The sequence below is a fragment of the Pantoea sp. BJ2 genome, from assembly GCF_040255075.1.
Taxonomy (GTDB): Bacteria; Pseudomonadota; Gammaproteobacteria; order Enterobacterales; family Enterobacteriaceae; genus Pantoea; species Pantoea leporis.
The window spans coordinates 461,373-519,043 of the sequence record NZ_CP158292.1 but is presented as its reverse complement, the minus strand read 5'-3'; the positions used below and the strand labels follow the sequence as shown (position 1 = coordinate 519,043).

Below are 57,671 nucleotides of genomic sequence, written 5' to 3'. Positions count from 1 at the left end.
CTGTTATGAAAAAAGTGGCATTAACGCTACTGGCACTGTTATCGCTGAGTTTGGTTTTTACTATGAAAGCCAAGGCCGCTCAGGATTGCGCCACGCGTCACGCGGCAATTAGCGAAGAATTACGTTACGCTGAAGCCAATAATAATTATTCACGGATTAACGGCCTGCGCAGCGCGCTCGCTGAACTGAATGCGCATTGCACCCGCAGTAACGTCATTTACGATACACAGCGCCAACTCGATAAACTCAAAGATAAAGTGGCGGATAAGCAGAAATCCATTGGTGAAATCGAGTTTGATTTAAGGCGCGCTCGTGTAGACGCAGATGCGAAAAAAATTCGCAAATATCAGCATAAGCTAGAAGATAAACAAGAAGAACTCGCTGAAGCACAACAAGAGCTAGCGCGAGTACAGAATGAGATGTCCGCATTGAGGAAATAACAAAATGGCCGAAGCAATTCGGCCATTTTGCATTCAACTTTTCATGCATTTACGCCGGAAAAATTCACGGGCACTTATACACCTGGCCGGTCATTTTGCTGTCGAGCGGTGCGAAAGCTGACAGCAGATTCTGCGTCGGGCTGGTGGCGCCATAAATCACGTTGCCGCCCATTTCTGCCGCGCGGTTGCGTAGGTCGTTAGCCGCGCCACGCAGTGAACTGCCTTCACCGCCTGAACCGCTCAGCCAGTTGCTCTGAGAGCCGGTAAGCGTTCCCAGCAGCTGACATTGACTTGCGGGTTGTTGGTCGACGAAGGTCACACGTTCGCCGCCAGCACTCAATTGATTGGAGCTGCTACAGCCCGCCAGCAGTAAAGTTCCGACTGCCAGACCGAGCAAGAGGTTAATCCGCATTGTAATCCCCATTTATTATCATCAGTGTCGGGCGGCAGCGTAGCAGAAAAGCGCACTTTTTTTCTGAACATTCATTGCCCTAAACCCGTAAAGCCGAAGTATTGCGCCCTTACTTATACCTTGTTCCCCAGCAAAAGAAAAACCCCCGACCGTTTCCGATCGGGGGTTTTCCAGATGACTTAAGCAGTCAGGGGCAATTACATCATGCCGCCCATTCCGCCCATGCCACCCATACCGCCAGCGCCGCCTAAATCAGGTGCGTCGCTTTTTGGCAGGTCAGTCACCATCGCTTCGGTGGTGATCATCAGGCCCGCAACCGATGAAGCGTACTGCAGCGCAGAACGAGTCACTTTGGTTGGATCCAGGATACCGAAGTCGATCATGTTGCCGTACTCTTCAGTCTGCGCGTTATAACCGTAGTTACCGTCGCCTGCTTTCACGTTGTTAGCAACAACTGAAGGCTCTTCGCCGGCGTTGGAAACGATCTGACGCAGCGGGGCTTCCATTGCGCGCAGCGCAACTTTGATACCCACGTTCTGATCTTCGTTATCGCCTTTCAGGCCAGATGCGGCGATTTTCGCTGCAACGCGAACCAGCGCCACACCACCACCGGCAACCACGCCTTCTTCAACCGCAGCACGGGTCGCGTGCAGGGCATCTTCAACGCGTGCTTTCTTCTCTTTCATTTCAACTTCAGTTGCTGCGCCCACTTTCAGCACGGCTACGCCGCCTGCCAGTTTCGCTACGCGCTCCTGCAGTTTCTCTTTGTCGTAATCAGAGGTTGCTTCTTCGATCTGCTGACGAATCTGCGTTACGCGGCCAGAGATAGCGCCTTGATCGCCCACGCCATCGATGATGGTGGTGGTGTCTTTGTTGATCACAACGCGTTTTGCCTGACCCAGATCTTCCAGGGTAGCTTTCTCCAGCTCCATACCGATCTCTTCAGAGATCACGGTACCGCCGGTCAGGATAGCGATATCCTGCAGCATCGCTTTACGACGGTCGCCGAAGCCAGGTGCTTTAACCGCAGCCACTTTGACGATACCGCGCATGGTGTTCACCACCAGCGTTGCCAGAGCTTCACCTTCCACGTCTTCTGCAATGATCAGCAGTGGCTTACCGGCTTTCGCAACGGCTTCCAGCACTGGCAGCATTTCGCGGATGTTAGAGATTTTCTTGTCAGCCAGCAGGATGAACGGGGTTTCCAGCTCAACTGCGCCTGTTTCTGGCTTGTTGATGAAGTACGGAGACAGGTAGCCGCGGTCAAACTGCATACCTTCAACCACGTCCAGCTCGTCTTGCAGGCCGGTGCCTTCTTCAACGGTGATAACGCCTTCTTTGCCCACTTTGTCCATCGCGTCGGCAATCAGTTTGCCCACGGTTTCATCAGAGTTAGCAGAGATGGTACCAACCTGTGCAATCGCGCGTGAATCCTGGCAAGGCACAGACAGGGTTTTCAGTTCTTCAACGGCGGCGATAACGGCTTTATCGATACCGCGTTTCAGATCCATCGGGTTCATGCCCGCAGCGACGGCTTTCAGGCCTTCGGTGATGATGGCCTGAGCCAGTACAGTTGCGGTGGTGGTGCCGTCGCCTGCTGCGTCGTTCGCTTTAGAGGCCACTTCTTTCACCATCTGTGCGCCCATGTTTTCGAACTTGTCTTCCAGCTCGATTTCACGCGCAACAGAAACACCATCTTTGGTGATGGTCGGTGCACCAAAAGATTTATCCAGAACCACGTTACGGCCTTTCGGGCCCAGGGTAACTTTTACTGCATCTGCCAGTACGTTTACGCCGCGCAGCATTTTTACGCGTGCGTCATTACCGAATTTTACGTCTTTAGCTGCCATTTCAAATATCCCTTAAATTCGTTTCGTTCAGTGAATTGCGCGTAAATTACGCTTCAACAACTGCCAGGATGTCGCTTTCGGAGATGATCAGAACTTCTTCGTTGTCGATTTTCTCGGTTTTGGCACCGTAGCCTTCGCTGAAAATCACCAGATCACCCACTTTTACGTCCAGTGGCTTAACTTCACCGTTTTCCAGGATGCGGCCTTTGCCAACAGCCAGGATTTCACCGCGGGTAGATTTACCGGCAGCTGAACCGGTCAGCACGATGCCGCCCGCTGATTTAGCTTCGACTTCTTTACGCTTGACGATAACGCGATCGTGCAATGGACGAATTTTCATTTGATAGCTCTCCTTTAGAAAGTCCAATCATTCATTTTTGGGGTTGAGCCGGACAGCAGGGCTTCCAGCCTCGTGCTGGAAGAGATAGGGGCAATAAGTGGGCTTTCAAGGGCAAAAAATATAAATATTTTCGTTTCTGCAACAGACGGCGAAAAAAGCAACAAAAAGGCGGCTTGCGCCGCCTTGATTATCTAATGGTCTTTGTCATGACCTATTTGGTCCTGATCTTTGCGCTCATATTCACCGTCCACGGTGAAACCCGCATCCGGACCGGCGCCCGGACCTCGCCATACGCGCAAGTGCGGCATCAGCTTCAACGTCAGATGCTTCTGCACCGGCGGCAACAGCAGCAGTAAACCGAGGAAGTCGGTGAAGAAACCGGGCAACAGCAGCAGGAAGCCGGAGATGATCAGCGAAACGCTTTTGGTCATCTCAGCCGCCGGGCTTTCGTTACGCGCCAGCTTCTCCTGCATCAAACGGAAATTCTTCATGCCCTGATTTTTCACCAGCGACACACCAATACACGAGGTGAAGATCACCAATAGCATGGTGAGCAGCACGCCCAGCGCATGCGCGACCTGAATGAAGATTGAGATCTCAATCCAGGCCAAAACAAAAAAAATCACGAACGGTAACCAGCGCACCGAGTTCTCCTGTGAGTTGAAGCTGCCCCGCAAATGGCCAGGCAGCAAAAAGGGAGGGTCTTTACGACCGTATTGATAGAGATGGGCATTTGCACCGGCATTTTCAACCGATCCTGCCATTTTTTTCCCACTGACTTAAAATTGCGAAGTACATCACATATCGTTATTACCGCTGGGCCTGCAAAAGCCCGTAAAGTGATCTGTGCACAAACAATTCTGTAACATCAGAATATGATCGTGCCCGTCAGTGCGAAGATGGATAATATGTCGGCGCTGACATTCCACGACAATATAATCGCTTCACCTGCACGTTGTTTGCCGCCCGTCCATCCCGACGCCCGGCAGTAACCAGGCAGCAATAACAAGAAGGTAATCATGGCGAACAACATTCGTATCGAAGAAGACCTGTTAGGCATGCGCGAAGTTCCGGCAGACGCTTACTACGGTGTTCATACTCTGCGTGCGATTGAAAACTTCTACATTAGTAACAATAAAATCAGCGACATACCGGAGTTTGTCCGCGGTATGGTGATGGTGAAGAAAGCAGCCGCGCTCGCCAACAAAGAGTTGCAGACCATTCCCCGCAATATCGCCAACACCATTATTCAGGCCTGTGATGAAGTGCTGAATAACGGTAAATGCATGGATCAGTTCCCGGTTGACGTCTATCAGGGCGGCGCGGGCACCTCGGTCAACATGAACACCAATGAAGTGCTGGCCAACATCGGCCTGGAGCTGATGGGCCACCAGAAAGGTGAATATCAGTACCTCAATCCCAACGATCACGTGAACAAGTGTCAGTCCACCAACGATGCTTATCCAACCGGTTTTCGTATCGCGGTGTACGCTTCGATCCTGAAGCTGCTCGACGGCATCAATCAGCTGAGCGAAGGTTTCCAGCGCAAAGCGGTTGAATTCGAAAGCATTCTGAAAATGGGCCGTACTCAGCTGCAGGATGCGGTGCCGATGACGCTTGGCCAGGAGTTCCACGCGTTTAACGTGCTGCTGAATGAAGAGACTCGCAGCATTCTGCGCACCGCTGAACTGCTGCTGGAAGTGAACCTCGGCGCCACCGCCATCGGCACACGTCTCAATACGCCGGATGGCTATCAGCAGCTGGCGGTACAGCGTTTGGCGGAAGTGAGTAATCTGCCGGTGGTGCCTGCAGAAGATTTGATTGAAGCCACCTCCGACTGCGGCGCGTACGTGATGGTGCACTCGGCGCTGAAACGCCTGGCCGTGAAACTATCGAAAATCTGTAACGACCTGCGCCTGCTCTCCTCCGGTCCGCGCGCCGGCCTGAATGAGATCAACCTGCCTGAACTGCAGGCCGGTTCATCGATCATGCCCGCCAAAGTCAATCCGGTGGTGCCAGAAGTGGTGAATCAGGTGTGCTTCAAAGTGATCGGCAATGACATCACCGTCACCATGGCGTCAGAAGCGGGTCAGCTGCAGCTCAACGTGATGGAGCCAGTGATTGGCCAGGCGCTGTTTGAATCGATCAGCATCCTGACTAACGCCTGCTTCAACCTGCTGGAAAAATGCGTCAACGGCATCACCGCCAACAAAGCGGTGTGTGAAGCTTACGTGTTCAACTCGATTGGTATCGTCACTTACCTCAACCCGTACATCGGCCACCACAACGGCGATATCGTCGGTAAAATTTGCGCCGAAACCGGTAAAAGCGTGCGTGAAGTGGTGCTGGAGCGTGGCCTGCTAACGGAAACCGAACTGGATGACATTTTCTCCATTCAGAACCTGATGCATCCGGCGTACAAAGCCAAACGCTACACCGACGAAAACGAACAGTAATCCGCTCCGGATCAAGTTGCCAACAGCACGCCCGTATACAATGCGGCGTGCTTTTTTCATTTTGGCGACTACAACTTTAAGAGTCGGGATTTCTCCGCGGCTCAGGGCAGGGAGTGGAACGAATGGTAGTAGTGGAGTTGGTTATTGTCCTGCTGGCGATCTGGCTCGGTGCGCGTCTGGGCGGCATCGGTATTGGTTTCGCGGGCGGTTTAGGTGTGCTGGCGTTGACGCTGATTTGCGGCTTGAAACCCGGCGCGATTCCCTTTGATGTAATCGAAATTATCATGGCGGTGATTGCCGCAATTGCCGCGATGCAGATCGCCGGCGGTCTCGATTATCTGGTGGGATTAGCAGAACGCCTGCTGCGCCGCCATCCACGCTATGTCACCTTCCTTGCGCCGCTGGTCACCTATGTCATGACGCTGCTGGCCGGCACCGGTCACACCGCGTTCTCCACCTTGCCGGTGATTGCCGAAGTGGCGAAAGAGCAAGGCGTGCGCCCGTCGCGTCCGTTGTCGATTGCGGTCGTCGCCTCACAGATTGCCATTACCGCCTCGCCGCTCTCGGCGGCGGTGGTATTCTTTGCTTCAATCCTGGAACCGCATGGCGTGAGTTATCTGGCGCTGCTGGGTGTGGCGATTCCCTCTACCATGGCAGCGATCTTCTGCGCCGCCATCATCACCAGTTTTCTCGGCAAGGAGCTCAGGGATGATGAGAAATATCAGGCGCGTTTAGCGAAAGGTGAAGTGAAACTGCGCGGTGAGCAGGTTTATGACATCAAACCGGGCGCGAAGCGTGCCGTATTGCTGTTCCTGATCGGCATCGCCGCCGTGGTGCTCTACGCCACCGCGATTAGCGACAGCGTTGGCCTGATCAGCAATCCCGTGTTGCCGCGCAACGAAGCCATCGTGGTGTTTATGCTGACCGTTGCCACGCTGATCTGCCTGACCTGTAAAGTCGATACCGGTGAAATCCTCAGCGCCAGCACCTTTAAATCGGGCATGAGCGCCTGTATCTGCGTGATGGGCGTAGCATGGCTGGGCGATACCTTTGTCAAAGCGCACCTCAACGATATCCAGGCGTTAGCCGGTGATATGCTGCAAGGTTATCCGTGGATGCTGGCGCTGGTGCTGTTCTTCGCCTCTACGCTGCTCTATTCGCAAGCCGCCACCACCAAAGCGTTGATGCCTGCCGCGTTGATGCTGGGCGTCTCGCCGCTGGCCGCCGTCGCGTCCTTTGCGGCGGTTTCCGCGCTGTTTGTGCTGCCAACCTATCCTACGCTGCTGGCCGCGGTCGAAATGGATGACACCGGATCAACCCGTATCGGCAAGTTTGTGTTTAACCACTCCTTTATTATTCCGGGCGTGTTAGCGATTGCCTTCTCGGTGGCGTTTGGCTTCCTGTTTGGCAGCCTGATTCTGTAGCGCGGTTACATCCTGAAAACCTCGTGGCGAAGCGGTCGTGTTATTATCGCGGCCTATTCGCCACCGGAGCTCATTCATTCGCTATGGCTGCACGACTCTTTCGCCTTGCCGGCTTTTGCCTGGCGCTGGTTTTCTGCCTTTCGGCACAAGCCTCACTCTTCTCCCCGAACAATAACAGCCGCTTTGTGCCGGTTGATCAGGCGTTTGGCTTCGATTTCACTCAGCAAGGCAATCAGCTGACGCTCAGCTGGAAAGTGAAGGATGGCTACTATCTCTATCGCCAGCAAATCCACGTCACGCCGCAAAAAGCGCAAATTGCTCCACTCACGCTGCCGCCGGGCCAGCCGCACGAAGATGAGTTCTACGGCAAAAGTGAAATCTATCCGCAGGATCTGCAACTGCCGATCACGCTGCGCCAGGCCGCTGCCGGCGCGGCCGTCACCGTGACCTATCAGGGCTGTGCGGCTGCGGGCTTCTGCTATCCGCCGGAAACCCGCGCGGTGCCGCTGAGCGCGGTTGCCGCCAATCAGGCTGCGCCTGCGGTCAGTGCGCAGCCCGCCAATCACAGCACGCCGCTGCCGTTTTCACCGCTTTGGGCGCTGCTGATTGGTATTGGCGTCGCTTTCACGCCGTGTGTGCTGCCGATGTATCCGCTGATCTCCAGCATCATTTTAGGAGGCCCGCGCCGCTATTCGATGGGGCGATTGTTCGCGCTGGCGATGGTGTATGTGCAAGGTATGGCGCTGACGTACACCGTACTCGGCATGGTTGTGGCAGCGGCCGGATTACGCTTCCAGGCGGCGCTGCAACATCCTTACGTGCTGATTGGCTTATCGGCGCTGTTTATCGTGCTGGCGCTGTCGATGTTTGGCCTGTTCTCGCTGCAATTGCCTGCCAGCCTGCAAACGCGCCTCACGCTGTGGAGTAATCGCCAGCAAGGTGGCTCGCTGCCGGGCGTATTTATGATGGGCGCACTGGCCGGATTGATCTGCTCGCCCTGCACCACCGCACCGCTCAGCGCCATTCTGCTGTACATCGCGCAGAGCGGTAATCTGTGGGCCGGAGCCGGCACTCTGTGGCTGTATGCCTTCGGCATGGGCCTGCCGCTGATTGCCGTGACGATGTTTGGCAACAAGCTGCTGCCAAAAAGTGGGCCGTGGATGCAAACCGTCAAAGAAGGTTTTGGCTTTGTGATTCTGGCGCTGCCGGTATTCCTGCTGGAACGCGTGATTGGCGATCTGTGGGGCATCCGTCTGTGGAGCCTGCTTGGCGTGGCATTTTTTGCCTGGGCATTCAGCCTCAGCCTGCGCGCCAGCGGCAAATGGCGCGTGCTGCAAGTCATCATGCTTGCCGCCGCGCTGGTCAGTGCGCGCCCGCTACAGGATTGGGCGTTTGGCAGCAGCAACAGCGCGCAAGCCGTGGTGCATCTGCCGTTCCACACCATCAAGAGCAGCGAGCAGCTCGACAGCGCGCTACAGCAGGCGCAAGGCCGCATCACCATGGTCGATCTTTACGCCGACTGGTGTGTGGCCTGCAAAGAGTTCGAGAAATACACCTTCAGCGATGAGGGCGTGCGTAACGCGCTAAGTCAGGTACAACTGCTGCAAGCCAATGTCACCGCCAATAACGCGCAGGACAACGCGCTGTTGCAGCATCTGCAGGTTTTAGGTTTGCCCACCATTCTGTTCTTCGATGCGCAAGGCAAAGAGATCCCCGATTCGCGCGTCACCGGCTTCCTCAACGCCGCCGATTTCCGCGCACATTTGCAGAATGTGTCACGTTAAACGACACTGTCAGCAGGACACTGCCCGTTCGTCCGCGAGCGGGCCCGCATTCCAGAGGAGAGTCACTTGCAACGTGAACAAATACTCGAGCATGCGTTGAATGTGCTCGAACAAAGTGGCCTGGCCGCCACCACTTCCCTAACTCAGCTGGCTGGCGCAACCGGTCTTGAAGCCGAACAACTCACGCGTTTCTGGCCCGATCGTGATGCCTTGCTGTATGACGCGCTGCGCTATCACGGCCAGCAGATTGACAGCTGGCGTCGTCAGGTGCAGCTTGATGAACACCTCAGCGCCGAACAAAAGTTGTTAGCCCGCTACGAAGTGCTGAGTGAGCACGTCAGCAAAGGCCGTTTTCCCGGCTGCCTGTTTATCGCCGCCTGCAGCTTCTATCCGCAACCCGATCAGCCGGTGCATCAGCTAGCCGAACAGCAAAAGCGCAGTTCCTGGCAATTCACCCATGAAATTCTGGTCGATTTAGCGCTGGATAATCCCAGCATGGTGGCCGATCAGATGGAGCTGATTCTGGAAGGTTGCCTGAGCAAACTGCTGGTGAAACGCAACGTACAGGATGTCGCGACGGCGCGCCGTCTGGCGGAAGATGTACTTGGTATCGCGCTGTGCCGCAAAAATGGTGCGCTGGCGTAGCCTTTTTGTTCACCTTGTCTGAAAAGCAAGCAATCAATCACGATTGCACCGCTTTTTTGACGAAAGCCGTTGACGGCTGTAAGCCATTAGGGTTTAATGCGCCCCGTTGCCCGGATAGCTCAGTCGGTAGAGCAGGGGATTGAAAATCCCCGTGTCCGTGGTTCGATTCCGCGTCCGGGCACCAACATTCTGAAAACCCAGCTTATGGCTGGGTTTTTGCTTTTCTGCGTTCTGAAAAAGATGCCAGTTTCTCACCGACATCTTCCCCCACATCAGATCTGAAATATCCGACCATCTCCGGTGGGAAGTTCAACATTCAGACTCAACTTACCGCCTAACGCTTCTACATATTTTTTCAGGCTGGAAAGTTTTATCTCGTCACCTCGCGCCTCAATCGCTGCGATAGCAGGTTGCGAGATACCCATCTTTTCAGCCAGCTGCACCTGTGAAAGTTCCAGCTCCTCACGCAACTGACGCAGGCGGATCTCCAGAATTTTTTGGTCTGCCTTATTTTTAATGCGCTCTTGGGACTCAGGAGAACGCTGTGCGATCAGCTCTTCAAGTTTTGGCATTGGTTAATTCCTCCAGATGCTGCATGTACTCTTTATCGGCTAGTTTGATCATCGATTGGTAGAAACGCTTCTGATTCACTCCAGTTTTATCCCCCGCACACAGCACGATAGCTTTCCTTGCGGGATCAAACGCGAAAAATGCGCGAATCGGCCTTCCATTACTTTGGACGCGAAGTTCCTTCATGTTGGCAAAACGAGAACCGGTGACCGTATCGACATCCGGTCGCCCCAACATTGGGCCAAACACTTTCAGAACTTCGAGGCTCGACAACACATCTTCAACCATTTCATCATCTTGTTCTTGCAGACATGCTGCAAAGAGCAAAGTAATTTCGACTTCCCAACTGTTCAAAATTGCCTCTCATAAACTGTAGTTTATATCGACACCATATAAACTGGAAGTTATATTTTGAGAGATGATTTTCATCATGATTTCTGCTTGCCGATGTACTGAACGTCTTAGATTTGAGAGACGCTTCTGAAAATAAATTAAAGACTCAGCTAATACTTTTAATTTATCGCCCCATAATAAAACCCAATAAAATTAATTATCAGTGAGTTAAATTCATCCGAAATAATAATTCGTGATCCTGTCTTGGTTAGCCGTAACATCCTCTGCGTAACATCTGCGTAATCGCGTAAGCTTAATCATATGCCAGTAATCATATGATGATTCAGCTTGTTAGCTGAACACCCTATTCAATGAAGTAATGACTCATCAAAAACAAAAATAAAAATTCTTAATTTTACATTTAATTATTTACCCAGGAACACAACGCGATTAATTAAATCACTCCCTACAGGAAAATAACCATGAGCGCAGGAAACCGAATCTATTTACGTCGTCCCGCCGATGCTGAACCGCTGTTGGAAGCCTTTCGCCGGTTACCGGCGGCGGTGGTGGCGGATTGCATGAGCCGCTTGCCCGCCTTGTCGGCCGAGATCAGCCTGAAAACCGCGCCGCGTCAGCCGATCATGTGCGGCCTGGCGGTGACGGTTAAAGCGCGTTCCGGTGACAACCTGATGCTGCACAAAGCGCTGGATATGGCGGGCCGAAACGATGTGATTATTCTGTCGAACGAGGGCGATCGCAGCCAGTCGCTGATGGGCGAAGTGATGGCGACCTATGCCAGACAGCGCGGTATGGAAGGCATTGTGCTGGACGGACCGGTCCGCGATATCGAAGGGTTGTCACGCATGGACTTCCCCATTTACGCCGCCGGTCACACGCCGGGCGGCCCGTTCAAGGATGGTCCGGGCGAGATCAACGTGCCAATTGCCTGCGGTAAAATTCACGTTTCACCGGGCGATATCGTGCTGGGCGATGCGGATGGTGTGATTGTGATTCCTCGCCAGGATGCAGCACGCATTCTCGAAGCGGCGCAGGCGTATTTAATCGTTGATGAACACAACTTCGAGCTGGCGAAAACCGGCTCACTCGAACGCAGCTGGCTGGATGAAACACTGCGTACCAAGCAGGTTGAAATCATTGATGATGTGTTTCGTTAGAAACAAAATCGCGCGATAAATCGCGCCGCTACCGATGCGTGCACCTATGTGTAGCGGCGCAATTCATTGCGCGATAAATCGCGCCGCTACGGATGCGTGCACCTATTTGTCGCAGCGCAAATTATTGCGCAACGCTAAGGCGTACTGCTCACCATCGCCAGTTTGCGCTGGCGATTCTCACGCCACACCGCAAATATCCCGGCCAGCGCTACAATCGATGCGCCCAGCAAGGTGGTGCTGCCCGGCAGGCTGTTCAGGAACAGATAACCAATCAGCATCGACCACACCAGCGTGGTGTAATCGAACGGTGCCAACAGTGACGCATCGGCGTAACGCAGGCTCAGCGTCACCAGAATCTGCGCCAGACCCCCAAACAGGCCGCAGCCCAACAGCAACAGCAACTGTAACGCGCTGGGTTTGCTCCAGCCAAACAGCGCCGTCGCCAGGCCAATTACGGTAGTCATCAGTGAGAAATAAAACACGATCGCGCCCGGCTTCTCGATGCCGTTGAGGAAGCGAATTTGCACGTTAGAGGTCGCGGAGCATAGCGCCGCCAGCAACGCACATGCCACACCAATACTCGTCGTCGCGTTGCTGGCCCCATGGGAAAACAGCGCGCCGCTGGTGCTCAGGCTGGAAGAGAGCATGATCAAAATGCCGGATAATCCCACCACCACCGCGACCCAACGCGAAACCCGCACCCGCTCTTTCAGCAGCATCGCCGCCATGATCACGGTAAACAGCGGCGCCGCATAACTCAACGCGGTGGCATCGGCCAGCGAAATATAGACCAGCGCCAGATAGTTAAAATACATGCCGCCGGTGCCGGAGAAGCCACGAATAAAGTGACCAGACAGGTTACGCGTCCTGAGATTTTCCAGCACGTTGCCCTGCATTTTCAGCCAAATCAGCAGCGGCAACAGCGCGATAAAACTGCGGAAAAAAATCACTTCGCCGGTGGGAAGGGTGCCGTTCAGCCCCTTCACACACGCCAGCATCAAGGTGGCGCACAGCGCGGCCAGTATCTTCAGTAACACGCCTAATCGGGCATTCATGCTTTTTCACTTCTCTCTACCACATGCAATCGGCGGGACTGCCGAGAGGACTTGCAATCAGCCTGGCGAGAAAAGTGTGCGCTGGATAACACTTTTTTGCTCTGCCCGAATAAAAAGAACTTATGCGCCGCTTAGCCATATTTTTTTGCTATTGCACGACAGGGTTTCCCTCTTTTTCGCCTGAAAACAAAGCCGATATAGTCCAGAAAAGCGAGAACGCAGGCGCTCCGTCCCGGTGACGCCGTGGTATTCATCATTGAGGAAGTTCACATGACCATGAAAAGATTTACCACCATCGGGCTGGCACTGCTGCCGCTGCTGGCTATTTCGGCTGCTCATGCCGACATGATGGCCAACATCAAATCCAGCGGCGAGTTAAAGTGCGCGGTCTATTCGGACGTGCCGCCCTTCTCTTCTCCGGATCCGAAAACACGTCAGCTGGCGGGCATGGATATCGATCTATGTAACGCGCTGGCGAAGCAGATGAACGTCAAACTGACGCTGGTGCCCACCTCGGTGGAAGCGCGTATTGCGGTGATTGCTACCGGCCGCGCCGACGTACTGATCGCCAATCTGGCCTACACCAAAACCCGCGGCAACCAGATTCAATTCAGCGATCCCTATTACGTCGCCAAGGAGATGCTGCTGGTCAAAGCACCGCTGGCCGACAAGCCGCTGAGCTATTTCAAGGGCAAACGCATCAGCGCCACCAAAGGCACCACTTCTGAGCAATCAATCCATATCAAAGGCGGCAAAGCGGTGACCTTCCAGGATTCAGCCTCCGCGTTCCTCGCGCTGGAGCAGAACAAATCGGTGGGCTTCGTCACCAACACCATGACCGGCATCAAAACCATTTCGCAGGCAAAAAAAGACGGCATCAATCTGGCGATGATCAAAGAACCGATGGCGCTGGAGCCGATTGGTGTCGGCATGAAGCGTGATGAACCGGCGTTGCTGGCCAGCGTCAACAGCAGCCTGAAGGCGATGGACGATGACGGCACCATCGACAAAATCTGGGATACGTGGATTGGGCCCAACACCGAATACAAAATGGTGCGCGAAGAGCGCGTACAGCCGCTCTCCAGTCTGAAATTTGAACCGCTGGAATAACCATGCCCGTGACGTCGCACTCTGCTCTCCAGCCTGCCAGCGTTCCCGCGCTGGCTTGCTCCTCTGCTATCAAGCTCTCCACCATCGGCGCACGCGCGTGGCTGGTGGAAGCGCCAGGCGGTTTCGATCTCCCGGCGCAGCGCCGCATCTGGTCGCTGGCGCGCCTGCTGCATGCCGATGAAGCGATTGAAGCGCTGATCCCCGGCGTCACCAATCTGCTGGTACTGTTCCGCCATATTCCAGCTGATGAAATCGCCGTGCGTATGCAGCTGCATGCCGCATGGGATCAGGCGCAGGCGATCAGTCCGCAGGGCAAACTGATTGAAATCCCGGTGCATTACGGCGGTGAACACGCCACCGATCTCGAGGCGGTGTGCCGCCATACCGGTTTGAGCCCACGCGAGGTGGTGCGTCTGCACCATCAAAGCGAATACACGGTGTTTGCATTGGGCAGCGCGCCGGGCTTCGGCTATCTGCACGGCTTGGATCCGCTGCTGGCGACACCGCGCAAGAAAGTGCCGTCGCTTAGCATGTTGAAAGGCACCGTCACCATCGGTGGCGCGCAGGCGGGCGTTTCGGCGCTGACCGGCCCGAACGGCTGGAATGCGATTGGTTTTGCCGAGCTGGCGGTGTTTGACCCGCTGGCCGCATCGCCCGCGCTGATGGCACCGGGCGATCGCATCCGTTTTCTGCCGCAGAGGATTGAGCTGTGATTGAGATCGAACAGAGCGGTGCGCTCAACACGGTGCAGGATTTAGGTCGCTTCAACTATCGCCACATCGGTGTATCGGTGAGCGGCGCGATGGATCCGCTGGCGCTGCGTGCCGGTAATTTACTCCTCGGCAACGACGAAAATGCGGCGGCAATTGAAGTGCAGCTGTTCCCGTTCCGCGTACGTTTTCTGCAAAACAGCAGCATCGCGGTGACCGGCGCGGATTGCCGCGCCACGCTGGATGGCACGCCGCTGCCGCCGTGGTGGGGCTGCAGCGTGCGTGCCGGGCAAGTGCTGGAGCTGCGTTATCCGCGCAGCGGCGCGCGTGGCTATCTGTGTGTTGCTGGCGGCATTGATGTGCCGCTGGTGCTTGGCTCGCGCAGTACCGCGCTGCGCGGTGGCTTCGGCGGCGTTGAAGGACGTCCGTTGCAGCGTGGCGATCGGCTGGCGCTCGGCGAAAATCGCGGCCCGGCACTTCCACACAGCGGCATCGGCATTGAACCGCCAGACAGCGCATTACACGCCAGTTTTCCCCGCAACAGCGCCGGAGACATTCAGCTGCGCGCCATTCCCTCCGGCGAATACCCGCTGTTTGCCGCCGATGCCGCGCGCTTCTGGCAGCAATCCTGGCAGGTATCAAATCAAAGCAATCGCACCGGCTATCGGCTTTCAGGCGATCCGATCTTCCCGTCAGAAACCGTTGAGATGCGATCGTACGGGCTGATCCCCGGCATTGTGCAGGTGCCGCCGGGTGGTGAACCGATCATCCAGCTAAGCGATGCCAATACCGCCGGCGGTTATCCGAAGATCGCTGGCGTGATCGAGCAGGATCTGTGGCGGCTTGGACAAGTGCTGCCGGGCCAGTCGATCCAGCTGATCCACAGCGATGTGCGTGAAGCGATCGCCATCGAACAGGAAGTGGCGCGCTGGCTGAGCCGTCTGCGCTTCAGCTGCCAGCCACTGCGTAAAGCGCTTACCGTTTAATCCGCACAAGGAAACCAGACATGAAGATTGATGTGAATTCCGATATGGGCGAAGGCTTCGGCGTTTACCAGCTGTGCGATGACGCCGCGCTAATGAAAGTGGTGTCATCCGCCAATATCGCCTGCGGTTTCCACGCTGGCGATCCGGCGATCATGACCAACATGGTGCGGCTGGCGAAGGCACATGGCGTGGGCATTGGCGCGCATCCCGGCTTGCCGGATCGTCAAGGTTTTGGCCGCCGCGAACTGCCGTTTAGCGCCGAAGAGATTTGTCAGCAGGTGGCCTATCAGCTCGGCGCGCTGACGGCGATTGCCCGCGCGGAAGGCACCCACGTTTCCCACTTCAGTTTCCACGCCGCGATGGGCAACATCGTCAACCGCGATGCTGCTCTGGCGCAACAGGTGATGGAGTTAGTGGCGCGCATTAATAGCGAGCTGATCATCTTCGCCCAGCCCGATACGATCATTGAAGTCGCGGCGCAGGCGGCTGGCCTGAAAACGCTGACGCTGTTTCTGGCTGACCGCGCCTATGACGCGCAAGGCCGTCTGGTGCCGCGCGGCATTGCCGGTGCGGTGATCAACGAGGAAAGCGCGCTGCGCGCCCGCGTGCGCCAGTTTTTGCAGCACGGCACGGTGACGACGATTGAAGGTGAAGAGATTGCGGTGCGTGCGCGCTCGATTCTGGTTCACAGCGACACGCCAGGCTCCCTGGCGCTCGCCACCATTATGCGCAGCGAAATCGAAGCCTGCGGTCATCAGGTCGCCCCGGCGGCGGAAGTTCTACAATCCAGGTAAAAAACCAAGTCGCCTTTTTTGGCGACCTGGACATTAAACACAACTACCACAAAACGCCGCAATGCGATCGCATCCCGTCTCTAACCGCTCCATGCTCGTGGCATACGACAAGCGGATAAATGGGCTCATGCCGTACGCCGCGCCCTGCACCGTCACCACGTGCTGCTCCTCAATCAGCGCCAGCACAAAATCGGCATCATTGGTGATCAATCTGCCACCGGCGCTGGTTTTGCCGATGTAGCCCGCGATATTCACAAACAGATAAAATGCGCCCTGCGGTTTGTGACAGCGCAGGCCATCAATCGACGTCAGGCGCTCCAGTACATAATCACGGCGCTGGCGATAGATGCGCGCGCGCTCCTGCAGCAGATCCTGCGGGCCTTCCAGCACCGCTACCGCCGCGGCCTGCGTTAAGGTGCAGACGCCGCCGCTGTTCTGGGTATTCACGTTGCTCATCGCTTTGATCAACGGCGCCGGGCCGCCGCAGAAGCCCAATCGCCAGCCGGTCATGGACCAGGCTTTCGACACGCCGTTCACCGTCAGCACGCGGTCAAACAGGCGCGGCTCAACCTGCGCCAGCGTGTAGAAACGCACATCGTCATAAATCAGGTGTTCATAGATATCGTCGGTCATGATCCACACCTGCGGATGGCGCAGTAGCACCTCGCCCAGCGCGTGCAGCTCCGCTTGGCTCGCCACCGAACCGGTGGGATTGCTCGGGTAGTTGAGCAACAACCATTTGGTTTTATCGGTGATGGCGGCGTCCAAATCGGCCGGCAGCGGTTTGAAGCCGTTCTCCTGCGTGCAGGGTAGCGCCACCGGCACGCCACCAGCGAATTTGACGATATCGGCATAGCTGATCCACGACGGCGTCGGGATCACCACTTCATCGCCCGGATTGATGGTCGCGAGGATCGCGTTAAAAATGATCTGCTTAGCGCCGCCGGCGGTGAGGATCTGGCTGACGTCGTAATCGAGCTGATTATCGCGTTTGAACTTCAGCTGGATCGCTTTGCGCAGCGCCGGCGTGCCGTCGGTGGGCGGATAGCGCGTATCCCCGGCGCGCGCAGCGGCATAAGCGGCTTCAATCGCGTGAGGTGGCGTGGGGAAATCGGGTTCACCGGTAGAAAGCGCCACCACATCAATGCCCTGCGCCGCGAGATCGCGGGCCTTTTGGGTCATGGCAACGGAGGCAGAAACGGTCACATTCTTTAATCGATCGGCTATCTCGGGCATGGGTTAATCCTGGCTCAGTGTCAGCATGAACGGTTTGCAGCAAGCTGCAAACACGACGTTTACCAGAGGATAGGTTTTTGCCCGAAGCGGCGGTTAATAGTGCTTTGTTGTGGTGATATAACACAAAGCGATGACTGAACCGACCGCACACTTTCGGCATAAAGGTGGCGAGCCTGATGTGGAAATGCGCGGCAGGTCACGCGCCAGCGCCTGACGCAATGTTAATAGAGTGTTACTTTGAGTGCCGGTTAACAGCGCGCAACGTCGGTTTACTCACTCCCATCATCGCCAAATCTAATGAGTGAATCGCACCATACCAGTGCAAAGTTCGCTGTTTTACCCTCGCCGTCTCGGCAACTGTCCAACTCAGCACCTGCCGTAGGAGGCACTGTGGCTCTACCCTCCTGTCTGAGTTCATTCGCGAAAGCTTATTTGGCATCAACTTTGCTTGATACCCGCTATGCGTTCTGTTGGAGGAAGCGTTCATGAATCTTCGTCGCCTGAAGTACTTTGTTAAAATTGTTGATGTGGGCAGCCTGACCCAGGCCGCCGATATTTTGCATATTGCCCAGCCCGCGCTGAGCCAGCAGCTGGCTACGCTGGAAGGGGAAGTGAATCAGCAACTGCTCATTCGTACCAAGCGCGGCGTGACGCCGACCGAAGCCGGGAAAACCCTCTATTCCCACGCGCAGGCGATTTTACGCCAGTGCGAGCAGGCACAAAGCGCCATCGAGCTGGTCGGCGCGTCACTGAGCGGCAGCGTCTCAGTGGGCTTAGCGCCGGGCACCGCGGCACAAAACCTCGCATTACCGCTGATGATGGAAGTGCAGCAGCAGCATCCCGGCATCGTGCTCTACTTCAATGAGAACTTCGGCACCACGCTGAGCGAACTGATCATGAATGGCCGCATGGATATGGCGGTAATTTACGATCACCGCACCATTCACGGCCTGCGCTTTATGCCGCTGATGAAAGAGGATCTCTACTTCGTCTGTCCGTTCAGCCTCGCGCAACCGGTGAAAGAGATCCCGCTGGCGCAGGTGGCGCAATACGATCTGTTCCTGCCGCGCGTCTACAACATCATGCGCAAAGTGCTCGACGATGCCTTCGTACATAACAATCTGCAGTACCGCGTGAAATGCGAGATCGAGTCGCAAACCACGCTGAATGCCGCCCTGAGCGCCGGTCTCGGCACCACCATCATGCCGGAATCCGCCGCGCGCGCGATGCTGAAAAGCGGCGATGCGTGGATGGCGAAGATCGTCGATCCGGATGTGCAGGTGTCGCTGTCGTTCTGCATGTCGGATCACTTGCCGCTGTCACAGCCGGCCGAAGCGGTGAAATCGATCCTGCTGTCGCTGATGTCGCGCCGCAACGTTGAGAATCATCCTCTGACGTTGGTGGGATAAGTCCCGCTTATTGCCGCAAAGCGAAACCCTCTTACTGCCCGTATTGCGAACGCGCTAGATTACGATTTTGCCCGCTCAGGCGGGCGTGTTTCGCTTTGACGGGAATTCCATGGATAAAACCGCAATACCGCTGCCGACGCTGCGTGCGCTGGCGCGCAAGATGCAATCCTCCGGGCTGAACAGCCTGGCGCTCGATGGCAAGCACTGGTCAGTGCGGTTGACCTTCGCCGCCACGCCAGCCACGCCCGCGCCTGTCACGCTTCCCGCCGCAGAAATCCCCCCCATCACGCAACGCATCGGCGCACCGATGCCCGGCACGCTGCTGCGCCGCCATCCGCATAGTCCGCAGGATTTTGTCGCGCCCGGCCAGCACATCGAGGCCGGTGCGGTGGTGGCGCTGGTGCAGGTTGGCCCGCTGTATGTGCCGGTGATCAGCCCGGATAGCGGCACGGTGCAGTCGTTCGCGGTAGAGCATTTGTCTGCGGTGGAGTATGGCGAGGACGTGTTGATGTTTCAGTCGCCATGAATGGCAGCCCTGCGGGGTTATAAGGGGCGCTTATTGCCTCAAAATTTTTATGTCTTATGCCCTTGCGGCATAACTGCATACAGTCAAAAGACGCCATAACGAGGAGAGGCAGATGCCATTTTCAGATTACAAAACCGCGCTGGTGACCGGCGCATCGGCGGGAATGGGCGAAGCGATTGTTGAGCGCTTGTGCCAGGAGGGCATCACCGTGCACGCGGTGGCGCGCCGTAAAGAGCAGCTGGCAGCGCTGGCCGATCGTACCGGCTGTATTCCGCATGCGGTGGATGTCAGTGACATAAAGGCGCTGACCGCGCTGTGCCAGGATCTCGAAATCGACATTCTGGTGAATAACGCTGGCCTGTCGCATCCGGGCTCGATCCTCAATGCCGACGAGAACGTGATTGAAACCCAGGTGGACGTCAATCTGCGCGCGGTGCTGCATCTGTGCCGTTTGCTAGTGCCGGGCATGGTGGCGCGCGATCGTGGCCACGTCTTCAACATCACCTCGATTGCTGCCATCTACAACTTCAACGGCAACTCGGTGTATCACGCCACCAAAGCCGGCGTGCATGCCCTTTCGCGCCAGCTGCGCGTCGATTGCTACGGCGCGCGCGTGCGCATCACCGAAATCTGTCCGGGCCGCGTCGCCACCGATATCTTCGGCAACGTGTCAGGCGATCACGAAGAGGCGCGCCGCCGCTTCATTGATGGCTTTGAACTGCCGCAGACCAAAGATATCGCCGACTGCGTTGCTTTCGCGCTCGCGGCACCGCTGGCGGTAAATATCGGCAACATCGAAATCACCCCGACATTACAGGTGCCGGGCGGTCTTTCCACCATGCGACCGGGCGAGCACAGCGCGTAGCAGGCGAAGATGAGGTAACAGAATGGCTCTCGATTTCAGCAGTGTGATAACCGGCCAATACGGCCAGATGATCGTTGACGGAACGGTGATCACCCTTGAACTGGCGTTGGGTGCCTGGCTGCTGGCGATGGTGCTGGCGCTGCTGCTGGTGGTGATTCGCCTGACTGAAAACCGCATCGCGGTTGGGCTGGTCAAAGCCTATGTCTCTTATCACCGCAATGTGCCGACGCTGATCCAGTTGATGATGTGGTACTTCGCCATTCCCACGCTGCTGCCGGAAGCGCTGCAGATGTGGATCAACAACTACAACGCCGAGTTCCTGTTCTCCCTCACCGCGCTGGGTCTGTGTCAGGCGGCGTACTTCTCCGAAGATATCCGCAGCGGCCTGCGCGCCATTCCCGACGGGCAGAACGAAGCTGCGCGCGCACTCGGCATGAGCTACGTGCGCGCCATGCACGGCGTGATTCTGCCGCAGGGCATTCGCAATGCGATGCCCGCGATGATCAACCACACGGTGCTGCTGTTTAAAAACACCAGCCTGGCGATGGTGATTGGCGTGGCGGATCTCACCTATGTAACGCGCGATATTGAGAACCAAACGTTCCGTACCTTCGAATCTTACATCGTGGCGACCGTGGGCTATCTGTTCTTCTCCCTGCTGCTGATGGGCCTTGGCGCACTGCTGGCCCGCCGCTTCCAGCGCGTCTATGCGAGGTAATGGCGATGTTTGAGATGTTCACCATTTTGCATGACAACGGCATGCTGCTGTTGATGGGGCAATACCCGAACGGTCCGATTGGCGGCGTGCTCTGTACGCTGCTGATCTCGGTGCTAGCGGTGCTGCTGGCGTTTCCGATTGGTGTGCTGCTGGGCCTGGCGCGCCTGTCGCCGTGGCGCTGGCTGAGCTGGCCCGCCACCGGCTGGGTTTATCTGCTGCGCGGCATCCCGCTGATGATGGTGGTGTTCTGGACCTACTTCTGTGTGCCGCTGCTGATCGGCCACAACATCAGCGGCTTCGCCACCATGCTGTGTACGCTGGTGATTTATGAGAGTGCCTATATCGCCGAGATCGTGCGCGGCGGCATTCAGGCACTGCCGCACGGCCAATACGAAGCCTCACGCGCGCTCGGCATGAGCCATCTGAAAACTTTGCGTCTGGTGATCCTGCCGCAGGCGCTGTTCAACACCCTGCCCAGCCTGGTTAGCCAGCTGGTGTCGATTATCAAAGACAGTACGCTGGGCTACGTGATTAACGTGCCGGAGCTGACCTTTGCCGCCAATCAGGTGAGTAATCAGCTGCTGACCAAACCGTTTCAGGTGTTCGCCATTGTGGCGCTGAGCTACTACCTCATCTGCTTCAGCCTCACCTGGCTGGCCAATAAACTCGAAGCGCACATTGCGCAGAAACGTCGTCAAGCACCGCAGCCAACGCCCAGCGTGGCGCCCGCGGTGATGCTGACTAAAACCTCTTCGCAATAAGGAAACCGCATGGGACCGATGATCATGTTTAATCAGGTTAATAAATGGTACGGCGCGTATCAGGCGCTGACCAACCTGAGCGCCGAGATTAATCCCGGCGAAGTGGTGGTGGTGTGCGGCCCTTCCGGCTCGGGAAAATCGACGCTGATCCGCACCGTTAACCGTTTAGAACCGATCGATGACGGCCAAATCGTGTTTGATGGCACCGATATTCACGGCAGCAGCACGCGCCTCAATCAGCTGCGCACGCGCATCGGCTTTGTGTTTCAGAGCTTCAACCTGTTCCCGCATGTGACGGTGGCCGAGAACATCATGATGTCGCCGATGAAAGTGCTGGGCGTGAAGCGCAGCGAAGCGCGTCGTCAGGCGGGTGAATTGCTGGAGCGCGTGGGCTTAGCGCATAAAGCCGATGCTTATCCGTCGCAGCTTTCCGGCGGCCAGCAGCAGCGCGTGGCGATTGCCCGCGCGCTGGCGATGAAGCCGCCGGTGATGCTGTTCGATGAACCGACCTCGGCGCTCGATCCGGAGATGGTCGGCGAAGTATTGTCGGTGATGCGCGGTCTGGCGCAAGAAGGGATGACGATGATGTGCGTGACCCACGAAATGAACTTTGCCCGTGAGGTGGCAGATACCATCTGGTTTATGGACCAGGGACAGATTCTGGAGAAATCACAGCCAGAACAGTTCTTCACCCAGCCGCAGCACCCGCGCGCGCAGCGCTTCCTCAGCGACCTGCGATCGCATTAAGGGGGATATTTTTTCAGTATCGCCATTTTTAATTAAAGTTTGGTCCTAACTTGTCGTTCTTCTTTATGCCACCACCAGGAGAAGACCGATGAAAACAGCATTCGTATTATTTTCTGGTTTGCTATTTGCCCAAGCCGTTCTGGCTGAGGGCGGTGCCGTTTCCTTTACCGGTGCGATAGTTGAGCCTGCCTGTACGACGACGACCAATAGCCAGCATGCCGCAGTGCAATGTAGCCAGAATGGTGTCGATAAAGTGCGTCAGATTAGATTCAATAAGCAACAGCAGACGCTGCCGTTTCAACTCGGCAATGTCAGCGTGCAATCATCGGGTCATATTAAAGCTGTTGAAGTGATCTATCGGTGAGTCATCACTGACAATTTTCCCCCGCCAGGGGGAAAATTATTTATTGATAGGTCAGAGTGAAAGTCGCGGAACTGTTAGCTGTGCCAGGTGTAATGGTTGCGGTCGTTTGGTAATAACGCGCCTGAAGCGGAATATTATAATTCCCCGCGCTGGCCGAAGTTCCGGCAACAATATTAGCGCCCAGTTGCACAGGCGCATTGTTAAACAGAAGCTGCACGCCCACTCCACTTGCCGTATTGGCACCTGATGTCAGATTTAATACCCCATTGGCGGAGTTTTGGGCATTTCCATCAATCTTCACATTGATGCGGGTGCCGGCATTACAGTTAAGCGGAAGGGTAAAATTACGCGTAAAGCTAGCATCGGGTGAACTGCCTGTCCCACTGAACGCACGCTTATCCACATTGCCCATATTCACGGCGATGGCAGTATTACTGACTGAACACGCCAGCGTTGTGACACTAAAACCATTCATAAGAATCGTCGATCCCGGTGAATGCCAGAGCGCCTGGTTGTTGCGCAAAATAAACGCTCCGGCCTCCTGCGCGGTAACCATCCCTGAACCGGTTGGCCCCGTTTTATAGAACTGTAGCAACGCTTGCTCGCGCAGAGGTTGTCCCGCCATTAAGCCATTGACCGAACACAGCAACCTATTGTTCGCATTACCATCTCCCGTACCGGTTCCATCAACCCAGCCACTAAAGTTATTGCAGTTGTTCACTGAGACGGCACCGATAGCAAAGCCTATTCCCGCAATATTGGTGCTGTAAATTCGTCTGCCTCCAATGGTCGTGACATAGTTACCGGTGCCTTTTACGCCCACACTTTGATAAGTCAACGCGGGGGCCGTGTTAGTACAGTTAAACGTGTTCACCGCACCCGAGGTGATCTGGCTGCCAATCAACGATCCCACCGGTAAATCCCTTTGAATCACTATCGCAGGAGGAGAAATTGTCGTCGCTGCTGTGGTGGTAGTACAGGTATAAGCCTGCGCAAAGTTAACGTACAACCCAATAAAAAATATGCTTGGCAATAAAAGAAATAAACGCATAAATGCTTCCTTTAGCGGCATTGTGCCGTCACAGAATTGACACCAAACTGAGCCTTTCCTAACGTAAACGGAGCCTGACATTCGCCGCCCTTCCAGTTCACCTTAACCACGCCCGCTGAGGGCACGCCGCTGAGGTAAACATGTTGTTTGTCATCAACGATGCCATGCGAAAGGGTTTCGCCGTTGGCAACGCTGGCACGTGCGCCGAACGGCACTTGACGCCCACGCAAGGTAACGACCATTTTTGCCCCCGATACCGTGGGATAATTGGCTAATGCTACGGCCCCCTGCGTAGGCACCACTGTTTGGCTGTCACTCAGCAGATCGACGTTATCGCCGAGCGAATTGGCATCAAGCGAAAGCGAGGTGCGGCGATAAGGTGTTACGTTAGGTACGACGGCATAACCTCTGCCATCAGTCAGCACGCCGGTTTGGTTGAGCACGCGAACCGCTTCCGCGTCTTCAGCGCGCACTAACGCCATGGTGTCACCTAACGGCTGGCTCAGAGTCACACCATAGGGATGCACCACAATGCCGCCCGTTGCGCCGTAATTCAGTTGTCGGGTATTCCGCGAGTAGTTATAGCCAGCCTGGTATTCGCCAAAGCGTGCTTTATAGTTGACTGACGCATTGCCATTGGCGCCAACCCCTTGATTGGTGTAACCCTGCTGCACGCTATAGCTCAGGTTATTGTCTGCCAGTGCAGTGCCTGACAACCCCACCGCGCCAGTGGTTTTATCGCGATTGTCGGTGCTGCCCGAGAAGTTCAGCCAGCTTTTGGGTAAAAATCGGTCAAAGGGAATCTGCACCGCCAGCGAAAAAATTTGATCGTGGTTGGTGTAGAACGGCGTCTGTGAATAGCTGTAGTTAAAGGAGTAATTGATGGCGTTGAAGCTGGTGTTATAGCCCAGCGTCAAACTGCGCTCCTTTTCTGTCACGCCCCAATATTGTTGCTGGTAAGCGGAGAGAAAAAGACTGCCATAATCACCCAACGATTGATTAACGTTGAGTTGGGATTTACTGCGTCTGTTATGGCTATAACGCCAGTTTCGCCATTCGCGTCGGGCTTGTTCAACTTCATTGCGGTTGTTGGGATTACCCCGGAAACCCGGCGGCAGTGTATTCGCGTAATAGCCATTAGCTTCATTAAAATCGTAATAACCAGAGGTGGAATAACGGTAGCCAGCCAGAGTAAAAGTGGTGCCGCTCATTGCGAAATCTTTTGCATATTGAAAACGAAATGAGCCACCGCGATGAGTTTCTTCCATTAAACGAGCATTGGCGAATGTTCCGTCCAGCGAAATCGAACCCAATAACCCCAGACCTTTCCCCACACCAACCGATGCTGACGTGTAATCACCCGACAGGATAGATCCACCATAAACGGTTGAGCTATAAGGCAAACCATAAATACCTGTGCCTTGTATAAAGCCCGGTTTTTTTGCCGATCCCCCGGTTGAACGATATTGCCCGGCCGTGAAAGCATATTTGAAACGCCCTTCACGCTGCATGATAGGCACCGCAGAAAATGGCTGAACAAACTGTCGGACGCTGCCATTCGCTTCTTTTATTACCACCTCAAGATCGCCACTGGCCGAGGTAGGATAAAGATCGTTTATGGCGAAAGGTCCGGGTGGCACATAGGCTTGCCAAATGATGTTACCGTCCTGACGAATGGTAACTTGCGCATTGCTCTGCGCAATGCCTCGTACAACGGGTGCGAATCCTCGCAAGCTTTCAGGCTGCATATTGTCGTCTGAGTAGAGCTGAGCTCCGCGAAAGGGGAAGCTATCGAATACCTCTGAGGGTGTATAGCTCTCTCCCAATACCAGCTGGCTTTTCCAGGGTTTGATGTCACGCTGAACGTAGGTATTAATACTGTTCCACTTATCATCACCCTGACTATGGCTATAGGTGGTGTAATTGCGCGCGCGCCAGGCCCCGAGATTGATACCGCTACGCAAATTGAGATACGCGTTGTTATCACTTCCCTGACGATAATCACTCCAGTTATTGGCACCTGAATAGCCATAATTCATAAATAGCGCGTTGACACCATCGTCCCACTCATCTGGGCCAACATACCCTTGTGCGTTATGTCGTACATATTCTTGTGGAATGGAGACGTTTAAGCGTTGCTGGCTTAAATCAAAGCGGGTTTGCGCCTGCGGGATGATGGCAGCGATATTCGTCACTTCCTGCGCAGGTGAGATTTTCACGAAAGCGGGTGTGGCATTCTCTTTCACGCCCCACCGCATAAAATCGGCTTTCATTAATAGGGGCTGCAGACCCTTCGCACCGGGTTCAAAGCGTATGCTTTTTGATCCAACAAAATTGTCGTTCAGGTAAACGTCGGCGTTGTAAACGCCCGCCGCTTGACCCCCACTGCGACTAAAAGTGGAAAGATCCAGATTTGCACGCTGGCCGCTGTGTCGTTCCACCGTGTCAGGATCAAAATAATCCTCTGCAGCCACATCATTAATGGGTATTGCAGCCAGTATTACCATGTTAAGTAAGGTGCGCTGAAAAGCAGGCCTCAGCGTTAAAGGTATATTTTGTCTCATCGACATGGCCCTCTCCTTTAATCGGTGCCCACTTTTAATGTTTGTTCTGCTGTAATGCCGCCGAAATCATTAATCGCTCGCCAGCTCACCGGATTGCCAACGTGCACTTTTTGGCCAAGAACGATTTCCTGTGAAGGCAACACCATCGGCGGTTTGGTCATAGTTGAACCGTTTACGGTCAGGTCGTAGAGCGAAACGCTGTAAGGCGTGGGATTAAACACGGCGAGTTTGCCCTCACGCTGGCGAAATTTGAGCCTGGTAAAAGCCAATGCGGGATCGCCGCTTAACTCTGCGGGCCGGTAAAATAACTTCATTTTGTTTTTAATGGTGATAACGAGATCGTTAGTGGCCTGACGATTGACCGTCGGGATAATCTTGATATTCAACCAGTGCACGGATTCCTGATCGTCTGGCAACGTGTGACCACTGTAGATAACGCGCACCGAATTCTGGCTATGAGGCTCAAGGCGGAAGAGCGGGGGCGTTGTGATGAAAGTGTCATCAGCGGTATCACTCTCTTCCTGACTGCTAACCCAGGATTGAATCAAATAGGGACGATCGTCTGGATTAGTCACACTTATCGCGGCCAGCTTGTTTTTACCGTCATAAACCAGACGTGTGCCACCAATCTGCACACCAGACTGAGCCATAGGCGACAGGCACAAAAGTGCCATGGCCAATGGCCAAAGACTTTTTTTAAACATCCATCTCTCTCCGTGACGAAAGAAAGAGCCGCATGACGCGGCTCTGAAACTACTTAGTTGTAAGCAATGGTGAAGGTCGCCGTGGAGTTTGCTGTACCCGCAGTAACTGGCGTAGCCGTAGCGTAATATTTCGCTATGTAGGTCAGTACATTAGGGCCGGCTGCCGTGATCGGACGATCAGCCGATTTGCTGGCGATAGGGATGAGAGTGGAACTGTCTTGCTCATACAGCGCGACACCCACATTAGTGGCAGTTTGCCCTGAGTTCAGAGCGAGGATTTGGTTATTTCCCGCAGAGGTTGCGCCATCGAAACGTACGCTGGCCGAGGTTACCGCAGCAGGACAACTTGTCAGATTAATGTTGAAACGAGTCGGTGCCGCGGTGACACCGGCTCCGGTGAAGGTTTTGCTCGAAACGGTGCCCAGATTCACGGTTTGGTTGGCAGAGCCAGTATCCACCGTGCAAGCGTTATCGGTAATTGTACCCGTGAAATTAATCGTGCCATCAGCAGCAGTTGTCGTGCCAATAAATCCAAGAGAAGCCGTAATTGCAACCAATACTGCGAACTTGCTTTTCATGATTAAGCCTCAAAAATCGTCATAAAAAATGTCTCTGCTCAAGCAATGAACTTTCATTTCCACAGCAGATAAAACATTAATCGAAGTAATGTTGGAGCCCTTCGACCGCTTTAAGTAAATGACAATTTTCAACCTATTGAAAGTTTTTTTGATTATTCGTGCTTAATTTGAAATATAACCCTAAAAAAATTAGCGCAACGGTTAATTTACAGATCTTTGATCTTTTTTAAGATCCTTTTTTAGAATAAAAAACTTAACATTTGTATTTTAACGATCTAAAGATCTAAAAAACCACCTAAGACAGCATTTTATGCGAATGAGACAAAGTGTGACTTCTCCAGGATATGTCTTCTTTTTCTGCTATTACCGTCAAAGATGCCCCTTTATTTTCAGGAAGACAGCATGAATTCGGTTTTTATTTGTACAATAGTTATAAGCCAGGTTTAACTATTACAGAAATAAAACTGTTATATTGCGTTGGGTTAATGATGAGGGGTGTGATTATTGGTTGCAGACAGAATATTGTTCTACGCCTGGTATAAAAGCGCATAAAGGCGCCAAAAAGCGCGTAAAAACGCAGAGAAACCGAAGATAAAATGGCATCAAATTTTTAGGTAAAGCGTGAAAAAAACGGCAAGTATGACGCCTGAACTGATATCGCATCAAGTCAGCGCTTTACACACTTGCCTATCTACAGGTCGCTTCGTAAGCGTATGTGTTGTTGTCCATCTAGCGGTATTTTCGTCCTATCCCCCTTTTAATCTTGTTCCTCGCAAGTCATTCCTGCCTTGCTTTTTTCAAATCACTTAAAAGGTTTAAGACCCGTCTCAAGCGCTAACAACTTCTCCCCGCGTGAGAATTCCCCCTCACCTACTTCATGACCCCCTTTTAGCCAAAACACGAGAATTTTATGGACAACACACGTTCGTCAGCGTCACGCGCCGATGCCTCATCCCGCTGGATGCGGCCGCTCATCTTTACCCAGATTGCCGTCCAGGTGGGCATGGCACTCACCCCCTTTTGGGCATTATCTGTTGAAGCCGCCATCCGTCCGGGCGAAGAGACCTCACTCAGCAGCGCTGCCCAGCAGGCCAGTGGACTGGCTGAGGCGCATCAATCCGGTAACCTAAGCGGCTATCTCAGCCAGCAGGTCACTGGCGCCGCCGTAGGCCAGGCGCAAGAATGGCTAAAACAATGGGGAACCGCACGCGTCGAGCTTGGCACGGATGAACACTTTAAGCCGCAGACTGGCTCGTTTGACCTGCTGTTACCGCTCAATCAGACGCCGGACCGCCTATTTTTCGCTCAGCAAGGCCTGCGCAATAAAGACGGTCAATTTACTGGTAACCTCGGTCTCGGCCAGCGTCACTTCACTAGCCGCTGGATGTTTGGTTACAACGCCTTTTACGACCAGAACATTAGCCGCAGCCATAAACGAATGGGCATTGGTGCCGAAGCGTGGCGCGACTATCTCAAGCTTTCCGGAAATGGTTATTATCGCCTGAGCAGCTGGCGCAACTCTGTAGATGTTGAAGATTACGATGCTCGCCCGGCAAACGGGTTCGACCTTCGGGCCGAGGCCTGGCTACCCGTCTACCCGGCGATTGGCGGGCGTTTTATGTACGAAAAATACTACGGTGAAGAAGTTGCATTGTTCAGCAAAGAGAGGCGCCAAAGTAACCCTGCTGCCTTCACCGCAGGTTTGAGCTATACCCCGGTGCCATTGGTGTCGTTCACACTGGACCATAAAGCCAGTGGTCATCAGCGCGAATCCCAATTAGGCCTCCAGTTCAACTATCAATTGGGTCAGACGCTCAGTAGCCAGCTCGATCCCAGCGCCGTAAATCTAAACCGCACTTTAGCTGCTAACCGTATGGCGCTGGTTGAGCGTAATAACAATATCGTGCTGGAATATCGCAAACAGGAGCTGATTCAACTTGGCCTGCCGACCGAAATCAATGGCCGCAGCGGTAAAACCGTGGCTCTGAATTACAAGATCATCAGCAAGTACGGTCTGGCATCAATTATCTGGAACGACGCCGCGATCGTCGCTGCGGGTGGTCACATTCAGGACCTGGGTAACAACCAATACCAAATCGTGTTACCGCGCTTTATCGCTGGCGGCCATAACCGCTATACCCTGAGCGGCGTGGCCATAGACACACGTAATAACCGTTCGAAAGTTTCCTCGACTGTGGTCAACGTCAGTAGCCCGGCGATAAATGCCAGCACTAGCACGCTGAGCGCCTCGCCTGCCACTTTGCTTGCCGACGGTAAGGCCACGTCGCAGATCAGCATCCTGCTGCGCGATGAAAACGAGCAGCCAGTGACCGATGTGGCTGCGTCCATCGCGCTAAGTGCTACCGAGTTGAGCAACGCCCCGGAGAAAGCCGGTGTTGGTGCTCGCCCCAGCACCCATGCGGCTACCGCTGCCGCGAAGACGCCGGTGTTGAGTGCTGTCACAGAAAAAGGCAATGGCGAATACCTCGCCACGCTAACCGCCGGTACGCGTGCAGCAGACGTTAAACTCAGTGCCACCATCGATACGCTGCAACTGAGCCCGCTGACCATTAAACAAATTAGCGACACCGGTAGCGCCACCGTGGCTGACGGCGATCTACGTCTGACACGGGATAATGTAGTGGCCAACGGCAGTGCCATTGCTCGCGCAGAAGCTCGCGTGACAGATGCTATGGGCAACCCGGTTGCGGGTGTGACCGTGACCTTTGCATTGAGTGGCTCCGCGCAAGTCGCAGCAGGCAGTAGCCTGACGGCCATCAGCGACGACAACGGCTTGGTGGTAATAGCCTTTACCGATACCGCGGCAGAAACCATTACAGTTACCGCGTCTACCGCCAACGGCAGCGCCAACGCCCTGGCGAATTTCATTGCCGACGCATCCACCGCCGCACTGGATAGGAGTAACCTTACAGTTGATCGAACCACTGCCATCGCCAATGGTAGCGATTCTGTCACTTTCAGCGCGCTGATTAAGGATGCCAATGGCAATCCAGTACCGGGCGTGAAGCTCAACTGGCACAGTAACGGTGGTGCATTGAGTGCTGCTGTGAGTCAGAGTGGCAAAAACGGTATTGCCATCGTCACCTTGAAAGATACTGCGGCGCATGATGTGCAGGTACAGGCACAGCTTGGCACGCAGGCCGCCGTGGATGCACCCGTCATCAGCTTTACCGCCGATGCCGCTAGCGCCACCATCGACGCGCGCGACTTTATTGTGGATAAAACCAGTGCCGTGGCCGATGGCAGCGATCTCGTGACTTACACCATTACTGTGAAGGACAAAAACGGAAACCCGCTGCCCGCACAAGTTGTAAACTGGCAGACCTCACTCGGAACACTTAGCCAGACAACAAGCGTGACAGGGCCAGACGGCAAAACCCAGGTCACGCTGACCTCAACCCAAATGGGCCAGGCGGGTGTAAGCGCAGCGCTGGTTGGCAAACCCGCGCTAAGTGCCGTCCTCGTGACTTTCGCCGCCGATGCCAGCAGCGCGCGAATCGGCAGCGGCGATCTGACCGTGGATAAAACCACCATTGTGAGTAGCGGCACGGATGCAGCACGCTTTACGGCGGTGGTTAAAGACGCTAACGGCAACCCAGTGGCGCATCAGCAGGTCAACTGGACCAGCAACCTTGGCAAACTCAGCGATGCAACGTCTGTCACCAACGTCAACGGTGAGGCCACGGTTACCTTCACCGGTACCACTGTAGGGTCGGCGCAGATCATCGCTGCGGTCAACGGCAACCCGGCAAATGCACCGAGGGTAAACATCGTCGCCGACGCGGCATCGGCCCGTCTGGACAGCGGTGATCTCACCGCCAACAAAACTAGCGCGCTGGCTAACGGCAGCGACAGCGTGTCTTATACGGCACGGGTCATCGATGCCGCCGGTAACCTGGTGAGTGGCGTAACCGTTGGATGGAGTAGCGATCGCGGCACGCTGAGCAGTGCGGCCAGCGTGACTGGTCCGGACGGTAAGGCAACCATAACGTTAACGTCTACGGCTGCAGGTAACGCGCAAGTAAAGGCGGTGGTGAACAGCCGCGCAGCGGTTAATGCGCCGGTGGTTGACTTCAAGGCTGACGCCGCTTCGGCTAGCATCAGCGACGGTGATTTAACGGTAAACAAAACCAGCATCACAGCGGGCACTCTTGACATGGCGATCTTCCGCGCCGTAGTGAAAGACGCCCACGGCAACCCCGTAGCCAACCTGCCTGTGTCTTGGGCAACCAGCGGTGGAACGCTGAGCGGTACGACGTCTACCACCAATACCGCTGGTGAGGCCACTATCTCACTCACCGCCACATTAGCAGGCACCGTGCAGGTTAACGCTCGCGTCAACAGCAGCGCGGCTGTGAATGCACCGCCAGTGACGGTGACGGCAGATACCGCCAGTGCACAAATCGCCAATGGCGGTGTGACGGCGGACAAAGTCAGCGCCATCGCGAATAGCGGTGAGAAAATTACTTACAGTGCAACGATTAAGGATGCCTATGGCAACCCGCTGAGCAATTTATCTGTGAGCTGGAGCACCGACCGCGGCAACCTGGCGCAGAATAGCAGTAAAACCAACGTCTCAGGCGTGGCGACGGTAACGTTAAGCTCAACGGTTTTGGGAGCAGCTATCGTCACGGCGCAGCCGGGTAGCGGCACGGCGGTGGCGGCGACGGCGGTGGAGTTCACGGCGGAGAGCAGTAGCGCCAGCCTTAACGCCGGTGATCTGATCGTGGATGCACGACAAATTCCAGCGGACAACACCAGTAAAGCGACCTATACCGCACTGGTGAAAGATCGCTATGGCAATCCCGTGAAAGGGCTGCTTATCAACTGGACCACCAACTTTGGCCAACTTAACGGGCAAACACAGCGCACAGATGATGAGGGAAAATCGCATAATACCTTGCAATCAGGTGCACCAGGCAAAGGGATTGTCAGCGTGAGTGTCGGAGCCAACGCGCCAGTTACCGCACCGGAAGTCGAATTTGTGGTCGATAGCTCCACCGCCACGATTACATCAATGCAAACCTCTAAAAACGCGGTATACGGTTTTGGTGGCGATAATCCAGTGATTAGCGTGGTGGTAAAAAATGCGCAAAATCAGGCGGTACCCAATTACAAAGTTAACTGGTCGACCGATATTGGTAGCATCGATAGCGAATCATTCACTGATGCTACAGGTACGGCGACCGCCACTCTTGATAGCTTGCATGTGAACAGCAATAAGAGACAGGGCACTGTTCAAGCGTTGCTGGCTAACACTTCTCAGAAAACGATCAGTCAGACCATTACTCCGGTATACAGAGCCGGCAATCATCAATACCTTGCCCTTGCCTATGACTCGACTGGGGTAACACCGCCTGTTCAGGAGGTGAGAGATTTTTGTAACAATATGGGTGCCCATCTAGCTGGTTCCGCAGAATTGGCGGTATTTGCCCAGGAAGGCGGCGACTTTGTTGAAGCCAGAACGCTGTTAACACAAAGTGGATTCATCAGCACTTGGTATGCATTGAGTGATAGCTGGAAAGGCCTCAAAGGCAATTTCGATTCCACCCTAGGCACCGTAGGAGATATCGCCTCAAAATCAACAGCTCCTACTGTTTACATTGTTTGCACGCGATAAGTCATTCGGTATGCTCATTTTGGGTCGGCTGGACATGCCGACCCATTTTCTTTACCGCCCCCTTAGCACGTCACCCACACTGATCCCGCATCCGCAGACTTCACGCACTGCTCCACCCATCGCACGCCCATCAAACCGGCATGCGCGCCCGGATACCAGAAGTCTTTCAGGAATGCCTGATCGCTACGATCGGTGGCATCCATTGCCAGCGCAAAACGGCGATAGAGATTGGACCAGGCTTCAAACAATCCTTCCGGATGTCCGCCGCCAATACGGTCGTCAGCCAGCGCACTCGGATGCAGATAACCCATGCCGCGCTCGAGAATCTGCACCGGCTCGCCCTGCACTTCATAGCGCAGCTGATTCGGCTGCTCATCCCACCACTCCAGGCTGGCTTTCTCGCCGATCACCCGCACCTTCTGACCGTGCATCGAACCGCAGTTCACCGCCGATGCCCACATGGTGCCGACTGCGCCGTTGTCGTACTCCATCATCACGAAGGCGTTATCCTCCAGCGGCGCGCGGGTTTTGACAAAGCTCTGGCGGCTGCACAGCAGGCGTTTGATCTGCAGATGCGGCACCATTGTTTCGGCGATAAACAGCGGATGCGTCGCCAAATCGCCCAGCACATAGCTCGGCCCGACGAAGCGCGGATCGACGCGCCACTTGGTGCTCTCGTTCTGCAATTCTACCGCTTCGTTATGGAAGCCGTGCGCGAACTGCATGTTGATGATGCGGATCTCACCCAGTAAACCTGCGGCAATCATTTCGCGTGCCTGATGAATCAGCTGATGTCCGGCGTAACCATAAGTCACACCGATGATTTTCTTCTTCTCAGCACACAGCTGTTCCAGCTCATCGGCCTCGGCAGCGGTGAAGCACAGCGGCTTCTCACACACCACATGGAGACCCGCATTCAGTGCGGCGCGGCAGATGGCGAAGTGCGTGTTATTGGGTGTGGCGATCGACACCGCTTCGATGCCGTCGGCGCGCGCCGCTTCTGCCGCAAACAGGGTTTCGTAATCTGCGTAGCAGCGATCGGCTTCGATACCTAGCGAAGTGCCAAAGGCGCGGCCGCGCTCGGCGTTGATATCGAATGCGCCTGCCAGCAGCGTGAAGTTGTTATCACGCGTGGCCGCCGAACGGTGAATGTAACCAATCTGGCTGGTGCCGCCACCGCCAACCATGCCCCAGCGCAGCGAGCGATCCAGAGCCTTAATGCCGTTGATCATGTTGTTCTCCTCAGAATCCGACCGATTGCAAATAGTGCAGGCTGGCGGTGACGTCACGCAGGCTGGTGTCGGCATCACGCGGATCGCGCTCCTGCTCGACGGTGATCCAGCCCTGATAATTGCGCTCCGCCAGGAAGGCGCGCACCGCTGGATAATCAATTGCCCCTTTGCCAATCGGGCACATCACGCCTTCTGCGCAGGCGGCAAAGAAATCGACGCCGCGCGCAATCACGTCGCGCCATACCGCATCGTTAACGTCTTTAAAGTGCAGATAATCGATGCGATCCCAGTAGCGGCTGAGGTAAGGAATCGGATCCATGCCGGAGTAGTACAGATGGCCGGTGTCGAGGCACAAACCAGCGACTTCATGCGGAATGTCTTCCACCAGCTGTTGCAGCTCGTCGGCGAACTCAATGCATCCGCCGGCATGCGGATGGATCACCGCACGCACGCCGTATTCGTTCCAGGCAATCTGGCTCAGCGTGGTGATGTGCTGCATCATGCGCTGCCACGCTTCAGCTGACAGGCGCGGCGCCTTGGCGGATTGACCGGCGTATTTGGCGCGTTCTGGATTACCGAAGTCGATAATCACCAGATAAGGTGCGGGCTTGTTGTCCGCATGGGTTTTGGTCGCGGTCGGTACCAGAGACAGGTTACGACAGATGTTGTGCGTCAGTTCAACCATCGCCGGGAAATTGGCTTCACTCACCAAATCATCAAAAATGGTGCCCGCCACCAGCGACAAGTCGTGCGCTTCCAGCTGCTGACGCAGTTCGGCAGGCTCAACCGGCAGATAGCTCCATGGGCCCAGCTCAATGCTTTTATAACCGGCCTGCGACGCTTCACTCAGGACTTTCTGCCACGGCGGCAGGAAGGGATTTTTCGGGTCATCAACGCCCCAGCTACAGGGCGCGTTAGCAATATGGATAGTCATGATCGTTCCTTGCGGTAGTGGATGGCGCAAGTATCAAATAAATATTTCATCATCAACAACCATGAAACATTCATTTTTTGATAGCGATCATAGTATTTCGCATCATTAAAATGATAGAAAATATATCAAATACAGCAACGACGCGGCCTACAGGTTTTCACGCGTGACGATATCAAACGGCAGGATGATCTGGGAGAAATGATCGCCCGGCTGCGCATGATGCTGCTGCACCATCTGCGCCAGGCGCATGGCCATTTCGTCGATGCGGTTGCGGATCATCACCGTAATGGTGCCATCAATCAGCGCCAGCTCGCCCTCTTTCACCGGACCATGACATATCAACGCCACCTTACGCTGCGGCTGCTGGCGCAACGCATGAATCACGCCCTCAATGCCGCCGCAAGGCGCGAAGATCAGTGCCAAATCGGCATGTTCTTCCAGTAACTGACGCGTGGAACGGTAGCCGCCATCAATCGATTCATTGGTTTTCAGCGGCTCCAGCACGCGTCGCGCGCTGTCCTGCTCACGCAGATAGGAGCGGAAACTGATCTCATTGCTCTCCTGACAGATAAAGCGATGGTCGCCCACCAGCACGCCGACCGAACCCGGCTGATGCAACAGGTGCGTGGCAATCCACGCGGCGGTGCGTCCGGCTTTCTGGTTATCCAGACCGACATAACCGGCGTGACCGCACGGCGAAAAGTTGGAAAACAGCGCATAAACCCGCACGCCCTGACGCGATATGTTTTCTATCGCATGGCGAATCAGCGGGTGGTCCAGCGCAACTAAGCCAATCGCATCCACCTGCTCGGCCAGCGCATACAGCGAGGTCACCACCGCTTCCACATCATCAATGTCGTGCCAGGTAAAAATCGGTTCGCTGCCTGCCGGATGAAACGGCTGCGTATGCTGGCGTAGCGCATCAGTGAGGGAATGATAGAACGAGTAGGATTTTGACAGCAGGATAAAGCCCATGCGCAGCGTCACGCTGGCGGCTGGCACGGTGCCGCTCAGCAGCGGCACATTGCCGATGCGATAACCGAGGCGATTAGCAGCTTCCAGCACCTTCTGCTCCGTTGCGGCGCGCACCGGTGCACGACGATTTAACACGCGATCGACGGTCGCCACGCCAACACCGGCGGCGGTGGCAATCGCGGTCATGGTGATTTTACTCATGCGCTACTTCCTGAATGATATGATAATAAATTATCAAAAATAATGCCCTAACCTGCGGTAAATAACCAATCACCCCGCACAGGAATCATCAGTAATTGGCTTCAAGTGATAGGGAATCTCTCATTATTTTGATCGCTCTCGCAAAAATGAAATAACTCATTTCATCTCAATACCATTCAGAATAAATGTTTGATATTCATGTGCGTATTCAAAGCGGTCTGGCTGATGGTTTCACATCAGAATACGTGATGAAGCGCGTAAAAAGATCAGTATGGTCATCATCAAAGTCCGCACCGCTTAACGCTCAGGAGAAAACAATGAAAATCGCTTTTGATGTGGATGTAATCAGGGATCTCGGCATCACGCGCATGGTGCATCAGGTGGCGGAATGGGGCTACAAGTACATCGAGCAGTCGCCGCACCCGCAGATCAACCCGTTTTATAAACATCCGAAAGCCAGCCGTGAAATCATGCGCGAATACAAAAACGCGCTGAATGCCACCGGGCTGGAGATCTCCTCGTTCATTACCGTATATCGCTGGTCTGGCCCGGATGAACTGCGTCGTCAGGCGGCGGTGAAGAACTGGAAACGCATGATCGAGATTGCCGTCGAAATGGGTGTGCAGGTGATCAACACCGAGCTGTCGGGCAATCCCAACGAGCCAGAAATTTGTGAAGAGATGTTCTATCGTTCGATGGAAGAGCTGCTGCCGATCATCGAACGTGAAGGCATCCGCGTCGAAATTCAGGCGCATCCGTGGGATTTCTGCGAGCAAAGCAACGAAACTGCAGACATTGTGAAGTCGTTCCGCAGCGAAAACGTGAAATACATCTACAGCGCACCGCACACCTTCTATTACGACAAAGGTGTGGGCGATGTGAAGAACATGCTGCATTACGCCGGCGACGATCTTTCACATATGCTGATCGCCGATACCATGAACCACACTAAGCACTGCCGTTATATCGTCAACCCGCCAGGCGTGGATGCCACCATCCACCAGCACGTGGCGGTCGGTGAAGGCGAAGTGAATTTCGATGCGCTGTTTGAAGCACTGCGCGAGATGAATTTTGCCAACCGCACCTTTAAGGTTGGCGGCGAGTCGATTATTTCGGCGGCACTGTTCGGTTATCCGGAGAAGATGAAGTATCAGGCGGTGGAGACCCGCGAACTGATTGAGCGTGAGCTGTTGGGATAGTTGAGTGCGCGCTGATGCCCTCACCCTAACCCTCTCCCACCGGGAGAGGGAACGGGATGGTGCGGCTTGCTCGATTGATCCCTTCTCCCGCTGGCGGGAGAAGGTTAGGATGAGGGCCCGCTCTATTGGAATGCACGCAACATGAAAGCAGTGACGCTGGCCGAGCTGGCAAAACAACTGGGCGTCGGTGTCGCCACGGTTGACCGGGTACTCAACGATCGCGGTGGCGTATCGCCCGCCATGAGCAAAAAAATCCTGCAGGCCGCTCGTGACGCCGGTTTAAAACGCATTCTGCCCGAGGAGCATCGCCATCCGTGGCAGATCGAAGTGCTGCTCAGCGGCAACGCCTCCTTCTTCTTTCAGCAATTAGCGCAAGACTTTGCCAAACTCGCCGACCAACTCGGTTATCGCCGCCTGCGTCTGCATCGCACGCTGATCCCGGAAAATGCACCGGAAAAACTCGCCGCACACATCACCGCCAGCAGTAAAAAGATGGATGCGCTGATCGTCTTCGCCCATCAAAACCCGCTGATCTACGATGCGCTCGCCGCCTGTAAAGCGCGCGGCGTGCCGGTGATCACGCTGGTCGCCGATCTGCCCGATGCCGCGCGGCTGTGCCACGTCGGTATCGATCAATACAAAGCCGGGCGCACCGCCGGTTTGATGCTCGGTAGCATGCTGTCGCAGCCGGGTGAAGTGGTGTTGATGAGCGGACGCGCGGATTACGCAGCCCACCGCCTGCGCATTGAGGGCTTTCAGGCGGTGCTGGCCGAACGCTTTCCGCAGCTGCGCCTGCGCGAGATTCTTGCCGGTCAGGATGAGCGCGAACGCATCAGCCGCCTGTTAGAAAAAACGCTGGCCGCCTCGCCGCCGATTGTCGGGCTGTATAACACCGGCATTGGCAACACACAGGTGCACGAAGCGCTGGCGCGTCATCGTCTCGACGGTAAAGTGCTGTACGTCACGCACGAGTTGTACAGCACCACACGCCGACTGTTGCAGGATCGCGTGCTGAACCTCACCCTCGATCAAAACACCCTGCGCCATGCTCAGCTCGCCTTAACGCTAATGCTGCGGCATCTGGAAGAGGGCGACATTCCCGACACCTATCAGCCTGGTAGAGTGGACTTTATGCTGTTTACGCAAGAGAACTTTACATAATCGGACTTTGCGTCCCACCGCCAGCGCGGTTAAATCGCCTGTATCACGCGCTGCTACACTCAGTAGCAGCAAAAATACAATCACAACAAGGCGAAACCACTATGTCGGAACATCAGTATCAGCCCGCGAAAGTCTGGACCTGGGACCCGGAAGCCAAAGGTAACGGCGCGAAAACCAACCGTCCAACCGCCGGGCCGACGCATGACAAAACCTTGCCGGTCGGCAAACATCCGCTGCAGCTATACTCGCTCGGCACGCCAAACGGCCAGAAAATTACTATCCTGCTGGAAGAGTTACTGGCGGTGGGTGCCAAAGACGCCGAGTACGATGCCTGGCTGATCCGTATCGGCGATGGCGATCAGTTCTCTAGCGGTTTTGTCGATGTAAACCCGAACTCGAAAATCCCGGCCCTGAGCGACCATTCCGTCACGCCACCGCAGCGCGTATTTGAATCCGGCAATATCCTGCTCTATCTGGCCGAGAAGTTCGGTCACTTCCTGCCGACCTCGCTGGCAGGCCGCACCGAAACCCTGAACTGGCTGTTCTGGCTGCAAGGTTCTGCGCCGTACCTCGGCGGCGGCTTTGGTCACTTCTATCACTATGCGCCCGAGAAAATCGAATACGCCATCAACCGCTTTACGCTGGAAGCTAAACGTCAGCTGGACGTGCTGGATCGTCAACTGGCCGACCATCGCTTCCTCGCCGGTGACGAATACACCATCGCCGATATCGCCACCTGGCCGTGGTACGGCAATCTGGTGCTGAACAACCAATATGGCGGCAGCGAATTCCTTGATGTGCAGTCGTACAAAAATGTGGTGCGCTGGGCAAAAGAGATTGCCGAGCGTCCGGCGGTGATTCGCGGGCGTAAAGTAAATCGCGCCTTTGGTGCCGAGCCGCAGGATCAGCTGCTGGAGCGCCATGATGCCGCCGATTTCGATAACAACACTGAAGACAAACGCCAGGCGCGAGGAGAGAAATAATGGCTGCATATGTGGTGTTTATTAAGGACGAAACCTTAGACCAGGACGAGCTGGCGACGTATGCCGAGAAAGCCGGACAGGCGCGCGGCGACCGCCCCATCACCCCGTTGGCGTTTTATGGCGCCCTGGAAACGCTGGAAGGCCCGGAAGCGGAAGGCGTGGTGGTGCTCGAATTCCCGGATGCTGAGGCGGCGAAAGGCTGGTATTTCAGCCCGGCGTATCAGGAAGCCAAAGCGCATCGCCTGAAAGGCGCGAAATACCGCGTGCTGCTGGTTAATGGCGTAGAGTAATTAACGTAAGGTCGCCATTCATGGCGACCTTTGCAAAGGTCACGCTTATCCCAACTTAAATAACGAAATCGCCTGCTTCAGCGCATTGGCCTGCTGCTGTTGCTGCTGCGCCACTTGCAGCGTTTCGGCCACGTGCTGCACGTTATGATGCACGCTGTGATCAATGCTATTGATGCTCTGCTGAATCTGCTCAATGCTCAAATTCTGCTGCTCACTCATCGCCGACAGTTCCGTCACCAGCTGCGATAACCCGCTAATACTGCTGTGAATCTCGCGCATGGTTTGCGCCGCATGCTCCACCTGCACGGTGCCATGTTCGGTGCTGGTGGAACTGGCATCCATCAGTTGACGAATTTCGCGTGCCGCACTTTCGCTGCGCATCGCCAGATTACGCACTTCGCTGGCGACCACGGCAAAACCGCGTCCCTGATTACCAGCACGCGCCGCTTCCACCGAGGCGTTCAGCGACAGAATGTTGGTCTGAAACGCAATGCCGTCGATCAGCTCCAGGATGATCTTCACCCTTCTCGACTCTTCGCTGATTTTCTCCATCGAGCGAATCGCCGACTGGATATTCTCTTCACCACGCGTCGCCACCGCGCGGGTTTCACTCGCCAGCTCGCACGCGCTTTGCGCTTTGTCCCGGGTTAAGCTGGCAGCGATACTGATTTCGCTCATAGCGCTGGCCGCCACTTCCAGCGCTTGCGCCTGCTCGTCGGTACGCGTCGAGAGCGCGGCGTTGCGCTCCAGAATGCTGTCGGATTCCGCCAGCAGTTGACCGACGCCGTCGCTGACCTGATGCAAAGTGCCGTGTAGGGTCCCAAGCGTAGTACTGAAGGTGCGCGCGAACGGCGTTTCACTCTGCTGAGTATCGGCACGCAGCGTGAGATAACCGGCTTGCTGATTAATGTGTGCCGCCAGTTGCGCCACTTCGCTGGCCGAGCGCGCATCCGCTGCCATCTGGCGTGCAATCACCAGCAGCATCGCGGTTTGCACCACGACAAACAGCGCGTGGAAAAACACCATGTCCCAGCCGGGATGATGAAACACCACCACGCCAAACAGATCATTTTCCTGCAGATAATTGAATAACACATGATGCGTGGCCGCCGCCGCCGCGCCCATCAATAACGGGCGCACATCTCGCCACGCCAGCAGCGCCGACATCAACACAAACACCGAGAAGTGGTATTCGGTTGCGCCACCGCCAACCTGAATAAGCAGCCCAGCCCAGCCGATTAACAGCGCGGATAAGACCAGCCGCGACGTAAGCGTACCGCGCAGCGCGGTGCCGAAAAACGTCGCCAGCAGCGCCAATACCAAACCCGCAATTAGCGCCACCAGCACGCTGTCATTTAGCCAGCCAACGCCAAGTGCAATCGGCAACAGCGCCCAACTGAGGATCACCGCCAGGCTATCCGCGCGCTGTGCGATACGTTTGAGCGAAACCATCTCCACCGGCGAAGCCGCCGGGCCTGACAAGGGCGTTGCGATCATGACATTTTTCCACACCAGAAGTTGATCGTAGAGCCCCAAAATCGTGGGGCAAAGCGCACGGACTCAGTGGTAAAAAACATCGGCAAGGCGGGAGGAAAGTTTAGTTGTGCTGATTAACGACGCGCAGAGCTGTGAGTATGATTACCTAAACCATGCAACACAATTTCATTCCCTTCAGCGTAGAAAGCGATAGACTTGTTAGCAATGAATGCTCTCAGAACATTAACGGATAGATGCTAACTATGGATTCACCTTGCACTCTCAGCGTCCTGGTCACGGCTCACAATTGCGAAAAATACATTGTTGAGACGTTAAACAGCCTCAAAAAGGCCTGCTCTGGCGTTGAGGATGCGGTCGAGGTTGTGTTGGTGAATGACGCATCCACAGATAACACCAGCGAGTTGCTGCACAGCTTTGCCGCTTCATTCAGCCAGGTGAAAATTTTTGACGTGCTGTTCCGTAACATCGGCAAAGTGAGAAATTTTGGCGTCAGCAAATGCAGCGGCCACTTTGTCACGATGCTGGATGGTGACGATCAGCTTTTGCCGAACTCTTTTGCTGACATCGTGCAGTTTTTGCAGGCGCAACAACCCGATATTCTGCTGGCGCCGCTGAATGAAATTTATGAAAAGAAGACCAAACTACACCAGTGGAAAGGTTTGCAGGTTAACGCCTTGTCGCAACATCAGGTGATTGAAAAATTCCTTATCCATCGTGATATCCAGGCGCATTTTATCGGTCAGTTTATTAAACGCTCGCTGTTGGAAGATAACCATTTCCCTGACTTCAGTTGCTACGAAGATGCGTATTTATTCCCCTCGATTCTGAAAGCCAGTCAGACGATATTTTTAGCGAAGCAGAGCCCGTATCTCTATTTCAAACGAGAAAAAAGTCTCTCCAGCGCGCTGGATGCCGATAAAATATCGATGCTGATCAAAGCCACGCAACAGATGGATAATGTGCTCGGTGAAAGCTACCGCAACCTGCTCGCTTGTCACTGGATCAATCTGGCGCATAAGTTTTATCCGCTGATTCACGATGAACATGAGAAACAGGTGGTGAAGCAGGCGATTGAAAACGTCTCTTTCGTTTCATTCCTGCTGGATAGTAAAGTCAGATTTAGTTTGAAGAAAAAATATCTGAGAATGAAATTGCGGAAAATGGGCTGAAACGTTGAGAAAATCGGTCGCCTTCAATGGCGACCTGACAAATATTAGATATGCGTTCGGGGCTTATGCTGCATCAGCGCATAGCTCATAATAATCGATGCCATCAGAATAAACACTGAACTGCTTTGAATCCATACGGTATCAGTCAAACCGAATATAAAAATGGAAACAGGAAGCAGCGCGACATCTAATGCCCGACGACGCATTGCCGCCACAATTAAACCCACATAAAAAAGAATCAGGGTGACAGCACCCGCGATACCTTGCAGCGAAAGCGTTTCTAAAAAATCATCGTGCAAGTGATACATCACATTTTTATAAGCCTCAGGATTAGCGCGTTCATAGGTTTTAATATAAACGCGCGCTTTATCCGTTCTGTCATCCGGACTTTGCCCCAGCAGCGACCAGGAAACGCTGTGATAGCCACTTTTCCAGATCGAGAAGCGCGCACCAATTGAGGTATCATTATTTTTCTGATAGCTGTCTATTTCGTTCTGGATGTTGTCCAACCGATGCATAATGGAGCTGGGCATGAAGAACAGCCCCCCCGCAATGCACAGAACTAAAATCACCAGCGAATATTTTCCTGCCCAGCGATGAACCAGATAAAAACAGAGCAAGTATAAAACGGGCAGCACCAACACCGCCGCACGTGACTCAGTGAGGAACATCAGCAGCATATTCACCACAAAGATAGCGGTGAACAGCAGAATTTGATTAAGGCGGCGAACTATGACCTTATTCACAATAAACAGGGCAGTTAATGCTAACGCCGTCATCAGGTATGAAACGGTACCGGCTGAATCGGTGAGTAATTTAATGCGTTGCTGCGTCTGAGCATGTTCGTACCAGCCGGCGCCCAGCGTCAGCAGCAAGCCAAAAATTAACAAGCCTACGCTAATGCGCAGGACTTTCGTTGACAAACAGTGACGCCACGCAATGAAAAAATAGCTGACAAAAGCGGAGATAATGAAAAGTTTACCGCCCTGAAAATAGTTATCCACTACATCGCTAAAATAGGCATCGGCATAAATACGCGACCATATTACCCTGACTATGCCCAATAATAGAATGGGAATAGCGACGATGAAAGCACTCTTATCGATAATGAATTTTCTTTTTATTCCCTGGGCCAGCAGAAAAAATAGCGTTAAATAACCCACCAGATAAAATGTTTTCTTAGGATATGCGGGGATAACTAACGAGGTCGCAAATGCCAGGGTTAACAGCAAAAAGCACAGCTGATAAATATTGCTTTCGGTTAACAGCGGCTTTAAACGTAAAGTCTGCACTCAAAAATACCTCATTTTAAAATACTTAATGCGCCAATAGAGTGCCGGCATCCATTGATGACTACGGAACAAAAATTTGTACATTCTCTTCGCTTGTTGCGCGTTTTTCGGTGTTTCAAAAGAGACGTCGGCTAATGGCGAAATCTGATAAAGATCGCGATAGTAATGGCCAACGTGCTGTTGATTCCACCGCTGCCAGGGTTTATCGGCACCCGCATAATGCAATAAGCAGGTATTTTTCGGCACATCCTGTGTATAACCGCTATCATCGTGTGAGAGCATATTGATGGTGTTAAAGCGCGTTTCCGTAAATATCACACGGTCCTCAAGCAACGTATTCAACGCATCCTGATCAAGATACTGGAATTGTTTTCCCTTTTCGCTAAGCAAATTAAAAGCGCGTTCACTGATCTGCTCGCGGTTCCACTTTTGAACATCAATCAGCATCATGCCGGCATTAAAATAGCGCTTTCCACGCAAGCCCACCTTTTCAGCCAACTGCGGTTGCAATGCCTGAATCTCGCCAACCACCAAGGCAATAACGTCAGCTGGCATGGCAATCTGCCATAATTCATCAAGAGGATTCAGACACACCATATCGGCATCGAGATAAAGCAATTTAGTGGCATGCGGCAAGATAAGCGGAGCGAGAAAACGATAATAGGTCGCGCGAGTGAACAACTCTGTGGTAGGGAACGCGCTAAACAAACTATCCTGAATAGGATGCAGCGTTAACCCATGTGGCGATCCAGCGAATATTTTTTCCAGACGCGCAGTATCAACTGCAGATATTTCCGAAGAGATAAGATGAAAGTGATAACGAACATCATTGGCATGCTTGATTATCGACATGATGGTAATCAGCGAGTGGCCAATGAATTTACCATCAACACCAAAAAAAATATGCCGGTCGCTGTGCGCGGGAAAAAGGTGCTGAGAATTTATGGTGTTGAGAATCTCTTTATCCATCCTGCACTTCTCTCCGGTCGAAAGCATGCGTTCTGTTAATGCATCATGCCTGAGCAATCATTAACCAGAGACAATTCTGGTTGCAGCCGGAGTTTATCAGTCAGAGTTAGGCAAATAAAGCGAAGTGGAGGAGGAATAAATCGGGTTTCCAGCGTAAAACTCTCCTGCGAGCAGGAGAGTTTTGGTAAATAAAAATGTTATTTCGCCGCGAACTGCGCATAGTTCTCAGGCGTGATGGTTTGATACGGAATCCAGTTGAACTCCTGCACTTTCTGCTTCTCCAGCAGCGCTTTAGTCACCTGCACCGCGCCGGTCGCCTGCCCTTTCGCGTCCTGGAAAATGGTCAGCGTCATTTTGCCGTTCTTCACGAACTGCTGACCATCCGGCGTGCCGTCGATGCCGGCGACCAAAATCTTCTCATTTTTCGCCTGGTTGAGCGCCATGATGGCACCAATCGCCATTTCATCATTATTCGCCGCGATAGCGTCAATCGGGCGCTGATTCAGCAGCCAGCTCGATACCACATCCACCGCTTCGTTGCGCTGCCATTTGGCGCTCTGCTTTTCAATCACCTTCATATCTTTGTATTTGGCAATCACGGCTTCCACCGCGCGGGTGCGTTCACGCGCTTCTTCATTCGACAACGCGCCCATCAAAATCGCCACGTTGCCTTTGTAATTCATCTTCTTCGCCAGCGCTTCCATCTGCATTTCTCCGCCCAACGCCGAGTCTGAACCAACATACGCCATGTCGCTTGGCAGTTTCACTTCTGGCTTACGATTGACGAAGATCAGCGGAATGCCGGCATTTTTCGCCGCGGTAATCATTGGCAATACGCCTTGAGTGTCCACCGGATTGAGGATGATGGCATCGACACCCTGATTAACAAAATCATCCACCTGCTGCACTTGCAGCGCGACATCGCCTTTGGCATCCACAAACTGGCTATTGAGCTGGTTAGCTTTCAGCTCTGCCTGCATCTGGGTGCGCAGAATCGAGACGAAGTTGAGATCGAAGTTAGCCAGCGCGACGCCGACGGTGAAGGTTTTAGCGCTCACGCTCAGGCTGAGCAGCAGCGCGCAGAGGCACAGCATCACATTTCTGATGTTCATGGGTTAGTCCTGTAGGGTTGAGATATTGTTATATATTTCATTGAGTTAATGCCGGATAACAGGCAAATACCCGGCGGTGAAATCGTCAAAGCGTGAAATGATCGCGGAACTGCTGCAGCGCGGCGCCACTTTCGCCGCTGGCCCAGCCTTCCAGCGCCACGGTGCCCTGATAGCCAACATCGTGTAGCGCACGGGCGATGGCGCGATAGTTAATCTCGCCGGTGCCCGGCTGCTGACGCCCCGGCACATCGGCTACCTGAATTTCACCTATCGCCGAACCACAGCGACGAATCAGTTCGATCAAATTGCCTTCGCCAATCTGCGCGTGATACAGGTCGAGGTTCATCTTCAGCGCCGGGCTGTTAACCGCTTCCACCAGCGCCAGCGTGTCGGCCGCCAGCGCAAACGGTGTACCGGGATGATCAACCGGCAAGTTAAGGTTCTCCAGCGTGAAGACGCGTCCGGCGCGCTCGCCCAGCTGCGCCACTTTGCGCAGCGTGTCGGCCGCTTTCAGCCACATCGCGCCGGTCACCACGTCAACCGGTTTGACCGGCAAACCTTTGTCATCCAGTCCGGTACCGTGCAGGTTCAACGCCGGACAGTTGAGCCGCTCGGCCACCGCCAGCGACGCTTCAGCACTTTGCAGCAGTTGCTGAATCTCATCATCATCGGTCAGGTTGCCGCTGAGGTAGCCGGTCATCGAGGTGAAACGCGCGCCGGTCGCCGCCAGCGCATCGATATCTTTGTTGGCCCAGCCCCAGATTTCGACGCCAAAGCCCAGTGCATGAATGCGTTTCACGCGCTCGACAAAAGGCAGATCGAGAAACACCATTTCGGCACATACCGACAGCTGATAACCGGCCATTAGCGACCTCCCAATTTGATGGGTTGCTGCTGCTGCACCGAGTCGATACAGGCCAGCGCGATTACCAGCGCGTTGCGTGCATCTTCACCGGTAGCGCGCGGCGTTTCGCCACTGCGAATGCAGCGGGCAAACTCGGCCATCTCCGCCACATAGGCTTCGCGCAGCAGGTCTGAATCCATGCGGGAGGTTGCAATCGCGATACCATCCTGGTGATAGCGCACGCAGTGATTGGCGTTGATGTGGCCCGCCTGCAGCATGCCTTTGCTACCGAACACTTCGCCGCGCACGTCGTAGCCATACACCGCCTGGAAGTTGGCTTCGGCGGTGGCAATCGCGCCGTTATTAAAGCGAATGGTGACCACCGAGGTGTCGAGCAAGCCTTTGTCTTTGAAATCCGGACGCACCAGCGCATCGGCCAGCGCATAGACTTCCACCGGCTTCGCGCCAGGGTTAAAGTGCAGCAGCGTGTCGAAATCGTGGATCAGCGTTTCAAGGAAGATCGTCCACTGTGGGATGCGCGAAGGATCGTGCAGGCCCGGATCGCGCGTCAGCGACCGGCTCAGCTGCGTGGTGCCATTTTCACCCGCCTTCACCGCCGCGATCGCTGCAGCAAAACCGGAATCAAAGCGGCGGTTAAAACCGACCTGCAACACGACGCCGGCCGCTTTCGCGGCAGCAATTGCACGATCCGCCTCTTCCAGCGTCACCGCCATCGGCTTCTCACAGAACACATGTTTGCCCGCCTCGGCGGCAGCGATCACCCATTCGGCGTGCGTGCGCGCTGGCGCGGCAATCGCCACCGCCTCAATTTCGGGATCCTGCAGCAGCGCATGCAGATCGCTATAGGCTTTAGCGACGCCGAGCTTATTGGTCAGCGCGTCGGCCGCGCCCGGTTGCGGATCGGCCACCGCTGCGAGGATCGCACCCGGCACGCGCCAGGCCAGATTTTCCGCGTGGAAGCTGCCCATGCGACCGGCGCCAATCAGGCCGACGCGTACTGGCTTAAGATGAAATGTCATGACCTATTCCTTATTGTTTTGGATGTGCTCATTCGAGCGCAGGGATGTGCAATCGGTAGTGCAAAGGCGATGCCAACTGCAATCCGCCGCTTTATGTGAGGCATAACACAGATATAGCTCACAATCTGGCAACAAAATTTACATGTCAACTTCACATGTCAATAAAATGTACATTCCATCTTGTTCAGGAGTGTCACATGCGTGCCAGTGAGCGTTTGCCGTTTAAAGATGAAAGCGATCCGATCTTCAGCTTGCCGGACAGCGCGGAGGTGGGCGAATGGGATACGTTGTTGTGGCAGGGCTGGCACAGCTTCGAACGCGGTGAACAGCCCGGCTGGATGCGGCACAGCATTTTGCAGTCGTGGCGGCGATCGCAGCAGCGCGCGATCGATCCCGCCACCTTTGCCTATGTCTCGCCACCCGCTGCGGAACTAGCGGCGATCCTTGAGCACAATGCCGAGTTGATCCTCGCGGCGCGCAGCATCATGGAAAACCTGCTGGCGTATAACCCGGATGGCCACATCAATCTGACCGATGCGCAAGGCGTGACGCTGCACTTCTGCGGCGCGGATCTGACGCCGGTCGGCAGCATCCTGCGCGAAGAAGTGCTCGGCACCAATTGCACCGCGCGCTGCCTGATTGAGCAGCGGCTGGTGTACGTGTTGAGCGGCGAAAACTGGAAGCTGGATCTGCGCAAACGCCATCGCCAATGTGCTGCCGCACCGGTGCGCGATGCCAGCGGCCAGCTGCTTGGCGTGCTCACGCTTACCGCCACGCCTGACAACTTTAATGCGCATACGCTCGGCACGGTGCAGGCGGCAGCGGAAGCGGTTGGTCAGCAGCTGATGCTGCGCCGTTTGCTGGCCGAGCAGCAGTCGATCCTCGAAACCCTGAACGAAGGCGTGATCGTCTGCGATCGTCACGGTCGCATCAAAACGCTGAATCGCTATGCGCGCCAGATCTTTAGCGGCCTCGATCCCAGCGCCGGACCGATCGACGTGCTGCTGCAACCGCAAGGCGGATCGCTGCTCACCATGCCGTTCTGCAATGACCGCGAGCTGCAATTTATGCCGGATGGCGTGCATCCCCTTTCCTGCCTTATTTCGCTGATGCCCGCGCCAGACGGCGGCCGCGTGCTGTCGCTGCGCGAGAATCAACGTATCCGCGCCATTACGCGCCGCGTGATGGGCGTCGGCGCCAGCTACACCTTTGAGATGATTCGCGGGCACGCGCCGCGCGTGCTGCAAGCGATTCAGAAAGCGCGCGCCAGCAGCCGCAGCGACAGCACGGTATTATTAACCGGCGAAAGCGGCACCGGTAAAGAGCTGTTCGCGCAGGCGATTCACAACGCCAGCCCGCGCCAGCAGGAAGCCTTTATCGCGCTGAACTGCGGCGCATTGCCACGTGATTTAGTGCAGAGCGAACTGTTTGGCTATGTCGACGGCGCTTTTACCGGATCGCGACGCGGCGGCTCGGCAGGCAAATTTGAGCTGGCCGATGGCGGCACCTTGTTCCTTGATGAGATTGGCGAGATGCCGCTCGAGGCGCAAACCAGCCTGCTGCGCGTGCTGCAGGAGGGCGAAGTGGTGCGAATCGGCGCGGCCCATCCCATCAAGGTCAACGTGCGCATCATCGCCGCTACCCACTGCAATCTGCTGGATGCGGTGGAAAAAGGCGCATTCCGCCGCGATCTCTACTATCGTCTGAATGTGATTTCGCTGGAGATCCCGCCGCTGCGCGAGCGTCAGGAGGATATTCCCGGCCTGGTGAATACCTTTATTCAGGCGCTCTGCACCCGGCTGAAGCGCATCGCGCCGCAGCTTTCCGCTGAGGCGATGCGCTGTTTACAGGCGTGGCACTGGCCCGGCAACGTGCGTGAGCTGGAGAATCTGGTCGAGCGCATGGTGAATTTGTGTGAAGGGTTGGAGATTGAGCGCCACGATCTGCCGGAAGAGATGGTGCAGCGTAACGCGCCTGTCGCCAGCGAATTGACCTCGCTGCAGGAGAATGAGCGCCAGCATGTGATGCAGGTGGTGCGTGAGCAAAAAGGCAACCTGCGCCAGTCTGCCCAGCTGCTGGGGATTTCACGCACCGCACTGTATAACAAGCTGCATCAGTGGCAGGTGGATGTGGCGGGATTGCGGCGCGGTTAGGTGCGACTTGTTGCCCTCATCCCAGCCCTCTCCCTGTACAGTCCGGGGACATGGTAGACAGGTGTTCGGGGACATGGTGAACACTTTTTAACATCCTTTACCCATGGTGATCGACTTTTTCTTCAGGTCGATCACCCCCACTTTTGTGCTGTACCACCATACCTCGTAGCACCCGTCTTCCTGCATCTCCTTCAGGCCAACGTGCTCTCCCCTGAACGCCTTGCCTGCCTTCAGACTCAGGCCTTTTATAGTCAGCTTCCCACTGATATCTACCTTCCTGACCATCACGCCCTCGTCGTATTCCGCTGACGTTACGCTGGCGCTGTACTGCCGAGCCGATGGCTGATAGCGCGACGCCGGCACCGCCATATCCAGCGCCTCATGCGGGCGTTCAAGGTTATAAACCGTCCGCCAGTGATCGAAGGCGCGCTGCAGCTCACCGTCGTCCGCGAACCACTTCCCCTGCAGCACTTCAGCCTTCAGGCTGCGGTGAAAGCGCTCCAGCTTGCCCTGCGTCTGCGGATGATAAGGCCGGGAGTGCCCCACCCGGATACCCTGTCGCATAAGCCACAGCTCGACGGCCGTCCAGGTCCCGGTAGTGTCGCCCCACGGCGAACCGTTATCCATCGTCATCCGGTCCGGCAGGCCGTAACGTTCAAAGACGCTGACCAGCTGCTTCTGCACCGTCTCACGCCGCTCGTCAGCGCAGTGTACGAGGCACAGCGAGAAGCGGGAGTGATCGTCAAGGAGGGTAAGCGGGTGGCAGCGGCCGCCGCCAAAGGGAAAATGCCCCTTGAAATCCATCTGCCAGAGCTGGTTCGGGGCCGCATGTTCAAACCGGCCCGTGGCCGGGACACCCGGAGCTGAGCCCGGCAGCAGGTCGTGGCGGGCCATCAGGCTGTGGACGGTGCTGAAGGCGGGCATGCGGTGTCCGCGGTCTTCGAGCCAGCGCTTTATCTTGCGCGCGCCCCAGTGCTGATGAAGTTCATGCGCCATACGAAGCAGGTCAGTGATGTCGTCAGACGAGCGGTTGGGAGAGTGATGGGGTATGCAGGGGCGGTCCTGAAGACCGGATTCTCCCTCTTCAGCCCAGCGGCGAAGCCACTTGTAGGCAGTGGCGGAAGAAATGCCGTAGTGACGGCAGAGTGCGCGGATGTTCGCCCCGTCTTGCGAGGCTAACAGAACAAACTCTTTACGTAATGACATGGTATCTCTCGCATCCCAGGACATAAGCGACTCCATAAACGGGTTCTTATGCCTTAGTTGTAAGTGTCTACCATGTCCCCGAACAAGTGTTCACCATGTCCCCGGACTGTACACTCCCACTGGGAGAGGGAGTTAGTCGGTGCACTATTCAATTCCCTCTCCCTGTGGGAGAGGGTTAGGGTGAGGGAAAAAACTACAACGACGCCCCACCACAGATCACCAACTCCTGCCCGGTAATCGCATCGGCGGCAGGCGACAGCACAAACCCTGCCAGCGCCGCCACTTCCTGTGGCTTGATATAGCGCCCCATCGGCGGCAGCTTTGGGGGTGAACTGGCGCGGCCGGGCTGCAGCAGCATGGGCGTCTCCGTCGCCCCCGGCGCAATCACATTCACCGTGATGCCTTTGGGTGCCAGTTCCGCCGCCCAGCTGCGCGCCATGCCCACCATTGCCGCCTTGGTGCTCACGTACTGGCTGCGATTCGCCGCGCCGCGTGACGTGCGGCTGCCAACCAGCAAGATACGATCGCCCTGCGCCATCTGCGGCTGCAAGACATTTGCCATTATCTCCGCCACCTGCACGTGCAAGTACCACAAACGCGCGCTCTGCTCCTCATCCAGCTCACCGAGCGGCGCAGCCGCCATCATGCCTGCGGCATGCACCAGCGCATCCACCTTCGGCAGCGCCAGTAGCGCCTGCTTCAGCAGATTGGCATCCAACAGATCCACGCTGACCGAGGTGAACGCTGGATGATCGTTCTGCACCGACGTGCGGCTAAAACCGGTCACCTGCCAACCTTGTTGCAACAGATGATCGGCGATGGCGGCGCCTATGCCAGAGCTGACGCCAGTTACCAGCGCGTGTCGCTGCCTGCTCATCCTTTCACCCAGCTTTCATCGACGCGCACATATTTAATCGCCTGACGAAAATAGGTGTAAGCCACATGCAGCGCGCCATCGTCACTTTGTTTGATGCTCGGATAGGAGAACTCGCGGTTAAGCTTTTGCTGCGAATTATTGGTCATGCAGTAGCCGTCGCCCTCGTCGAGATTACGCTGCCATGGCCAGCTTTTGCCGCCATCGGCGGAAATCGCCAGCGTCATTGGCGCGCGGGGTGCGCCCCAAAACGCGCTGCGTCCGCTGTGCACCAGCGGCTCTGCCGCCACCGCCACATCGCCGTCATCCTCTTCATCTTCGATTTCGTCATACAGCGATAAGCGGCGCTCGCTGGCATCTCTGGCGCTCATGGCATTAAACACCAGCGCCAGATGGCCGTTGTGCAATGTCGTGACCTGAATCGACGAGTTGTTGTTTGGCAAGTCAGTCGCCAGCGGCGCACTCCAGCTTTCGCCGCCGTCGGTGGAACGACTTTGATAGATGAAATCGGCCCAGCGGCTGCGATACAGCGCCAGTAAGCTGCCATCCTGCAGCAACGTGATGTTCATATGCACGCAGCCCAGGCTGTCTGGCACCGCCACATCGCGCCAGCTTTGGCCTTTATCACTGGAGATTTTCACCGCGCTGATATCATCGTTACCTACCCATTTCACGCCAGGCTGCGTTCGGCAATAAAATACCGGCAGCAGCCAGTTACCGTTTGGCAGCACCACAATCGGCTGGCGAATAAAGGTGCCGGGCTGATCGAGCAAGGTGTCGATTGCCCCCCAGCTGCGGCCAAAATCGCGTGACTGACGATAGCGCACAATCGCTGTGTCCTGATTGCCGGATTTCTGCGCCGTCCACAGCAGCCAAAGCACCTGTTCGGGATCGAGGAACAGCAGCGGATTTTGCTCCGATCGCGTGGGATCGTCAGAGAGTTTTTCCGCCTCGCTCCACTGTGTGCTGCCGCTTTTCAGCCGCGAGCACCACACAGAAATATCGGCGATCCCTTCCTGCGTGCCGCCAAACCACACACACAGCAGGTCGCCATTGGGTAGCGGCAGCAGATTCGCCGCATGGTTCTGCGGGCAGACCGAAGGCAGCATCGCCGTGAGCTGTTGCGCATCCTGCGCGTGCGGATGGAGGTTACCGCTGCGTTCAACGGTAAAGGTTAAATCACTCATTTCAGGCTCCACTGTTTTGCATTGAAGATTTCGGGGCTTTTTTCTCATGGGTTTGGCTTGAAGGGATCAGGCGGTCAATCACCATGATGACCGCAGGCGTGATCAACGCCACGTACATGTTGTTGATACCTAATGGATCGCCTAGCAGATACCACACTGACGTCATGACGCACGCACCAATCAGGCCTGCATTGGCGCCGCGCGTGCTTTTAAAGAACGGCAGATAAAAGGCGATGATTGCCACCACTGAAATCGATAGCCGAATAGCGCGGGTGAAGAAGGAGAGCTTCAATACTTCCGGCACGAACAGCACGAAAATCAGCGGCAGGAAACCGATCAGCAGCGACAGCCAGCGCGTCATGCGGAACTCACGCTCCGGCGTCGGATTGCGATAGGGCACGTAGAAATCTTTTACCACCAGCGAGGCAATCGCCAGCGCTACGGTGCTGACGCTGACAAAGATCGACGCCACGAGTGAGGTGGTGACAATCCCCGCCAGCCAGGGACTCATGTCCTGCAGGAACACCGGCAGCGCGTAGAGACTTTTAATATCGGGATGCAGGTATTTCGCCGCCACGCCAATCAGCGCGATAGCAATGGCAATCGGCATGCAGAAGAAGAACGCCACCCAGGTTGCACGTTTGGCGGACTCGGCACTTTTTGTCGAGGCAATCGCCTGAATCACAAACTGAGTACAGAAGATCGAGCCGATAGTACCAATCATCCAGGCGAAAATAGTGCTGCCGCCAACGTTGCCGTCCCACGTCCAGTAGAAATGCGGCATCTCTTTGATCATTGGGCTGACGCCGCCGGTCATGTGCAGGGCCACGCCGAGAATGATCAGAATACCGATATATTTCAGTCCGCTGTGCAGCAGCGTGACCCAGGCGATGCCTTTCATGCCACCGAACATAAAATAGAACGTACTGACGATCGCGGTGATCACCGCAGCGGTAGTGAGATCGAGGTTGAGCACCGTTGAGATCGCCGCCGCACCGCTAACGTAGTTACCGACGTTAACCAGCAACAGCGCATAGATCATGATCAGCGAGATGATGTTTTTGGTGGAGTTGCCATAACGTTCAGCGATCGCCGCAGAGATGGTGATTTTACCGGTATTGTAGATGCGCTTTACCAGCAGAAAACCAAACAGCGGGAAACCTATGGCGGCACCAATCACCGACCATGAAGCGGCAAAGCCATCCTCGAAGGCCGCCTGAGCCGTACCGATAGTTGATTTGGCGCCGATGTATTCCGACATCAGCATCACGCCCACCACAAATGCCGGCATCACATTGGAGCCAGCCATAAAGTCGCCGCTGTTTTTACTGCGCAGACGCCAGGTGAGCCAGGTGGTGAACAGGATGTACGCAAAGACAATCCCGACAATAATCACCATCCCTTCTGTAGAGAATTGTTTCATTTCAGCCTCATCGATAACGTAGGGTCGTGGAACGCGCTGGGCTTCACGCGTCCCGTTGATGAGGTGGCCGATGTTGTTATTCACCGTGTCTACGCACTTCGCCACCCCACTTATGCTTATGATTCATTTCGCTCAAATAAGAATGAATTTACGCATATTAGAGGCGTTTTATAGGCTAAACAGGGCTTAATTTGTTTGAAGTTGCTCACAAAGCATCAAATATGATTACAAATAATCAAAATCAACGCATTGATTACAGCGCCTTTGAATCGGCACCCGATATCGCTGGTAAAGGCGTGAACAACCCGATTGGTCAGATTTGGAGTGGCGCGATGATGCTGGAGCACCTCGATTACGCCGAAGCGGGCGCAGCGGTGTTGGATGCCATCGAGCTTACGCTGGCGGCGGGCAACAGCCTGACGCGCGAGCTCGACGGCCGCGCGTCAACCGAGGAACTGGGCGCGGCTATCGCTGCTGCGTTGTAACCTCCAGGCGTGCCCTAAAGAATCTGCACTGTTTCCGCATGCCAGCCGTGGGGCAACGGCTGCGGGCGCGTAATCACCACGTTATGCAACTGCAGATTCTCCACGCCGCGCGCAAACACGCCCGGCAAGCCATCCGGATAAGCAGCGACGCCGTATGCTAAGCCCGATGTGCTATCCAGTTTGTACGCATTGTCGAGGCCCATGCCGGTCGGCGATTCGGGATTACACGGCGGGCGCACATCGTAATGTCCCTGATCCGCACCTGCTGCTACCACTTGCCGCAGCTGCACATTCGCCAGCATCACATCACGAATCTGTCCCGGTTGTTCCGCATGCAGGTTAATTGCTCCTTCCATCACACCGCTGACGTTGCTGAATTGCAGTTGCTCAATGCTGCCCGGCGCTATCGCCGGATCGCGCGCGCGCACTGAAACAAACAGCGCATCGGCTTTACCCCAATGGCACGGCGGTGCGTGGCGGCAGGCCAGCGTGATATTGCTGAACAGCAAACGGCGGAACTGGCCGCCATCACGCGACAGCAAGCCAATCGCGCGGTTGGAATCAAAGAGGGTGCAGCCGGAGACGGTGACATCTTCCACGTCATCGAAGGTTTCGGTGCCGATTTTGAACGCGCAGCTATAGGAGCGCAGCAGGCAGTTGCTGATCATGATTTGTCGCGCGGCACGTCGCAGATGCGCGGGTTTTTGGCTGGTTTTGATGCAGATGGCATCATCGGCCGCGCTCAGGTAGCTGTTGCTGACAAACACCGCTTCACAGCTGTCGATATCCAGCGCATCGGTGTTCGGCATGCTCATGCTGTTATTGATGGTGAGATGGTCGACATGTACATGGCGGCAACTCACCAGATGTACCGTCCACATCGGCGCCTGAATGATGGTGAAATCTTGCAGCGTCACCTGCTCGCAATCCTCAAACACCACGATGCGCGGGCGCTGCGCACGCGGCAGGCGATAACCCTGCTCGTCCTTTTCCGCAGCAAACCACGCATCGCCGTTACCGTCGATCACCCCTTTGCCACTGATGCTGATATTGCGCTGCCCGACGGCGTACAGCAGCACATGCTGCGACAGTTCAGCCTGGCTCTGCGCCAGCTGCTGCTGATAATCCTCAACGCGTGAGCTGGCGAGCAACGTGGCGCCCGCTTCGAGATGCAGATTAATGTTGGAACCCAGCGTCAGCGTGCCGAGATGATAGCGGCCAGGCGGCACTGATAAGGTGCCGCCGCCGCGCGTTGCCAGATGATTGAGTGCGCGCTGGAAGCAGTGTGTATCCAGCGTTTCGCCATCGGCGATGGGATAGAAATCAGCCAGTGAAACGTGCATGCGGTTCTCCTGAATAGCGGCGATGCGCTATTGCAGCACGCGCCGCATGACCAAAACCTTTTGCTGGTGGACAAGATGGTTATTTCACCGCGCCTTCGGTGACGCCGCTGATAAATTTGCGCTGGAACACCAGGAACACCGCCACCAGCGGCAGGATGACAATCATCGCGCCCGCCATCAGCACCGGAATATCGATGGTGTTTTTGTTCTGGAAAAACATCATGCCGATCGGCAAGGTGCGCAGCTCATCTTTATTCACCAGAATTAGCGGGATAAGGAACTCGTTCCACGTCCAGATAAACAGCAGCAGCGCCAGCGTGGACAGCGTTGGCCAAATCGCCGGCACCAGCAGGCCCCAGAGAATTTTGCGGCGTGAGGCACCATCCATCACCGCCGCTTCCACCAGCTCGCGCGGCACCTGCTGCAACGCGGTGGCAATCATCAGCGTGGTAAACGGCAGCGACAAGGCAATTTGCGGCAGAATCAGCGCCAGATAGGTGTTGGTGAGGCCCATCCAGCGCAGCTCGTGATAGAGCGGAATAATAAAGGCTTCACTCGGTAGCACCATGCCAAGACCCAGCAGCGCGGCAACCACCGTTTTGCCGGGGATCTTCAGCCAGGCGAAACCGAATCCCGCCAGAATGCCGAGCAGGATGCTGCAGATCACCACCGGAATCACCACCAGCACCGAGTTCATGAAGTAGACGTTGAAATGTCCCTGCTGCCATGCGGTGATGTAGTTTTTAAAATTGAGCGACGAGGGCAAGGTAAACACGCCCTGAAATAGCTCCATCTGGGTTTTGAACGAGGTCATCAGCGCCATTAAAAACGGCAGGATGGTCATCAACGCG

50 protein-coding genes, 1 tRNA gene and 2 pseudogenes (1 of these 53 only partly in view) are annotated in these 57,671 nt (G+C 55.2%); 26 read left to right on the top strand and 27 right to left on the bottom strand.

Features of this window, described 5'->3' with window-relative positions:
• Positions 1-5: 5 nt before the first annotated feature.
• Positions 6-440: a DUF1090 domain-containing protein gene (locus AAF463_RS02255; RefSeq protein ID WP_101762296.1), complete on the top strand. Its 435-nt coding sequence runs from the start codon at positions 6-8 to the stop codon at positions 438-440.
• 64 nt (positions 441-504) lie between these two features.
• Here AAF463_RS02255 and AAF463_RS02250 read toward each other — a convergent pair whose 3' ends face one another.
• The 4 genes from AAF463_RS02250 to AAF463_RS02235 all read right to left on the bottom strand — a co-directional run bounded on the left by AAF463_RS02250 (position 505) and on the right by AAF463_RS02235 (position 3,686).
• Positions 505-852: a DUF4156 domain-containing protein gene (locus AAF463_RS02250; protein ID WP_008104416.1), complete on the bottom strand. Its 348-nt coding sequence runs from the start codon at positions 850-852 to the stop codon at positions 505-507.
• Between the two features lie 197 nt (positions 853-1,049).
• The gene (gene groL, locus AAF463_RS02245; RefSeq protein WP_101762297.1) at positions 1,050-2,702 is read right to left on the bottom strand and encodes a chaperonin GroEL; all 1,653 of its coding nucleotides are present in this window, start codon (positions 2,700-2,702) and stop codon (positions 1,050-1,052) included.
• A 46-nt stretch (positions 2,703-2,748) separates the two neighbouring features.
• The gene (locus tag AAF463_RS02240) at positions 2,749-3,042 is read right to left on the bottom strand and encodes a co-chaperone GroES (RefSeq protein ID WP_101762298.1); all 294 of its coding nucleotides are present in this window, start codon (positions 3,040-3,042) and stop codon (positions 2,749-2,751) included.
• Positions 3,043-3,233: 191 nt separating this feature from the next.
• A complete protein-coding gene (locus AAF463_RS02235) occupies positions 3,234-3,686 on the bottom strand; it encodes an FxsA family protein (RefSeq protein ID WP_192236087.1) in 453 nt (150 codons plus the stop codon).
• 375 nt (positions 3,687-4,061) lie between these two features.
• Between AAF463_RS02235 and aspA the strand changes: the two genes are divergently transcribed.
• From aspA to AAF463_RS02210, 5 genes are all read left to right on the top strand, one after another.
• Complete coding sequence (gene aspA / locus AAF463_RS02230) at positions 4,062-5,498, top strand: aspartate ammonia-lyase (RefSeq protein ID WP_101762300.1); 1,437 nt, start codon at positions 4,062-4,064, stop codon at positions 5,496-5,498.
• A gap of 122 nt (positions 5,499-5,620) precedes the next feature.
• Positions 5,621-6,922, top strand: coding sequence for an anaerobic C4-dicarboxylate transporter (locus AAF463_RS02225; RefSeq protein ID WP_110868091.1), 1,302 nt, complete (start codon positions 5,621-5,623; stop codon positions 6,920-6,922).
• An 83-nt stretch (positions 6,923-7,005) separates the two neighbouring features.
• Complete coding sequence (locus AAF463_RS02220) at positions 7,006-8,706, top strand: protein-disulfide reductase DsbD (protein ID WP_350261462.1); 1,701 nt, start codon at positions 7,006-7,008, stop codon at positions 8,704-8,706.
• A 66-nt stretch (positions 8,707-8,772) separates the two neighbouring features.
• A complete protein-coding gene (locus AAF463_RS02215) occupies positions 8,773-9,351 on the top strand; it encodes a transcriptional regulator (protein WP_101762303.1) in 579 nt (192 codons plus the stop codon).
• 108 nt (positions 9,352-9,459) lie between these two features.
• Positions 9,460-9,535, top strand: a tRNA-Phe gene (locus AAF463_RS02210).
• An 88-nt stretch (positions 9,536-9,623) separates the two neighbouring features.
• Here the strand turns inward: AAF463_RS02210 and AAF463_RS02205 are convergent.
• Positions 9,624-9,923, bottom strand: coding sequence for a helix-turn-helix transcriptional regulator (locus AAF463_RS02205; RefSeq protein WP_176970147.1), 300 nt, complete (start codon positions 9,921-9,923; stop codon positions 9,624-9,626).
• Complete coding sequence (locus tag AAF463_RS02200) at positions 9,910-10,275, bottom strand: type II toxin-antitoxin system RelE/ParE family toxin (protein ID WP_350261461.1); 366 nt, start codon at positions 10,273-10,275, stop codon at positions 9,910-9,912. Before AAF463_RS02200 ends, AAF463_RS02205 begins: the two co-directional genes overlap by 14 nt.
• A 461-nt stretch (positions 10,276-10,736) precedes the next feature.
• Here AAF463_RS02200 and AAF463_RS02195 point away from each other — a divergent pair, with 461 nt between their 5' ends.
• The gene (locus tag AAF463_RS02195) at positions 10,737-11,432 is read left to right on the top strand and encodes an RraA family protein (protein ID WP_101762304.1); all 696 of its coding nucleotides are present in this window, start codon (positions 10,737-10,739) and stop codon (positions 11,430-11,432) included.
• Between the two features lie 134 nt (positions 11,433-11,566).
• Here AAF463_RS02195 and AAF463_RS02190 read toward each other — a convergent pair whose 3' ends face one another.
• Positions 11,567-12,487 carry a DMT family transporter gene (locus tag AAF463_RS02190; protein ID WP_336768345.1) on the bottom strand — a complete coding sequence of 307 codons (921 nt, stop codon included), beginning with the start codon at positions 12,485-12,487 and terminating at the stop codon, positions 11,567-11,569.
• A gap of 270 nt (positions 12,488-12,757) precedes the next feature.
• Here AAF463_RS02190 and AAF463_RS02185 point away from each other — a divergent pair, with 270 nt between their 5' ends.
• From AAF463_RS02185 to AAF463_RS02170, 4 genes are read left to right on the top strand one after another with little or no spacing between them, the layout of a single operon-like run.
• Positions 12,758-13,597, top strand: a complete 840-nt coding sequence (locus AAF463_RS02185) for a transporter substrate-binding domain-containing protein (protein ID WP_192412572.1) — start codon at positions 12,758-12,760, stop codon at positions 13,595-13,597.
• Positions 13,598-13,599: 2 nt separating this feature from the next.
• Complete coding sequence (gene pxpB, locus AAF463_RS02180) at positions 13,600-14,310, top strand: 5-oxoprolinase subunit PxpB (protein WP_137385029.1); 711 nt, start codon at positions 13,600-13,602, stop codon at positions 14,308-14,310.
• Positions 14,307-15,293: a biotin-dependent carboxyltransferase family protein gene (locus AAF463_RS02175; RefSeq protein WP_350261460.1), complete on the top strand. Its 987-nt coding sequence runs from the start codon at positions 14,307-14,309 to the stop codon at positions 15,291-15,293. Before pxpB ends, AAF463_RS02175 begins: the two co-directional genes overlap by 4 nt.
• Positions 15,294-15,313: 20 nt before the next feature.
• Positions 15,314-16,087 carry a 5-oxoprolinase subunit PxpA gene (locus AAF463_RS02170; RefSeq protein ID WP_350261459.1) on the top strand — a complete coding sequence of 258 codons (774 nt, stop codon included), beginning with the start codon at positions 15,314-15,316 and terminating at the stop codon, positions 16,085-16,087.
• Between the two features lie 33 nt (positions 16,088-16,120).
• On the opposite strand, the gene AAF463_RS02165 is transcribed toward AAF463_RS02170, so the two are convergent.
• Entirely contained in the window at positions 16,121-17,323 is a 1,203-nt protein-coding gene (locus AAF463_RS02165) for a pyridoxal phosphate-dependent aminotransferase (RefSeq protein WP_350261458.1), read from the bottom strand.
• Between the two features lie 485 nt (positions 17,324-17,808).
• Here AAF463_RS02165 and nac point away from each other — a divergent pair, with 485 nt between their 5' ends.
• The 7 genes from nac to AAF463_RS02130 all read left to right on the top strand — a co-directional run bounded on the left by nac (position 17,809) and on the right by AAF463_RS02130 (position 22,713).
• Entirely contained in the window at positions 17,809-18,732 is a 924-nt protein-coding gene (gene nac / locus AAF463_RS02160) for a nitrogen assimilation transcriptional regulator NAC (RefSeq protein WP_049851333.1), read from the top strand.
• Between the two features lie 109 nt (positions 18,733-18,841).
• The gene (locus AAF463_RS02155; RefSeq protein WP_350261457.1) at positions 18,842-19,258 is read left to right on the top strand and encodes an acetyl-CoA carboxylase biotin carboxyl carrier protein subunit; all 417 of its coding nucleotides are present in this window, start codon (positions 18,842-18,844) and stop codon (positions 19,256-19,258) included.
• 112 nt (positions 19,259-19,370) lie between these two features.
• Positions 19,371-20,123 (top strand): SDR family oxidoreductase, encoded by a 753-nt coding sequence (locus tag AAF463_RS02150; RefSeq protein WP_350261456.1) that lies wholly within the window; start codon positions 19,371-19,373, stop codon positions 20,121-20,123.
• 22 nt (positions 20,124-20,145) lie between these two features.
• Positions 20,146-20,841, top strand: a complete 696-nt coding sequence (locus AAF463_RS02145) for an amino acid ABC transporter permease (protein WP_061718311.1) — start codon at positions 20,146-20,148, stop codon at positions 20,839-20,841.
• A gap of 5 nt (positions 20,842-20,846) precedes the next feature.
• Positions 20,847-21,602, top strand: a complete 756-nt coding sequence (locus AAF463_RS02140; protein WP_137385021.1) for an amino acid ABC transporter permease — start codon at positions 20,847-20,849, stop codon at positions 21,600-21,602.
• A gap of 9 nt (positions 21,603-21,611) precedes the next feature.
• Positions 21,612-22,349 (top strand): amino acid ABC transporter ATP-binding protein, encoded by a 738-nt coding sequence (locus AAF463_RS02135; protein WP_350261455.1) that lies wholly within the window; start codon positions 21,612-21,614, stop codon positions 22,347-22,349.
• Positions 22,350-22,437: 88 nt separating this feature from the next.
• Complete coding sequence (locus AAF463_RS02130) at positions 22,438-22,713, top strand: hypothetical protein (RefSeq protein ID WP_350261454.1); 276 nt, start codon at positions 22,438-22,440, stop codon at positions 22,711-22,713.
• A 40-nt stretch (positions 22,714-22,753) separates the two neighbouring features.
• On the opposite strand, the gene AAF463_RS02125 is transcribed toward AAF463_RS02130, so the two are convergent.
• The 4 genes from AAF463_RS02125 to AAF463_RS02110 are packed head-to-tail and all read right to left on the bottom strand — an operon-like array spanning position 22,754 to position 27,610.
• Positions 22,754-23,764, bottom strand: a complete 1,011-nt coding sequence (locus AAF463_RS02125; protein WP_350261453.1) for a fimbrial protein — start codon at positions 23,762-23,764, stop codon at positions 22,754-22,756.
• Between the two features lie 11 nt (positions 23,765-23,775).
• Positions 23,776-26,334 carry a fimbria/pilus outer membrane usher protein gene (locus AAF463_RS02120; RefSeq protein ID WP_350261452.1) on the bottom strand — a complete coding sequence of 853 codons (2,559 nt, stop codon included), beginning with the start codon at positions 26,332-26,334 and terminating at the stop codon, positions 23,776-23,778.
• Positions 26,335-26,345: 11 nt separating this feature from the next.
• Entirely contained in the window at positions 26,346-27,032 is a 687-nt protein-coding gene (locus AAF463_RS02115) for a molecular chaperone (RefSeq protein WP_101762318.1), read from the bottom strand.
• A 53-nt stretch (positions 27,033-27,085) separates the two neighbouring features.
• Positions 27,086-27,610 carry a fimbrial protein gene (locus AAF463_RS02110; protein ID WP_101762319.1) on the bottom strand — a complete coding sequence of 175 codons (525 nt, stop codon included), beginning with the start codon at positions 27,608-27,610 and terminating at the stop codon, positions 27,086-27,088.
• 910 nt (positions 27,611-28,520) lie between these two features.
• Here AAF463_RS02110 and AAF463_RS02105 point away from each other — a divergent pair.
• A complete protein-coding gene (locus AAF463_RS02105; RefSeq protein ID WP_350261451.1) occupies positions 28,521-33,251 on the top strand; it encodes an Ig-like domain-containing protein in 4,731 nt (1,576 codons plus the stop codon).
• A 62-nt stretch (positions 33,252-33,313) separates the two neighbouring features.
• Here the strand turns inward: AAF463_RS02105 and AAF463_RS02100 are convergent, their stop codons facing one another.
• The 3 genes from AAF463_RS02100 to AAF463_RS02090 all read right to left on the bottom strand — a co-directional run bounded on the left by AAF463_RS02100 (position 33,314) and on the right by AAF463_RS02090 (position 36,593).
• Entirely contained in the window at positions 33,314-34,483 is a 1,170-nt protein-coding gene (locus AAF463_RS02100; RefSeq protein ID WP_350261450.1) for a Gfo/Idh/MocA family oxidoreductase, read from the bottom strand.
• A 10-nt stretch (positions 34,484-34,493) separates the two neighbouring features.
• Complete coding sequence (locus AAF463_RS02095; RefSeq protein WP_110868105.1) at positions 34,494-35,417, bottom strand: TIM barrel protein; 924 nt, start codon at positions 35,415-35,417, stop codon at positions 34,494-34,496.
• 147 nt (positions 35,418-35,564) lie between these two features.
• On the bottom strand, positions 35,565-36,593 hold the full coding sequence (locus AAF463_RS02090; protein ID WP_350261449.1) for a LacI family DNA-binding transcriptional regulator: 1,029 nt from the start codon (positions 36,591-36,593) through the stop codon (positions 35,565-35,567).
• A 317-nt stretch (positions 36,594-36,910) separates the two neighbouring features.
• Here AAF463_RS02090 and AAF463_RS02085 point away from each other — a divergent pair, with 317 nt between their 5' ends.
• The 4 genes from AAF463_RS02085 to AAF463_RS02070 all read left to right on the top strand — a co-directional run bounded on the left by AAF463_RS02085 (position 36,911) and on the right by AAF463_RS02070 (position 40,226).
• Positions 36,911-37,792, top strand: a complete 882-nt coding sequence (locus AAF463_RS02085) for a sugar phosphate isomerase/epimerase (protein ID WP_007888450.1) — start codon at positions 36,911-36,913, stop codon at positions 37,790-37,792.
• Positions 37,793-37,933: 141 nt separating this feature from the next.
• Positions 37,934-38,953 carry a LacI family DNA-binding transcriptional regulator gene (locus AAF463_RS02080; protein ID WP_101762326.1) on the top strand — a complete coding sequence of 340 codons (1,020 nt, stop codon included), beginning with the start codon at positions 37,934-37,936 and terminating at the stop codon, positions 38,951-38,953.
• Between the two features lie 101 nt (positions 38,954-39,054).
• A complete protein-coding gene (gene yghU, locus AAF463_RS02075) occupies positions 39,055-39,936 on the top strand; it encodes a glutathione-dependent disulfide-bond oxidoreductase (protein ID WP_137385013.1) in 882 nt (293 codons plus the stop codon).
• On the top strand, positions 39,936-40,226 hold the full coding sequence (locus tag AAF463_RS02070) for a DUF1330 domain-containing protein (RefSeq protein WP_350261448.1): 291 nt from the start codon (positions 39,936-39,938) through the stop codon (positions 40,224-40,226). The genes yghU and AAF463_RS02070 overlap by 1 nt, the downstream gene beginning before the upstream one ends.
• Positions 40,227-40,271: 45 nt before the next feature.
• Here AAF463_RS02070 and AAF463_RS02065 read toward each other — a convergent pair whose 3' ends face one another.
• Entirely contained in the window at positions 40,272-41,723 is a 1,452-nt protein-coding gene (locus tag AAF463_RS02065; RefSeq protein ID WP_350261447.1) for a methyl-accepting chemotaxis protein, read from the bottom strand.
• A 233-nt stretch (positions 41,724-41,956) separates the two neighbouring features.
• On the opposite strand from AAF463_RS02065, the gene AAF463_RS02060 reads away from it, so the two are divergent.
• Positions 41,957-42,892 carry a glycosyltransferase family 2 protein gene (locus AAF463_RS02060; RefSeq protein WP_350261446.1) on the top strand — a complete coding sequence of 312 codons (936 nt, stop codon included), beginning with the start codon at positions 41,957-41,959 and terminating at the stop codon, positions 42,890-42,892.
• Positions 42,893-42,936: 44 nt separating this feature from the next.
• Here the strand turns inward: AAF463_RS02060 and AAF463_RS02055 are convergent, their stop codons facing one another.
• The 5 genes from AAF463_RS02055 to AAF463_RS02035 form a co-directional block, all read right to left on the bottom strand.
• Complete coding sequence (locus AAF463_RS02055; protein ID WP_350261445.1) at positions 42,937-44,184, bottom strand: O-antigen ligase family protein; 1,248 nt, start codon at positions 44,182-44,184, stop codon at positions 42,937-42,939.
• A complete protein-coding gene (locus AAF463_RS02050; protein WP_350261444.1) occupies positions 44,185-45,153 on the bottom strand; it encodes a glycosyltransferase in 969 nt (322 codons plus the stop codon).
• A 197-nt stretch (positions 45,154-45,350) separates the two neighbouring features.
• Positions 45,351-46,265 (bottom strand): substrate-binding domain-containing protein, encoded by a 915-nt coding sequence (locus AAF463_RS02045; RefSeq protein ID WP_137385009.1) that lies wholly within the window; start codon positions 46,263-46,265, stop codon positions 45,351-45,353.
• A gap of 85 nt (positions 46,266-46,350) precedes the next feature.
• On the bottom strand, positions 46,351-47,130 hold the full coding sequence (locus tag AAF463_RS02040) for a TIM barrel protein (protein WP_110868111.1): 780 nt from the start codon (positions 47,128-47,130) through the stop codon (positions 46,351-46,353).
• Positions 47,130-48,149: a Gfo/Idh/MocA family oxidoreductase gene (locus tag AAF463_RS02035; protein WP_350261443.1), complete on the bottom strand. Its 1,020-nt coding sequence runs from the start codon at positions 48,147-48,149 to the stop codon at positions 47,130-47,132. The genes AAF463_RS02040 and AAF463_RS02035 overlap by 1 nt, the downstream gene beginning before the upstream one ends.
• A gap of 197 nt (positions 48,150-48,346) precedes the next feature.
• Between AAF463_RS02035 and AAF463_RS02030 the strand changes: the two genes are divergently transcribed.
• Entirely contained in the window at positions 48,347-50,302 is a 1,956-nt protein-coding gene (locus AAF463_RS02030; RefSeq protein WP_101762336.1) for a sigma 54-interacting transcriptional regulator, read from the top strand.
• A gap of 16 nt (positions 50,303-50,318) precedes the next feature.
• Here the strand turns inward: AAF463_RS02030 and AAF463_RS02025 are convergent.
• The 4 genes and pseudogenes from AAF463_RS02025 to AAF463_RS02010 all read right to left on the bottom strand — a co-directional run bounded on the left by AAF463_RS02025 (position 50,319) and on the right by AAF463_RS02010 (position 54,992).
• Positions 50,319-51,544, bottom strand: a pseudogene (locus tag AAF463_RS02025) (IS481 family transposase).
• A gap of 157 nt (positions 51,545-51,701) precedes the next feature.
• Positions 51,702-52,385, bottom strand: coding sequence for an SDR family oxidoreductase (locus AAF463_RS02020; RefSeq protein WP_192412616.1), 684 nt, complete (start codon positions 52,383-52,385; stop codon positions 51,702-51,704).
• Entirely contained in the window at positions 52,382-53,569 is a 1,188-nt protein-coding gene (locus AAF463_RS02015; protein WP_350261442.1) for an exo-alpha-sialidase, read from the bottom strand. Before AAF463_RS02015 ends, AAF463_RS02020 begins: the two co-directional genes overlap by 4 nt.
• Before the next feature lies 1 nt (position 53,570).
• Positions 53,571-54,992: a sodium:solute symporter family protein gene (locus AAF463_RS02010; protein WP_350261441.1), complete on the bottom strand. Its 1,422-nt coding sequence runs from the start codon at positions 54,990-54,992 to the stop codon at positions 53,571-53,573.
• Positions 54,993-55,261: 269 nt separating this feature from the next.
• Between AAF463_RS02010 and AAF463_RS02005 the strand changes: the two are divergent.
• A pseudogene (locus AAF463_RS02005) lies at positions 55,262-55,477 on the top strand (isocitrate/isopropylmalate family dehydrogenase); the annotation flags it as partial.
• Between the two features lie 14 nt (positions 55,478-55,491).
• Here the strand turns inward: AAF463_RS02005 and AAF463_RS02000 are convergent.
• Both AAF463_RS02000 and AAF463_RS01995 read right to left on the bottom strand, forming a co-directional pair.
• Positions 55,492-56,820 (bottom strand): glycoside hydrolase family 28 protein, encoded by a 1,329-nt coding sequence (locus tag AAF463_RS02000; RefSeq protein ID WP_277974418.1) that lies wholly within the window; start codon positions 56,818-56,820, stop codon positions 55,492-55,494.
• 79 nt (positions 56,821-56,899) lie between these two features.
• On the bottom strand, positions 56,900-57,671 hold the 3' portion of the coding sequence (locus AAF463_RS01995; protein WP_101762341.1) for a carbohydrate ABC transporter permease. Its footprint extends 44 nt past the window's final position; the window shows 772 of its 816 coding nt (coding positions 45-816); its start codon lies off the right edge, out of view — the gene reads right to left on this strand; the stop codon is at positions 56,900-56,902.

Coding starts and splice junctions, on each gene's coding strand:
- AAF463_RS02020 (WP_192412616.1), bottom strand. CDS start 52,385: ATGAGCAGGCAGCGACACGCGCTGGTAACTGGCGTCAGCTCTGGCATA.
- AAF463_RS02035 (WP_350261443.1), bottom strand. CDS start 48,149: ATGACATTTCATCTTAAGCCAGTACGCGTCGGCCTGATTGGCGCCGGT.
- AAF463_RS02150 (WP_350261456.1), top strand. CDS start 19,371: ATGCCATTTTCAGATTACAAAACCGCGCTGGTGACCGGCGCATCGGCG.
- AAF463_RS02170 (WP_350261459.1), top strand. CDS start 15,314: ATGAAGATTGATGTGAATTCCGATATGGGCGAAGGCTTCGGCGTTTAC.
- AAF463_RS02090 (WP_350261449.1), bottom strand. CDS start 36,593: ATGAGTAAAATCACCATGACCGCGATTGCCACCGCCGCCGGTGTTGGC.
- AAF463_RS02060 (WP_350261446.1), top strand. CDS start 41,957: ATGCTAACTATGGATTCACCTTGCACTCTCAGCGTCCTGGTCACGGCT.
- yghU (WP_137385013.1), top strand. CDS start 39,055: ATGTCGGAACATCAGTATCAGCCCGCGAAAGTCTGGACCTGGGACCCG.
- AAF463_RS02205 (WP_176970147.1), bottom strand. CDS start 9,923: ATGCCAAAACTTGAAGAGCTGATCGCACAGCGTTCTCCTGAGTCCCAA.
- groL (WP_101762297.1), bottom strand. CDS start 2,702: ATGGCAGCTAAAGACGTAAAATTCGGTAATGACGCACGCGTAAAAATG.
- AAF463_RS02105 (WP_350261451.1), top strand. CDS start 28,521: ATGGACAACACACGTTCGTCAGCGTCACGCGCCGATGCCTCATCCCGC.
- AAF463_RS02030 (WP_101762336.1), top strand. CDS start 48,347: ATGCGTGCCAGTGAGCGTTTGCCGTTTAAAGATGAAAGCGATCCGATC.
- AAF463_RS02165 (WP_350261458.1), bottom strand. CDS start 17,323: ATGCCCGAGATAGCCGATCGATTAAAGAATGTGACCGTTTCTGCCTCC.
- AAF463_RS02100 (WP_350261450.1), bottom strand. CDS start 34,483: ATGATCAACGGCATTAAGGCTCTGGATCGCTCGCTGCGCTGGGGCATG.
- AAF463_RS02070 (WP_350261448.1), top strand. CDS start 39,936: ATGGCTGCATATGTGGTGTTTATTAAGGACGAAACCTTAGACCAGGAC.
- AAF463_RS02015 (WP_350261442.1), bottom strand. CDS start 53,569: ATGAGTGATTTAACCTTTACCGTTGAACGCAGCGGTAACCTCCATCCG.
- AAF463_RS02010 (WP_350261441.1), bottom strand. CDS start 54,992: ATGAAACAATTCTCTACAGAAGGGATGGTGATTATTGTCGGGATTGTC.
- AAF463_RS02220 (WP_350261462.1), top strand. CDS start 7,006: ATGGCTGCACGACTCTTTCGCCTTGCCGGCTTTTGCCTGGCGCTGGTT.
- AAF463_RS02000 (WP_277974418.1), bottom strand. CDS start 56,820: ATGCACGTTTCACTGGCTGATTTCTATCCCATCGCCGATGGCGAAACG.
- AAF463_RS02140 (WP_137385021.1), top strand. CDS start 20,847: ATGTTTGAGATGTTCACCATTTTGCATGACAACGGCATGCTGCTGTTG.
- AAF463_RS02115 (WP_101762318.1), bottom strand. CDS start 27,032: ATGTTTAAAAAAAGTCTTTGGCCATTGGCCATGGCACTTTTGTGCCTG.
- AAF463_RS02045 (WP_137385009.1), bottom strand. CDS start 46,265: ATGAACATCAGAAATGTGATGCTGTGCCTCTGCGCGCTGCTGCTCAGC.
- AAF463_RS02095 (WP_110868105.1), bottom strand. CDS start 35,417: ATGACTATCCATATTGCTAACGCGCCCTGTAGCTGGGGCGTTGATGAC.
- AAF463_RS02225 (WP_110868091.1), top strand. CDS start 5,621: ATGGTAGTAGTGGAGTTGGTTATTGTCCTGCTGGCGATCTGGCTCGGT.
- AAF463_RS02065 (WP_350261447.1), bottom strand. CDS start 41,723: ATGATCGCAACGCCCTTGTCAGGCCCGGCGGCTTCGCCGGTGGAGATG.
- AAF463_RS02080 (WP_101762326.1), top strand. CDS start 37,934: ATGAAAGCAGTGACGCTGGCCGAGCTGGCAAAACAACTGGGCGTCGGT.
- AAF463_RS02155 (WP_350261457.1), top strand. CDS start 18,842: ATGGATAAAACCGCAATACCGCTGCCGACGCTGCGTGCGCTGGCGCGC.
- AAF463_RS02240 (WP_101762298.1), bottom strand. CDS start 3,042: ATGAAAATTCGTCCATTGCACGATCGCGTTATCGTCAAGCGTAAAGAA.
- nac (WP_049851333.1), top strand. CDS start 17,809: ATGAATCTTCGTCGCCTGAAGTACTTTGTTAAAATTGTTGATGTGGGC.
- AAF463_RS02120 (WP_350261452.1), bottom strand. CDS start 26,334: ATGTCGATGAGACAAAATATACCTTTAACGCTGAGGCCTGCTTTTCAG.
- AAF463_RS02135 (WP_350261455.1), top strand. CDS start 21,612: ATGGGACCGATGATCATGTTTAATCAGGTTAATAAATGGTACGGCGCG.
- AAF463_RS02040 (WP_110868111.1), bottom strand. CDS start 47,130: ATGGCCGGTTATCAGCTGTCGGTATGTGCCGAAATGGTGTTTCTCGAT.
- AAF463_RS02145 (WP_061718311.1), top strand. CDS start 20,146: ATGGCTCTCGATTTCAGCAGTGTGATAACCGGCCAATACGGCCAGATG.
- AAF463_RS02050 (WP_350261444.1), bottom strand. CDS start 45,153: ATGGATAAAGAGATTCTCAACACCATAAATTCTCAGCACCTTTTTCCC.
- AAF463_RS02255 (WP_101762296.1), top strand. CDS start 6: ATGAAAAAAGTGGCATTAACGCTACTGGCACTGTTATCGCTGAGTTTG.
- AAF463_RS02130 (WP_350261454.1), top strand. CDS start 22,438: ATGAAAACAGCATTCGTATTATTTTCTGGTTTGCTATTTGCCCAAGCC.
- aspA (WP_101762300.1), top strand. CDS start 4,062: ATGGCGAACAACATTCGTATCGAAGAAGACCTGTTAGGCATGCGCGAA.
- AAF463_RS02195 (WP_101762304.1), top strand. CDS start 10,737: ATGAGCGCAGGAAACCGAATCTATTTACGTCGTCCCGCCGATGCTGAA.
- AAF463_RS02125 (WP_350261453.1), bottom strand. CDS start 23,764: ATGCGTTTATTTCTTTTATTGCCAAGCATATTTTTTATTGGGTTGTAC.
- AAF463_RS02190 (WP_336768345.1), bottom strand. CDS start 12,487: ATGAATGCCCGATTAGGCGTGTTACTGAAGATACTGGCCGCGCTGTGC.
- pxpB (WP_137385029.1), top strand. CDS start 13,600: ATGCCCGTGACGTCGCACTCTGCTCTCCAGCCTGCCAGCGTTCCCGCG.
- AAF463_RS02250 (WP_008104416.1), bottom strand. CDS start 852: ATGCGGATTAACCTCTTGCTCGGTCTGGCAGTCGGAACTTTACTGCTG.
- AAF463_RS02085 (WP_007888450.1), top strand. CDS start 36,911: ATGAAAATCGCTTTTGATGTGGATGTAATCAGGGATCTCGGCATCACG.
- AAF463_RS02110 (WP_101762319.1), bottom strand. CDS start 27,610: ATGAAAAGCAAGTTCGCAGTATTGGTTGCAATTACGGCTTCTCTTGGA.
- AAF463_RS02185 (WP_192412572.1), top strand. CDS start 12,758: ATGACCATGAAAAGATTTACCACCATCGGGCTGGCACTGCTGCCGCTG.